The organism is Stenotrophomonas sp. ISL-67 (genome assembly GCF_018612915.1).
Classification (GTDB): domain Bacteria; phylum Pseudomonadota; class Gammaproteobacteria; order Xanthomonadales; family Xanthomonadaceae; genus Stenotrophomonas.
On the sequence record NZ_JAGGRL010000001.1, the window covers coordinates 478,309 to 534,247 of the forward strand.

Here is a 55,939-nt window from a genome sequence, read left to right on the forward strand (position 1 = left end):
CCACCTGGGCGACTCAGGAGGAGAATTCTGCGGGAGAACCGTGAATGTGTCAACCGGATGTCGAAGAAAATTTGTTCGCCGGCAGAAACGAAAAAACCCGCTTGCGCGGGTTTGATCATTTACCGAGTCGTGGTGCCCAGAAGAGGACTCGAACCTCCACGAAGTTGCCCCCGCTAGCACCTGAAGCTAGTGCGTCTACCAATTCCGCCACCTGGGCGACTCAGGAGGCGAATTATGCGGAACCCTCCGGGGGCTGTCAATGCATGCTGAAGCGCCGATTGGCATACTCGCCCCACACCGACTGTCTGGAGTTTCCATGGCTCTGCCGATCCTGCACGCCCACCCGCTGTCGTCGTGCTGCCAGAAGGTGCTGATCGCCGCCCGTGTGCTTGGCGTCGCCCTTGACGAGCGCCTGCTCAACCTCGGCGACCCGGCCGAGCGGGAGATGCTCCAGGCCCTGTCGCCGGCCGAGAAAATGCCGGTGCTGGTCGACCAGGGCCGGGCGGTGGCCGAGACCAGCATCATCATCGAGTACCTGCAGCAGCACCTGGCCGGAGGCCCGCGCCTGATTCCGACCGATGCCGATGCGGCGCTGGCCGTGCGGTTCTGGGACCGGTTCTCCGACTTCTATGTCATGACGCCGATGCAGGCGCTGACCGCCGAACTGCTCAAGCCCGAAAGCGGGCGCAGTGGTGATGCTGCAGAGGCGGCCCGGTCACAGCTGTTGAACAGCTACGCAGCGATGAACCGCCAGTTGGAGGACCGGACGTGGCTGGCAGGCGAGGGATTCAGCATGGCCGATTGTGCGGCGGCGCCCGCGCTGTTCTATGCGGTGGCTTATGTGCCGATTCCGGAAAAGGACGTCCACCTGCTCGCTTACGTCGCGCGGTTGATGGCGCATCCGGCGGTGGCGGCCGTCGTGGACGCGGCGCGGCCGTGGTTCAAGTATTTCCCGGGACGGGCGGGGTTGTCGGCCCGGTTTTACCTGCCCGAGGCCTGAAACGAAAAAACCCGCTTGCGCGGGTTTGATCATGTACCGAGTCGTGGTGCCCAGGAGAGGACTCGAACCTCCACGAAGTTGCCCCCGCTAGCACCTGAAGCTAGTGCGTCTACCAATTCCGCCACCTGGGCGACTCAGGGGGCGAATTCTGGGCAAGTCCGCGAGGGTTGTCAACGCTTTTGTTAAATTTCTTCACAATCCTGCATGGGCTGCGGTGATGACCGATTCTGCACACCTGCACGCGGTACCATGGGGGTCGATGAAATCAAAGAAACCGACCCGGGGCGCGAAAGCCCCCAAATCCCCGGCGCCCAAGCAGGCTGCCGGTCCGTCGGGCAAGCCCCGCGCTGCTGCCAAGTCCGGCAAGCTGCCGCCCTGGATGCCCGAGTCGATGAGCACCCCCGTGCCGCCCCGTGGCGGCAAACGATCCGGCCCGCAGCCGGACGGCCCGCCGATTCCCACCCGTCGCAACCCCCGCCCGAGCGCGGCGGTTGGCAGCGTGGAAGACCCCTTTGCCGCGCGTGAAGCTGAACGCTATGCCCAGCCGATCGCCAGCCGCGAGGCGATCCTGCAACTGCTGGACCGTTGCGATGGCCCGCAGACCGCCGAGGAAATCGGTATCCAGCTCGGCCTGACCGAGCCGGACCGCGCCGATGCGCTGGGCAAGCGCCTGGGCGCCATGGTGCGCGATGGCCAGCTGGTGCAGAACCGCCGCGGCGGCTTCGCCCCGGTGCAGGCCACCAACCTGATCACCGGCGTGGTGATTGCCAACCCGGAAGGGTTCGGCTTCCTGCGCCCGGTGGACGGCGGCGGCGACGACCTGTTCCTGCCCCCATATGAAATGCGCAAGGTGATGCACGGCGACCGCGTGCTGGCCAACGTGACCGGCATCGACCGCCGTGGCCGCCGCGAAGGCAGCATCGCGCGGGTGCTCGAGCGCGGCATGACCCGCCTGATCGGGCGTTTCAGCGTCGAGTTCGGCATCAATTACGTGGTGCCCGACGACAAGCGCATCCAGCGCAACGTGCAGGTTCCGCCGGACCAGACCGGCGATGCCCGCGATGGGCAGCTGGTGGTGTGCGAACTGACCCAGGCCCCGGATACCCGCCGCCCGCCGATCGGTCGCATCATCGCGGTGCTGGGCGACAAGCTCACCGCCTCGCTGATCGTGGAAACGGCGATCCACGGCCATGAGCTGCCGTTTGAATTCCCGCAGGCCGTGCTGGACGAAGCCGCATCGGTCCCGATGCAGGTGGAGCCGACGATGGTCGGCGACCGTGTCGACCTGCGCAGCACGCCGCTGGTCACCATCGACGGTGAAGACGCCAAGGACTTCGACGACGCCGTCTACTGCGAACCCAACGCCGAAGGCTTCCGCCTGGTGGTGGCCATCGCCGACGTCTCCAACTACGTCCGTCCCGGCACGCCGCTGGACGATGAAGCCCAGAAGCGCGCCACCTCGGTGTACTTCCCGGGCTTCGTGGTGCCGATGCTGCCGGAGACGCTGTCCAACGGCATCTGCTCGCTGATGCCCAAGGTCGACCGCATGTGCTTCGTCTGCGACATGCAGGTCAACCGCGAGGGCGAAGTGATCCATTCGCGCTTCTACGAGGCGGTGATGAATTCGCATGCGCGCCTGACCTACACCCAGGTGTGGCAGGCAGTGGGCGAGAACGACCCGGCCGCGCGCAACGCCATCGGTGCGCTGTTGCCGCAGGTCGAACGCCTGCACCAGCTGTACAAGGTACTGGCCAAGGCGCGCACCCGCCGGGGTGCGATCGAGTTCGAATCCTCCGAAGTGCGCTTCGTGCTCGACAATACCGGCGAGGTCACCCAGGCCGGCATGCTGGTGCGCAACGATGCGCACAAGCTGATCGAGGAATGCATGATCGCAGCCAACGTGCAGGCTGCACGTTACCTGCTGCACAAGGGCGTGCCGGCGCCGTTCCGCGACCACGCCAAGCCGCCGGAATCGAAGTTCGAGGACCTGCTGGAATTCCTGAAGGAGTTCAAGCTCAGCCTGCCGCCGTGGTCGAAGGTGCAACCGGGCGATTACACCAAGCTGCTGAAGAAGGTGCGGGAGCGTCCGGATTCGGCGTTGATCGAATCGGTGCTGCTGCGCAGCCAGAGCCTGGCGGTGTACGGGCCGGACAACCAGGGTCATTTCGGCCTGGCGCTGGATGCGTACGCGCATTTCACCTCGCCGATCCGCCGGTATCCCGACCTGCTGGTGCACCGTGCCATCAAGCACGGGCTGAGCGGCAAGCCGCTGGAGAAGTTCACCTATTCCCAGCGCGAAATGGCCGCGCTGGCGTTGCAGTGTTCCGAACGCGAGCGTCGTGCCGACGAGGCCGAGCGCGAAGTGGACGAGCGCTACCGCGCGGCGTGGATGGAAAAGCATGTGGGTGGCCAGTTCGACGGCGTGATCAGCGGCGTGACCAGCTTCGGGCTGTTCGTGGAACTGGACGACTCCAAGGTCAACGGCCTGGTCCATGTCACCCAGCTGCCGCACGACTATTACCAGTTCGACGCGACTCGCAAGACGCTGAGCGGCGAGCGCCGTGGCACCAGCTACCGCCTGGGTGATCGGGTGCGGATCCTGGTGCTCAAGGCCAGCATGGAAGAGCGCAAGATCGATTTCCGCCTGGTCCAAGAGAAAGAAGACGAAGAACAGGCCCTGCCGCCGCGCGGGCAGCCGGCCAAGCGGCAGAAGCAGAAATATTGAGGGGAGGCGACCCATGAACCCGGTTCCTGAATTCTCCGGCGGCTGCCAATGCGGCGCGATCCGCTTCCATGTCCGCGGCGCTTTGCCGGACCGCTCGGTCTGCCACTGCCGGATGTGCCAGAAGGCCTTCGGCGCCTACTACGCGCCGCTGGTATCGGTGCGCGGCGCCGATTTCCAATGGACCCGGGGCGAGCCGCGCCGGTTCCAGTCTTCCAATCACTTCCGCCGTGGGTTCTGCGCCGACTGCGGCACCCCGCTGACCTACGAAGGTGAGGACGGCATGGCGGTGGCGGCCGGCGCGTTCGACCAGCCTGAGCGGCTGCCGCCGACCCTGCAGTACGGCACCGAGTCCAAGCTGCCGTTCGTGGACCAGTTGGGCGCGCTGGACGTGATCCTGCAGGAAGACGACCCCGACGCCGAGCGCCTGCGCAGCCTGGTCTCCCACCAGCATCCGGACCGCGATACCGCGCGCTGGCCCAGCCGGTAGAGCCGGGCTCTGCCCGGCTGCCTCCCGACGCCGGGCTCCGCCCGGCTGCCCCCCACGGCGGGCAGGGCCGCCGCCGATGCTCTACCATTACCACCCCCTGTACCGGTCCCGCCCCCGCAATGAGCAAGCAAAGCCAGTGGATCGTCGGCGTCAACGCCGTCGCCTCCTCGATCGAGAACGATGCCGAGAACGTCCGCGAAGTGCTCATCGAGGCGAGCGCGAAGAACCCGCGGCTGACCGAAATCGAGGAAAACGCACGCCGTAAGGGCATTGACGTCCGCAAGGTCAACACCCAGGCGCTGGACGGCGTGGGCGGTTCGGTGCGCCACCAGGGCGTGGCCGCCCGCTACCAGGCGGCGCGCACCTGGGGTGAGAACGAGCTGGAGGGCCTGGTCGAGGCCGCCGAGGGCAAGGCCCTGCTGTTGATCCTGGACGAGGTTCAGGACCCGCACAACCTGGGTGCCTGCCTGCGCAGTGCCGCGGCTGCCGGTGCCACCGCGGTGATCATTCCCAAGGACAAGTCGGCCACGGTCAATGCCACCGTGCGCAAGACCTCGGCCGGCGCCGCCGATCGCATTCCGGTGGTAGCGGTGACCAACCTGTCGCGCTGCCTGAAGGACCTGCAGAAGCAGGGCGTGTGGATCTACGGGCTGGCTGGTGAAGCCACCGATTCGCTGTACTCGATCGACCTGAAGGGCAACGTGGCGCTGGTGCTGGGCGGCGAAGCCGACGGCATGCGCCGCCTGACCCGCGAAAACTGCGACGGCCTGGTCAAGATCCCGATGCCGGGCGACATCGAGAGCCTGAACGTTTCGGTGGCGGCAGGCGTCGCGCTGTTTGAAGCCGTCCGCCAGCGCGGCTGACAGGCGGTAGCGCCGGCCGTTGGCCGGCCTACGCGGTGCTGACCAACGTTCATGAGGGCCGGCCAACGGCCGGCGTTACCCGCGCCAACGCACCTACGACGCGTTGGCGCTTCCCCCAATGCCTTGAACAACGTCACATCGTTGACCAGCTGCTTCTGCTTCACCGACGCCAGCGACAGCTCGGCATCGCGGCGGGTCTGCTGTGCTTCCAGCCAGGTGCGCAGGTCGGTGGCGCCGACGCGGTAGCGCACTTCGTACATGCGTTCGATTTCCACCGCTTCGTCATACGACGCCTGCGAGGCCGCCACCTGCGTGGCGAACTGGGTGCGGGCCGACAGCGCGTTGTCCACCTCCGACAGCGCCGTGTACAGCGTGCGCCGGAACGTGTTCGCCGCGATCTGGTAATCGGTGCCGGCGATCTGCGTATCCAGCTGCGCCTGGCGGATGTTGAGGAACGGCAGCGACAGCCCCGCGCCCAGTGATGCCACCGGGTTTTTCAGCACATCCGACAGCGTGGTCGCGCCACTGCTGACGCCACCGGTCAGGCTCAACGCCGGGTAATAGCTCGTGGCGGTGACCTTGATGTTCTTCAGGCTGTTGCGCAGGCGCAGTTCGGCTGCACGCAGGTCCGGGCGCCGGCCGAGCAGGTCGGCGGGCAGGCCTTCGGCGATGGCCGGGCTGCCGGCGATATCCAGCGCCTGCGGTTCATCGGCCTGCGGCCACGGCTGGCCATCGAGCAGCACGGTCAACGCGTTGCGGCTGGCCACGCGCTGCTGCTCCAGCGCGCTCTGCGCGGCGCGCTGTGCTTCCAGTTGCTGGGTGGCCTGGCGTACTTCCAGCCGCGATACGGCACCGGCAGTGAAGCGGGCCTGCACCAGTTCCTGGGTGCGCTGCAGGCGCGCGAGATTCGCGTCGCCCGCGGCAATCGACTGGTTGAGGTACGCCAGCGTCCAATACTGGGTGGCCACGTCGCCGATCACCAGCAATGCGGTGTTCTGCAGGTCTTCCTCGCTGGCCTGGGCTTCCCACTGGGCGATGTCGCGCTGTGCGCGCAGGCGGCCCCACAGGTCGACCTCCCACTGCAGCGACACACCGGCCGAGCTGCTCCGGTTCCAGTCGGCGCTCTGGTCAACGGCGCGGTTGCCGCTGCTGCTGATACTGCCTGACGGCTGCGGCCACAGCGCGTTGTCGCTCAACCCGGCCTGCAGCCGTGCCCGCTGCACGGCCAGCCCGGCCGAGGCCAGGTCGGTGTTGGCCTGCAGGGCGCGCGCGATCACCCGGTCCAGCCGAGGGTCGCCGAAGCCGGTCCACCAGGCGTCGTCGCGTACATCGGTGCGCAGCGTAGACGGTGCGTAGGAAGCCTCGGTCGGCGCGTTGCGCTGCGCGTCGCCACGACCATACACGGCCGGTACGCTGGGCGGGTCGACCTTGTACTGGCCGGTGCTGACGCAGGCCGACAGCAGCAGGGCGGTGCCGCAGGCCAGCGCCAACGGGCGCACGGCCGGAACAAACGGGAACAGGGTTGGAATCTTCATTCGCGCGCCAGCGCCTCCACGGGATCGAGTTGGGCCGCATTGCGTGCCGGAAGGAAGCCGAACGCCACGCCGATCAGGCTCGAGCACGCGAACGCGGCCACGATCGAGGCAGTGGAGAACAGCATCTTGAAATCGGGGGCGAAGGTGTCGAACACCCAGCCCACCACCAGCGACAGGCCCACGCCGAGCAGGCCGCCGAGCAGGCAGACCAGCACCGCTTCGATCAGGAACTGCTGGCGGATGTCGCTCTGCCGCGCGCCCACCGCCATGCGCACGCCGATCTCGCGGGTGCGCTCGGTGACCGACACCAGCATGATGTTCATCACCCCGATCCCGCCCACCAGCAGTGCGATGGCGGCGATGGCACTGATCAGCAGGGTCATCGTGCGCGTGGTCTGCTCGATGGTGTCGCGGATCTCGGCGCTGTTGCTGAGGAAGAAATCCTCGGTGCCGTGGCGCATGATCAGCAGCTTGGAGATGGCAGCCTGCGCCGCATCCATCGGGGTGCCATCGTCCACCCGCACGGTGATGCTGGACACGTAGCTCTGGCCCAGCATGCGCGACATCACGGTGGTGTAAGGCACCCAGATCGACAGGCTGGTGCTGCTGCCAAAGCCCATGCTCTGGCGCTGGGCCACGCCGATCACGCGGACCGGCACGTTGCCGAGCAGGATCACCTGGCCGACCGGGTCGGCGCCATTGGGGAAGAACTGGCTGCGGGTGTTCTCATCGATCACCGCTACCTGTGCCAGCCCCTTCACCGCATCGGCATCGAAGAAGTTGCCGGCGCTCAGGGTCACGCCCTTGACCCGGAAGAACTGTTCGCCCACGCCGCTGACCTGGGCGGTGGCCGACTGGTTGCGATAGCGCGCGGTAGCCGACGAGGACACGCTGGGGGTGACGCTGTCGATGTAGCTCTGCCGCGACAGCGCGTCGGCATCGGTGGCCTTGAGCGTCTGCACCCGCGCCGAGCGCATGTCACCGAAACCGCGGCCGGGGTAGACGTCGATGGTGTTGGTGCCCAGCGCGCTGATGTTCTGCAGGATCTGCTGCTGCGAACCATTGCCCATCGCCACCACCGACACCACCGAGGCGATGCCGATGATGATGCCCAGCATGGTCAGGAACGTGCGCAGGCGGTGCGCGTTCATTGCCAGCAGCGCCATCCGGAAGGCTTCGGTGAAGCGGTCGCGTGCGGCGCGCCAGCTGTGGCCCTTGGCGGCGGCCACGGTCGGGGTGCGCTGGGCACGGTAGCTCGGTGCCTTGGCGTTGACGCGGTCGGCGATGATCTCGCCGTCGCGGATCTCGATGATGCGCTGGGCGTGTTCGGCCACCGACATGTCGTGGGTGACGATGATGATGGTGTGGCCTTCGGCATGCAGTTCGCCGAGGATGCCCATGACTTCCTCGCCGGACTTTGTATCCAGCGCCCCGGTCGGCTCGTCGGCCAGGATCACCTCGCCACCGTTCATCAACGCCCGCGCGATCGACACCCGCTGCTGCTGGCCACCGGACAGCTGGCCCGGCTTGTGCCGCATGCGGTCGCCCAGGCCCAGCCGCTGCAGCAGCTGTTCGGCGCGCGCGCTGCGCACCGGTGCCGGGCTGCCGGCGTATACCGAGGGCACTTCCACGTTGCCGCGTGCGTCCAGGTCACCGAGCAGGTGGTAGCGCTGGAAGATGAAGCCGAAATGCTCGCGGCGCAGTTCGGCCAGCTCGTCGGGCAGCATGCTGCCGGTCTCGCGGCCGGCCACCTGGTAGCTGCCGCGGCTGGGGCGGTCCAGGCAGCCGAGGATGTTCATCAGCGTTGACTTGCCCGAGCCTGACTGGCCGACGATGGCCACCATCTCACCGGCGGCGATGTCCAGGTTGACGTCGCGCAGAACTGCGATGGTCTCGTCGCCGGCCGGGAATTCGCGGCGCAGGTCGCGCAGCCGCAGCAGCGGCGTGCCCGTGTTGGCGGTCTTCATCGACGCGGCCCCATGCCCTGGCCGCCCATGCGCATCTGCGCACCGCCACGGTTGCCGCTGCCGGTGGCGGCCGGGGTGGCGCTGCCTTCGCCGACCACCACCTTCTCGCCTTCCTGCAGGCCCGACAGCACTTCCACGCTGGAGCCGGTGTTGATGCCGATCCTGACCTTGCGCGGCTGCGGCATGCCATCGGCATCGGCCACGCGCACGAGGTACTGGCCATCGCGTGCCTTTGGGCCCAGCGCCACCGACGGAATGATCAGTACGCCCTTGGCCTGCTTGAGCATCACCGAGACCTGCGCGGTCATGTCGATGCGCAGCGTGCCGTCCGGATTTTCCACGTCGAACAGCGCGTTGTAGTACACCGCCGAACTGGAGCTGGAGCTGGACGAACTGGAACTGCTGGCGCTGTCGCTGGCGATCGACGACGGCGCCGGGTTGATCTGGCGCAGGGTGGCGTGGTACTTGCGATCCGGGTCGCCCAGTGTGGTGAAGTACACCGGCATGCCGGCCTTGATCTTGACCACGTCGGCTTCGGACACTTCGGCATTCACCGTCACCAGGTCCAGCCGCGCCAGCATTACGATGGTGGGTGCGGTCTGGTTGGCGTTGACGGTGCGGCCTTCTTCGGCGACCACCGCGACCACGGTGCCGTCCATCGGCGCGGTGATCCGGGTGTAGGCCAGGTTGGCATTGGCCGTGCCCAGCTCGGTCTGGCGGCCCTGGATCTGCGCGTCGTAGGCCTTGACCTGCGCACGGGCGGTCTTGAGCGCGGCCTCGGCGGTGTCGAATTCGGCGCGCGATGTCGCCTCGGCGGCCAGCATTTCCTGCTGGCGCGCGAACTCCAGTTCGGCCTGGCGCAGGGTGGCCTGCTGCACCGCGCGCTGGGCAATGACCTGGTCCAGTGACGCCTGCGCGTTGAGCACGGCATTGCGCTGGGTGGTGGCGTCGATCTCGGCGATCAGGTCGCCCTGCTTTACGGTATCGCCCAGCTGCACCTTCAGCGACTTGATCTGGCCCGAGGCCTGTGCGCCAACGCTGACCAGTTTGTAGGCATCGATCACCCCGGTGGCTTCCACCGTCTGCTCCAGGTCGCCGCGGGTGACCGGGCTGGTGGCGAGGGTGGGGGCGCTCGGCTTGCGCAGGCTCCATGCGACAATGCCGGCGACCAGCACGGCCAGGGCGATCACAAGCAGCACGCGGCCGCGGCGGGTGGTAGGCAGGCGGGACTTCACGATGATCGTCAACTCGACAGGCCGGCGTGCGGCGTTGTCAGCATTGTGAAGAGCGCTTGGGGTGGGCTCAACGCTCGCCGTGTAACACCACGTAACCGCGCCACGATTCTGCGTGTCCATCTGTATCGTGCGCGGTGCCTGAAACATGCGTACGCAAACCAGAGGATGCGGTTCAGCTCCCGACAGGGGATCATCGCCGCATGGAGATCACCACTACGATGCAACGCCTGCTGATCGTCGATGACGACAACGACATCCGCCAGCTGCTGGCCGAACAGCTCGGCCGCGCCGGCTACCAGGTCAGTACCGCCAGCGATGGCCAGGGCATGCGCCAGGTGCTGGAGCGCGAGCACGTGGACCTGATCGTGCTCGACCTCAACCTGCCGCGCGAGGATGGCCTGACCCTGTGCCGCGACCTGCGCGCACGGTCGAGCACGCCGGTGATCATGCTCACCGCACGCAGCGAACCGATCGACCGCGTGCTGGGCCTGGAGATGGGCGCCGACGATTACCTGGGCAAGCCGTTCGAACCGCGCGAGCTGCTGGCGCGCATCCGCAATGTGCTGCGCCGGACCGAAGCGCTGCCGGCCAACCTGGAACCGCTGGCGATTCGTCGCGCCCGATTCTCGCACTGGGTCTTCGACCTCGAGCACCGCCACCTGGTGGACCCGGATGGCCGCGTGGTGGTGCTGTCCGGGGCCGAGTTCCGGTTGCTGCGGGTGTTCGTCGGCCACGCCAACAAGGTGCTCTCGCGCGAACAACTGGTGTCGCTGAGCAGTGGGCGCAGCTACGAATCGCAGGACCGCGCGATCGACCTGCAGGTCAGCCGGCTGCGCAACAAGCTGGCCGATGACGGCGGCAGCGATGGCCTGATCAAGACCGTGCGCAATGAAGGCTACGTGCTGGCCACGGCGGTCACGCTGGAATGATGCGCCTGCGCCGCTTCTTCGCCTCGATGGTCGGGCGCCTGTTCGTGATCCTGCTGCTGGGCATGAGCGTGGCCGCCATCGGTGCGACCATGCTGGCCAGCGCCAAGCGCCAGCAGGAATTCGAGCGGCAGAACCTCAACCGCATCGCCGATCGCCTGCAGGGCTTCGTCAACATGCTCGATGGCGATCCCGAGCTGCGCGACCGGCTGCTGACGGTGGGTGGGCCGGCAGTGCGCAGCCTGCCTGAAGGCGCACGGCTGGGCCGCGAGGATTCGGCCATGATGGGCGTGCTCGACGACCGCCAGGGTCCGGTGGCGCACGCCACCGTGCATTTCACCTCGTTCCGTTCGTGCCTGCCCAAAGCCCAGGAACTGCTGCCGCCACCGCCCCCGCCGCAGCAGCGGCGCCGGCCTCCGCACGAACGCGACCCGACCTTCATTCCGCCCAAGTGCCGTGCCGTGCAGGTGCCGCTCAGCGACGGCAAGGTGCTGTCACTGGCGCTGGAATCGCCGGCCATTGCCCATAACGGCATCCTGGCCGTCGACCCGCTGTTCCTGACCCTGCTGGTGCTGGCCATCGGTGCGCTTGCCTACGTGGTGGCGCGCATGGCCAGCGCGCCGCTGCAGCGGTTGGCCTCGGCCGCCGCCGAGCTGGGCGACGACCTGCAGCGGGCGCCGTTGCCGGTGACCGGGCCGCTGGAAGTACGCCGCGCCGCCGAGGCCTTCAATGCCATGCAGAAGCGCCTGCAACGCACCCTGGGCGAGCGCACCCAGATGCTGGCGGCGATCACCCATGACCTGCAGACGCCGGTGACGCGGCTGCGCCTGCGGCTGGAGAATGTCAGTGACGAGGCCCTGCGCGAACGCCTCGTTGGCGACCTGGGGGCGATGCAGGCGCTGATCCGCGAGGGCCTGGAGCTGGCGCGCAGCGCCGAGAGCGCCGAGCCACGAGCCGCGCTGGACCTGGATTCGCTGCTGGAGAGCATCGTCGAAGACGCGGTCGAGGCCGGCGCCGACGCCCGTTTCGACCAGGCCAGCGGCGCGGTGCTGATGCTGCGCCCGCTGGCGATGCACCGGCTGTTCTCGAACCTGGTTGACAACGCGATCAGCTACGGCGGCACCGCCCAGGTGCGGGTCGAGCAGGGCGGGGAGGGGGTGCTGGTGCGGGTGCGCGACAGCGGCCCGGGCCTGGCCGAAGACGAACTGGAAACCGTGTTCGACCCCTTCGTGCGCCTGGAAACCTCGCGCTCGCGCGCCACCGGCGGGGCAGGGCTGGGCCTGACCATCGCCCGCGCGCTTGCCGAAAAGGACGGTGCCACCCTGCACCTGCGCAACCATCCACAGGGCGGGCTGGAGGCGATCGTGCACTGGCCGGCGCCGCCGCGCCCACCGGCCAACCGCGCCAGCTGAGCGTGCAGAGGCAAACCGGCGTGGATTTGCCTACTATGGGCATCCCCCGCCAGTCTTTGCCGCATGAGTGCGCCCGAACTGGCCGGCTTCCCTTCCAGCTCCCCGCCGGATCCCTACGGATGAGGCAGGGGGGAGGCTGGAACCGGTGGCGGCCGGTACAAGCAGCAGTGACCTTTCAGCGCCTGTGCCTGGCGCTGGTCTGGCTGTGCCTGTTGTCCGGGCTGCCGGCGACGGCAGCCGCCCAGGAGGGCCCGCCGCCGCTGCGCGACTACGCCATCGACGTGTGGACCTCGCGCAACGGCCTGCCGCACAACTCGCTGCGCGACATCGCGCAGACGCCGGAGGGCCACCTGTGGTTCGCCACCTGGGAAGGGCTGGTGCGCTACAACGGCCTGGACTTCACCGTGTTCGATCGCAGCACCGATCCGGGCCTGCGCGACAACGGCGTGGGCGCGCTGTTCGTCGACCGCGATGGCGGGCTGTGGATCAGCGATTCGCGCGGCAACGTGACCCGGCGCAGCGCCGATGGCCGCTGGCGGGTGTTCGTACACCAGCCCCCTGCGCCGCAGGTGCTGATCCAGGCCATGCAGATGGACAGCCATGGCCGGCTCTGGCTGCTGTACGAAGGCAACGGGATCGGCAGCGTGACCCGCGAGGGGCATTTCGACTATCACAAACCACCGGCTGACGTGCCGATGGCGATGAGCTTCACCAAGCTGGTGGTGGATGCGCAGGACCGGGTCTGGGTCGGCACGCTCGATGGCCTGGTGGTGCGTGGCACCGATGGCGTGCTGCGCCGCGCGCCGGAGAGCTACGGGCTCGGTCGCGGGCTGGTATGGCCGTACCGCGCGCCCGACGGCGTGCTGTGGATCGTCGCCGGCGAGCGCATCTACCGCATGCAGGATGGCGTGCCGCAGCTGCAGCACCGGCTGACGCCGGGCATGCACATCACCTCGATGCTGCAGGACCGCCACGGCGACCTGTGGCTGGGCACCGAGAACCAGGGCCTGCTGCGGCTGTCGCGGCACGGGCTGGAGCGCCTGCCGGCCGGGCTGTCGTTGCCGGGCGGGCGGGTCGTCAGCCTGCGCGAGGACGCCGAAGGCAGCATCTGGGTAGGGGCAAACGGCGGCCTGTACCGTCTGCGCGAAACGCTGTTCAGCAGTTTCACCGAGCGTGACGGGCTCAGCGGCGATTACGTGCGCACCGTGCTGGAAGACCGCGAGCGCCAACTGTGGGTCGGCAGCGCCCGCGGCCTGGACCGGCGCGACGCGCAGGGCGTGTTCCACCCGGTGCCGCTGCGCAACCGCGGCGGCAAGACGCCCTCGGTGCTGAGCCTGGCCCAGGACCATGCGGGTGGGCTGTGGGTGGGCACCTTTGGCGATGGCATCCTGCACCTGGACGGGCAGGGCCGCATGCTGCGCAGCTACGGCACCGAGGACGGCCTGCCCGGCGGAAACATCCGCGCGATGAGCGTCGACCGCGCTGGCGCGGTGTGGGCCGGCACCCAGAAGGGCGTGGCCCGGCTGGATGCCGACGGGGTGACCGTGCCCACCGTGCCGGGCATGCCGACCGGCCTGGTCACCGCCTTGGCCCACGACGCCGAAGGCGATCTGTGGGTGGGCACCATCGAAGGCATCCGGGTGCTGCGCGGCGACCACGTGCAGCGCATCGACCTGGCATCGTTGGGCGGTGGCCGCAGCGTGTTCGGGTTCCAGCAGATCGGCGATGCGATGTGGATCAGCAGCGACCGCGGGCTGTACCGCTACCAGGACGGCACGCTGTCACGGGTGGGGCTGGAGCAGGGCATGCCGGTCGATACGGTGTTCCAGCTGGTCCCTGACCGCATCGGCAATGTCTGGATCAGCAGCAACCGCGGCGTGCTGCGCACCGACATGGACATGCTCAACGACGTGGCCGACGGACGCACGCGGCGGATCGAGGTCGAGCATTACAACGAAATCGACGGCATGGCCAATTCGCAGGCCAACGGCAGTTCCGGTCCGTCGGCGATCCTGCGCCAGGACGGCACGTTCTGGGTGGTGACGGCCGGTGGCCTGAGCACGGTCGACCCCCTGCGGCTGCAGCGCTTCCGCGAACGCCTGGCCCCACCCGCAGCGATCGAAACCGTGCTGGTGGATGGCGTGCCGCTGCACTGGCAGGGCGCCAACCACAACACGCTGACCGGCGGGCGCCGGCTCAGCATCAGCTACGTGGGCCTGAGTTACCTGATGTCCGAGCGGATCCGCTACCGCACCCGCCTGGACGGGCTGGACAGCGCCTGGATCGAGCGCGGCCAGCAGCGCAACGTGGAGTTCGTCGGGTTGCCCCCCGGCAACTACACCCTGCACGTGTCCGCCGCGCACCCGGGGGGCGCCTGGGGCGACAGCGAAGCGGTGTGGTCGTTCACCGTCGAGCCGTTCCTGTGGCAGCGGCGCAGCGCGCAGTTCATGTGCGGCCTGCTGCTGCTGGCCGGGCTGGTGGCGTTGTACCGCTACCTGATCAAGCGCTACAAGGCCAGCAACGTGCGCCTGGCGCGCAAGGTCGATGCCGCCACCCGCGACCTCAAGGCGCAGACCGCCAGCCTGCAGGCGTTGAACGAAGAAAAGACCCGGCTGGCCGAACGGTTGGCGGTGCAGGCCGAGCAGTTCGAGCGGCAGGCGCGCGAGGACGCGCTGACCGGGCTGCCCAACCGCCGCGCGTTCGACGAAGCGCTGGCGCGTGACTTCGCCCGCTCGCAGCGCAGCGGCCACCCACTGTGCCTGGTGGTGCTGGACATCGACCACTTCAAGGAAGTCAACGACCGGCACAGCCACAGCGTGGGCGACATCGTGCTGACCCAGGTGGCGCGGGTGATCGCGTTGGCCTGCCGCGATTCGGACATGCCCGCACGGACCGGCGGCGAGGAGTTCACGCTGCTGCTCAACGACACCCGCCTGGCCGAAGCGGCGCAGGTCTGCGCGCGCCTGCGCGGGCTGTTCCACGACCATCCGGACTGGGCCGGCGTGCCCGGCCTGCAGGTCACCTTCAGCGCCGGCCTGGTCGAACTGGATCCGGCCGACCGTACCCCGATGCTGCTCTACCAGCGCGCCGACCGCGCCCTGTACCGCGCCAAGAGCGAAGGCCGCGACCGCACCGCGATTGGTTGATCAGGGGCGTGGCCAGGCGTTGGCGATCTTGCAGAACAGCTTGGCCGTCTGCTCGGTGTCATACACCGCGCTGTGCGCTTCATCGGCATCCCATCCCAGCCCTGCGGCCGTCGCCGCACGCGCCAGCACGGTCTGCCCATAGGCGATACCGGCCATGGTCACCGTGTCGAACACGCTGAAGGGGTGGAACGGGTTGCGTTTGTGCCCGACCCGGTTCACTGCGGCATTGATGAAGCCCAGGTCGAAGTGCGCGTTATGGCCGACCAGGATCGCGCGCTGGCAGCCGTACTTCTTCACTGCCGCGCGCACCGGCGCGAAGATGTGGTCCAGCGCATCCCTTTCCGCCTTGGCCAGCCGGAACGGGTGGTCGAGGATGATGCCGGTGATCTCCAGCGACTTCGGGTCGATCTCCAGCCCTTCGGCGGGCACCACGTGGGCGCTGGCGGTCTGCCCCGGATAGAGCAGGCCGTTGTCATCCATTTCGATCGGCACGGCCGCGATCTCCAGCAGCGCGTGGCGCTGGCTGTCGAAGCCGCCTGTTTCCACATCCACCACCACCGGCAGGAAGCCACGGAAGCGGGTTGCCATCATGCGCTGGGCGGCAGAGGGCACGTCTTCAGCGGCCACCGGCGCGCCGGCGGTCTGGGGGAGGTCTTGAGTCATCGATGGAGTTTAGCAGAGCGACCTGACCGTCCCGTGGCGCCGCTGCCAGACCGCCACGCCGAGCAACGTTGCGCCCAGCACGGCCAACGCCAATGCCGGGGCCGGCAGCAGCCAGCCCAACGGCCACGCCGTGGCCAGTGCCAGCCCACCCCACGCCAGGGCGTCGGCATGCCCACGCGGTGCCCGGGCCAGGCAGGCATCCACGCTCAGCCGGCCCGCCCCCTGCAGCAGCAGGGGCAGCAGCATGGCCACGAACAGCAGTGGCAGTTTGAAGTTGCCCTGGCCCTGATCGCTGATCACATAGCCCTGCGCCAGCCCGGCAAGGGAGTCCCAGTGCGCCGGCCAATGCACCGCTGCGGTGGCAACCACGGTCAGCCCGATCAGCAGCGCCGCGGTGGCGCGGGTGGCGATGCCGAGCAGCAGGCAGGCGCCACCGACCAGCTCGAGCCAGGTCGCCGCCTGCCAGTTGAACCCGGCCGGCAGCCAGCGCAGCGGCAGCGGGAAGTACGCCTGCACGTTCTCGAACCAGTTCACCCCGCGCCACTTTTCCAGGCCCGATTCCAGGTATTCCCAGGCCATCAGCAGGCGAAGTCCCAGCGGTGCCAGCCACGTGCCCAGGCCATCGAGGCGGTCGTGGAAGGGGGAACGGGTGAAGAAGGGCAGGCGCATCGGCGGATCCATTACAGCGAAAGGTCCTTTGAAGAGGATCGATGCGCCGTGAACGATGCGTTTGGCGTTGGCGACGTTCAGCCACCAGCAGGCCGCGCAGCCGGGCCGATCACCCCTGACGCCAGTAGTTGGGCCAGCAGTGCGCGCCCGGGCGCTTCCAGCGCGACAGGGTCCAGGCCGTGGTCGTCGGCCAGTTGCCGGAGATGCGTGGCGCCACTGCGCGGCGGCGCTGCCTCCAGCTGGGTCAGCAGCTGCCACGCCAGTGGACTGAGCTGCGAGAACACGATGCGGCCATCGGCCACCCGGCGCGCCAGCAGGAAGGTCGGTTCGGGCGGCGCGGTGGTGGGTTGGAACGCAACGCCGATCTGCTGCACCGGCCAGTGGTAGGCCAGCGGCCAGGCCAGTGGGGAACGCTGCAGCCGTGACTGCCAGGGGTCCACGTCCGTGCCGCACGCACGCAGGGGGTGCGCGTCGCGCGACTGCAACGCCAGTTCCACCCATTCGTAGTGCGCCAGCTCGGCCAGGAACGGGCGCGGCAGCGCGTCCTGCAACTGCAGCCATTCAACGAACTCGGCGGCAACCTCGGTGAACAACGGCGAGGCGCAGCGGTGCTCGATGAAATAGCGCCTGCACACGGCGTCCCACTCCTCTTTCTCCAGCAGCTGCAGCAGAACGGGAAAACTGCTGCCGAGCAACGCCTGCAGGTTGTTGAACAGCAGGTCGCGGTAGATCTGCACGCGGCGGGCTTCCAGCGCCGCCGGCGCCGGTGCGTGCAGTGGGTCGCGCAGGTGCCGGGTCAGGGCGAACTGCTGGTCGCGCAGTTGCCCACTCATGCGGCCGCTCCGTCCACGCGGCCGGGGCTGCGCAGGATGCTTCGCATCTGTTGCAGTTCGGCGAGCAGTTCGGCATAGGGCGGAATGTTGAAGTCGCGCTCGAGCAGCGCTGGTCGCGGGCCGAAGGTCCTGCAGGCATGCCGGAGCAGTGCCCACACCGGATCGATGACGGCGCTGCCATGGGTGTCGATCTTCAGGTCGTCGGCCTCATCGTAGTGCCCGGCGACATGCAGGCAGACGACGCGTGAGGCAGGCAGGCCATCGATGAAGGCCACCGGATCGTAGCGGTGGTTGATGGCGTTGACGTAGACGTTGTTGACGTCCAGCAGCAGGTCGCAGTCGGCTTCCTGCAGCACCGCCGTGGTGAAGGCAAGCTCGCTCATCGCCGCATGCGGGGTGAGGTAGGTGGACACGTTTTCCACCGCGATGCGGCGGCCCAGGCGGTCCTGCACCTGGGTGATTCGGGCGGCGGTGTGGCGTACCGCTTCGTCGGTGAACGGCAACGGCAGCAGGTCGTACAGATGGCCATCGTCGCTGCAGTAACTCAGGTGTTCGCTGTAGAGCCGGACGTGGTGGGTGTCGAGGAAGCGGCCGACCCGGTCGATGAAGGCCAGGTCCAACGGGGCGCTGCCACCGAGCGAGAGCGACAGCCCATGGCAGGTCAGCGGGTAGCGCGCGCTGAGCCCGCGCAGGTGCTCGCCGAGTACGCCGCCGAGGCCGATCCAGTTTTCCGGCGCGCACTCGAGGAAATCGATATCGCCGGGCGGCGCCTGCTCCAGATCGTCGAGCAGGGCGCGGCGCAGGCCCAGCCCCACCGCCGTTGCAGGCAACGGCGGTGGGGTGGCGCGGGTCACGCCGGTGCGCGGATCAGTGCCCGGCACCGCACTTGCCTTCGCCACACTTGCCCTCGGCGGTCTTCTTGGCGGCAGGCGCAGGCTTGGCCTTGGTCTTGTCGGCCCCGCACTTGCCTTCGCCGCACTTGCCTTCAGCGGCCTTCTTGTCGGCCGCGTGCGGCTTCGCCTTGTCGGCGCCGCACTTGCCTTCGCCGCATTTACCTTCGGCGGCCTTGGCATCGGCCTTGGGCGCGGCCTGTGCGGCGAGTGCGTAGCCTTGGGCCAGGTCGGTCATCGACAGCGCCGAAGCGGTGCCGGCCAGGCCGAGCCCGCCGGCGAGCGCGGCGCAGGCCAGCAGGGAGGCGTGTTTGGTGGACAGGGTCATGCAGAAGCTCCTTGTAATGCCCTTGCAGGGGCAGGGTGTTGCCAGGGGAGCATGCCGGATTGTCGGCACGCGGGGAATATCAGGCCAGGTATTCGCGCGCCATGACGCGGGCACGGTGCAGCCGGGCCTTGATGGTTTCGGGGGTGGTGGAGAGCTGCCCGGCCAGTTCGGCGATCGACAGCCCTTCCAGGTCGCGCAGCAGGATCACTTCGCGGTAGTGGGCGGGCAGCGATTCCAGCGCAGCGGCGCAGTCGCGGCGCAGGTCCAGGTTGTCGCGCTGGGCCGGCGGCAGGATTTCCTCGCGCAGCTCTTCGTGCCGCCACTGGCAGCGTGCACGCTTGAGCCGGTTGCACTCGCGCTTGACGATGCGGAACGCCCATGAGGTGAAGCACTCCACCAGGCGCAGGTCGCACAGCCGCCGCGATACCGTGATCAGGCTTTCCTGCACCGCATCTTCGACGTCATTGATGACGCAGTGGTATTCGGCGTAACGGCGCAGGTGCTGGCGCGAATGACGCAGGACGCGGTCCAGCGCGGCGCGATCGCCGCCATGGGCGGCGGCAAGTTCGTGCGGGCAGAGGTGGTACATGCGGTGGGTGGATCCTGTTCAACGTGGCACAGGATAAGAGCGCGGCCGGAGCGCGAAGGATGCGCGGTACGACGGTTTGAGACAGGAGCGATTCAGTGCCAACAGTTCGCTCACGACACGACGGGACGTTCACGACAATCGGCGACGGCGCGAAGACTGCCCCGAAACGCAGACGCGCCGGGAGGTCCCGGCGCGTCGCAGGGTCATGCCTGTCGCGAATGGATCAACGACCGTTGAGCACCACGTCCGCGATCAGGCCGCTGGCCACCGCAATCAACACATAGCGGTCGTCGACCTTGCGCCATTGCTGGCCCCGCTTGGGCGCATGCAGGCCGTGGCGCTTGTAGTCGCTGACGTAGGCGCCACGGTGGTCCTTGGCCAGGTGGCCACCCCGACGCGGCGGGTCGTGGCGTTCGTGCCCACGCGACGGACCCTGGTTGCGGTCATCGCGCTGGTCATGGCGGTCGCGGTCGTCATGGTGGAGCGGGGCGGCGAACGCCGAACCGGTCGCGGCAAGCAGGGTCAGGGACAGCGTGGCGGCGAGAAGACGTTTCATGGTGTGAACCCTCTGGAGCGGTGGGGGTGGAACGCAGGTCCAGAGTGGGTTTTTTTGGCTGAATAGGCAATTAAAAAGGCCGATACGCGGTATCGGCCTGTAACGGCGTGTAACACGCGGGGGCGCGTGCCTACAGCTGTTCGGTGCTGGTCTCGTCGCGCTTCTCGCGCGGCGGCAGCGCCTGCTCACCGTGCACCAGGAACCACACGTTCTCGGCGATGTTGGTGGCGTGATCGCCCACGCGCTCCAGGTTTTTGGCCATGAACAGCAGGTGCGTGCACGGGGTGATGTTGCGCGGGTCTTCCATCATGTAAGTGAGCAGCTCGCGGAACAGCGCGGTGTACTGCGCGTCCAGGCGGGCATCGTCCTCGCGCAGCGCCAGTGCGGCGGCAGCGTCGTTGTCCCGGTACGCCTCGATGGCACGGCGCACCTGCTGCGCGGCCAACCGGCCCAGCGAGCGCAGGCCCTGGATCTGCGGCAGCGGCGGCACCTTGCTCAGCGCGATCGAGCGTTTGGCCACGTTGGCCGCGTAGTCGCCGATGCGTTCGATGTCGGCCGGAATACGCAGGCCGGCCAGGATCTCGCGCAGGTCGCGCGCCATCGGGCCGCGCAGCGCCAGGCGCATGACGTCATGGCTGATCTGCTGTTCCAGGCTGTCGATGGCCTCATCGTTGGCGATGATGCGCTGGGCGGCGCTGTCGTCGCGGCGTTCGATCACGTCCAGCGCCGCTTCCAGCTGCGCCACGGACATTTCGCCCATGCGCACGATTTCGGCCACCAGCCGCTGCTGTTCTTCGTCGTAGCTCTTGACGATGTGGTCGTTCGGAATGTTCATGATGGTTCCCGTAAAACCGGACACTGCCCGGCTGGATGGTTGCGGTAGAGCCAGGTCCTGCCTGGCTGCAATGCCTGGCGAAACGGTGATAAGACTTACCCGAACCGCCCGGTAATGTAATCCTCGGTCTGCTGCTTGTTCGGCTGCGAGAAGATCACTTCGGTGCGGTCGTGTTCGATCAGGTCGCCCAGGTACATGAAGGCGGTGTAATCGGACACGCGTGCCGCCTGCTGCATGTTGTGGGTCACGATCACGATGGTGTAGTCGTGCTTGAGCTCTTCGACCAGCTGCTCGATGCGGCTGGTGGAGATCGGGTCGAGCGCCGAGGTCGGCTCGTCCAGCAGCAGTACGTCCGGGCGCAGCGCCACGGCGCGGGCGATGCACAGCCGCTGCTGCTGGCCACCGGACAGGCCCAGTGCGCTCTGGTTGAGCTTGTCCTTGACTTCGTCCCAGAGCGCGCCCTGGCGCAGCGCATGTTCGACGCGGTCGTTCATGTCCGCCTTGGACAGCTTTTCGTGGTGGCGGATGCCGTAGGCGACGTTCTCGAAGATGGTCATCGGGAACGGCACCGGCTTCTGGAACACCATGCCGACCTTGCTGCGCAGGCGGTTCATCGGGTACCTGGGCGAGAGGATGTTCTCACCGTCCAGCAGCACTTCGCCGCGCGCCTCCAGTTTCGGGTACAGCGCATAGATGCGGTTGAAGATGCGCAGCAGGGTGGACTTGCCGCAACCGGAGGGGCCGATCAGCGCGGTGACGCGCTTTTCCGGCACTTCCAGGCTGATGTTCTTCAGCGCATGGAACTTGTCGTAGTAGAAGTCCAGCCCACGGGCGGCCAGCTTGATCGGTGCCGGATTGCCCAGCGATTCATGCGAGGCCGGCACCGCGATGCGCTGCATCGGCACGGCATTGGTGAGGTCGTTCATGGCGGTGTCCGCGGAAAGGTCAGTCATGGGAGATACGGTTGCGCAGCAGGATGCCGCGCGCCGAAAGGCTTACCAGCAGCACGAACAGGGTCAGCACCAGGGCGCCTGCCCAGGCCAGCGTCTGCCAGGATTCGTAGGGGCTGCCGGCGAACTGGTTCATCACCACCGGCACGCTCGCCATCGGCTGGAACACGTTGCTGTTCCAGTACTGGTTGCCGAAGGCGGTGAACAGCAGCGGGGCGGTTTCGCCGGAAATGCGGGCCAGGGCGAGCAGGATGCCGGTGACGATGCCGGCGGCGGCGCTGCGGTACAGCACCTGCACGGTGACCTTCCACTGCGGGATGCCCAGCGACAACGCTGCTTCGCGCATCTGCGAAGGCACCAGGCGCAGCATTTCATCGGTGGTGCGTACCACTACCGGCAGCACGATGAAGGACAGTGACAGCGCGCCGGCAAAGGCCGAGAACTGGCCGCCGGTCTGCATCACGTACAGGGTGTAGACGAACAGGCCCAGCACGATCGACGGTGCCGACAGCAGGATGTCGTTGACGAAGCGCACCACGGTGCCGAACCTGCGCGCATTGCCGTACTCGGCCAGCCAGGTGCCGGCCAGCACGCCCAGCGGGGTGCCGATGGCGATGGCCAGTGCGCACATCACCGTACTGCCGAAGAAGGCATTGGCCAGGCCGCCTTCCTGCATGGGCGGCGGCGTCATCTTGGTGAACAGGTCCAGGTTGATCCCGGCCAGGCCTTTGGAGGCCAGGGTGAACAGGATCCAGCCGAGGAAGAACAGGCCGAACAGTGCGGTCAGGCAGGACAGCAGCAATGCGACGATGTTGACGATGCGGCGGCGCAGGTACAGCGGCTGCGCGTTGTTGGCGACGGCGGTGGACATCAGTTGCCCTCCTTGCGGGACAGGCGCATCAGCATCAGGCGGGCGATCGCCAGCACCACGAAGGTCACGATGAACAGTACAAAGCCGAGCAGCAGCAGTGCCGAGCGGTAGGTTTCAGTGGCTTCGCCGAAGTCGTTGGCGATCAGCGCGGCGATGGTGGTGCCCGGTTCCAGCAGCGAGGGCGACAGGCGCACGCTGTTGCCGATCACAAAGGCCACTGCCATGGTTTCACCCAGTGCACGGCCCAGGCCGAGAAAGATGCCGCCGATCACCGCCGAGCGGGTGTAGGGCAGCACGATGTCCCAGCTCACTTCCCATTTGGTGGAACCCAGCGCGTAGGCCGATTCCTTCAGGCGGGTCGGCACGGTCAGGAACACTTCGCGCATCACCGACGAGATGAACGGAATGACCATGATCGCCAGCACGAAGCCCGCGGTAAGCACGCCGATGCCCAGTGGCGGGCCCTGGAACAGCGGGCCGATGATCGGCCATTCGCCCAGGGTTTCATTGAGGACAGGGGTGACGTACTCGGTCATCACCGGCACCAGCACGAACAGGCCCCACATGCCGTAGATGATCGAGGGAATGCCGGCCAGCAGTTCGATGGCGGTACCCACCGGGCCACGCATCCAGCGCGGGGCCACTTCGGTGAGGAAAAAGGCGATGCCAAAGCTCACCGGCACCGCGATCAGCATCGCGATCAGGGCGGTGACCAGGGTGCCGTAGATCGGTGCCAGCGCACCGAACTTGTTTTCGACCGGATTCCAGTCGGAGGAGTAGAAGAAGCTCAGGCCCTGCTCCTGCAGGGCATGGCGGCCGCCCCACAGCATCGAGAGCGCGGCGCAGGCCAGGGCGACCAGCACCAGGAACACGGTGGCGATCAGCACCCACCGGAACAGTTTGTCGTTGCGGGCATCACGCAGGTCGCGCGTGGACGGTGCGGGTGCAGGCTGGGCAATGGCATTCATGGGAAAGGCTGGGGCCCGGGGATTGATGGGGGTTTGCCGGATGGTCCGGCGTTGCTGCAGCCGGGCAGGGCCCGGCTCTACGGCGGGTCAGGCCCGCGCGGACGCGGGCCTGGTCATGTCATTTGAATTCAGCAGCCCAGTACCCTTCGATCTGCTTGGCCAGTTCCGCCGGCAGCGGCACGTAGTGCAGTTCGTTGGCCTGGGCCTGGCCGTTCTCGAAGGCCCACTTGAAGAACGCCAGGGTGTCCTTGCTGCGCTGGGCATCCTTGGGCTGCTTGTGCATCAGCATGAAGTTGGTGGCGGTGATCGGCCACGCCTGGTCGCCCGGGGCGTTGGTGATGACCAGGTTGAAGTCCTTGGCGCTGGCCCAGTCGGCGCTGGCCGCAGCGGCAGCGAAGGTTTCGGCGCTCGGCTGCACCCAGTTGCCGGCCGCGTTCTGCATCGAGGCGTAGGGCATGCCGTTCTGCAGCGCGTAGGCCAGCTCGACGTAGCCGATCGAACCCTTGATCTGCTTCACGTACGAGGCTACGCCTTCGTTGCCCTTGCCACCCACGCCGTCCGGCCACTGCACCGAGGTGCCTTCGCCGACCTTGCTCTTCCAGTCCGGGCTGACCTTGGACAGGTAATTGGAGAAGTTGAAGGTGGTGCCCGAGCCGTCCGAACGATGGACCAGGGTGATCTTGCCGTCGGGCAGTTTCACGCCCGGGTTGGCGGCGACGATGGCCGGGTCATTCCAGGTCTTGATCTTGCCCAGGAAGATATCGGCCAGCAGCGGGCCACTCAGGCGCAGCGTGCCGGCTTCCAGACCTTCGATGTTCACCACCGGGACCACGCCGCCGATGGCCGACGGGAACTGGCCGAGGCCGGCCTGGGCCAGCTCTTCGCTGGACAGCGGCTTGTCCGAGGAACCGAAGTCGACAGTGCCGGCCTTGATCTGCGCGATACCGCCGCCCGAGCCGATCGACTGGTAGTTGACCTTGGCGCCGGTGGCGGCGTTGTAGTCGGCCGACCACTTGGAGACCAGCGGGAAGATGAAGGAGGCGCCGGCGCCGGAAATTTCGGCGGACAGCCTGTCGCCGGCGGCCGGGGCAGCAGCAGGAGCGCCCGCCGCCGGAGCGGTGGCCTGGCCTTCGGCGGCCGGCTTGCAGGCGGACAGGCCCAGCGCGATGGCCAGGGAAAGGGCGGCAAAGCTGGCCGAATGCAGTTTCATGCGTCACTCCGTAGCGGGATAGGGGGCCGGTCTTGCCGGCTGACGCTGCTATGAAATGATGTTTTTGTTACAGCTTGATGACGCCGTGACCGGGGGCACACCGAAGGATTGCGGCGCAAGGGCTGCCGGGGGGGCGGCGGGCCGGGTCAAGGCCCGGGGACGGGTGTCGGCAACGAAAAAGCGCGGATCTTTCGATCCGCGCCGGTGGCGACGCCAAGGGGAGAGAGGACCTGGCGCCGCCGCTGCTTCGTTGTTGCGTACCCACCAACGGTGGGTACCTACCGCAGGGTCACCCGTTGGAGGTGACATGTTTCCCGGTAGGTCACGACCGCTGGTCGTGACGTGTTACCCGGTAGGTCACCACCGTTGGTGGTGACGCCCTTCAATATTTCAGGTTCTGCGACCAGTAGGTCTCGATCTGCTTGACCAGCGTGTCCGGCAGCGGCACGTAGTCCAGCTGCTTGGCCTGCGCGTCGCCGCTCTTGTAGATCCAGCGGAAGAACTCCTGGGTGGCCTTGGCGCTGTTGACGTTCTTGGGCTGCTTGCGGACCAGGATGAAGTTGGTGGCGGTGATCGGCCACGCATCGGCACCCGGGGCGTTGGTCATGACCAGGTAGAAGTCCTTGGCGCTGGCCCAGTCGGCGCTGGCGGCAGCGGCGGCGAAGGATTCGTCGCTCGGCTGTACGATCTTGCCCGAGGCGTTCTTCATCGCGGCGTAGGACATCTTGTTCTGCAGCGCGTAGGACAGTTCGACGTAGCCGATGCCGCCCTTGATCTGCTTCACGTAGGCGGCAACGCCTTCGTTGCCCTTGCCACCGATGCCGACCGGCCACTGCACCGAGGTGCCTTCGCCGACCTTGGACTTCCACTCCGGATTGACCTTGGACAGGTAGTTGACGAAGTTGAAGGTGGTGCCCGAACCATCCGAGCGGTGCACGACGGTGATCTTGCCGTCGGGCAGCTTCACGCCCGGGTTCAGTGCGGCGATGGCCGGGTCGTTCCAGGTCTTGACCTTGCCCAGGAAGATGTTGGCCAGGGTCAGGCCATCCAACTTCAGTGTGCCCGGGGCGACGCCGGCGACGTTGATCACCGGCACCACACCGCCGATCACCGACGGGAACTGGGCCAGGCCGGCCGCAGCCAGCTCTTCCGGCTTCAACGGGGCATCGGAGGAGCCGAAGTCAACCGTCGCGGCCTTGATCTGCGCGATACCGCCGCCGGAACCGATCGACTGGTAGTTGACCCGCTTGCCGGTCGCGGTGCTGTAGTCGGCCGACCACTTGGACATGACCGGATAGATGAACGAGGCGCCCGCGCCGGTCACATCGGCGGCATTGGCGGCGAACACGGAGGACGCGGCGAGGACGGCAACAGCGGCGCGCGACTTGAAGGCGTGGATCACGGGGTGGCTCCTGGGATGGATGGTGGTGCGGGGTTTCCCGCCCGGCGCCTATTGCATAACGGTTCGATGACAGCGCGTGGTCTGTCATATGACGGAATGGTGACTGCGCCGTTGGCGACACGCAAAAACCTCCCCGAAAAACGGAGGCGTGGAGGCGAACGTGTCGTGGTGCACTGTCCTTGCATGACCGGCGTCACTTCACAAATGCATTCGACTTCACAGGTTTGAATCCCCGGCCCAAATCCGTGATGCGAGTCCTTGAGGGAACGCGCCACGAGCGGCGACGTTCGACTCGCGCCACTTCTGGCGCAGATCAAACGGAGCTGAACATGTTGGAAGTCACTTTTGTAGATCTGGATGAGCGCATCTCTGCCATCAGCGAAGAAGATGCCATGTACAAGTCCGGCGAGAGCATCCAGCTCTCGTGACCGGCAGAGGGACAGGTCCTCGACCTGTCCCTCCCACATACACAAGGAAATTCAGTGACCTATACCAAGCCATTACTGAAACGCTCACATCATGTGCTGATCTCCGATACCGGCGATGTCTGCATTGGCGAAATTCCCGGAAAATCGAAGGTTCTTCCGCATCCACCCTCTTGGGTTGTACCGGCGCTCGAAGCGCTGGACGGCGCCCATACCCTTCCACGGATAGGAAAGGAACTGGCTGCCAGAGGACATACGGTGTCCAGTGATGACCTGGTTGCCTTCGTGGGGGCATTGGCCGGATTTTCCCTGGTCGAAGAGGGCGCACGCCCCTCATCGGTACTCACCGCCGAAGAACTGGAGCGATACGACCGACAAATCCTCCAGTTTGTACTGGTGGACGAGCAGCGCGTCGACAGTGCCGTGGTCTACCAGGAGCGGTTGAAGAAGGCGAGGGTGCTCGCTCGCCTTCACTCGCAGTGATGTCAGGGTTGGTTGCGGATCAGCTAGTGAAGCTCATTACCGGTTACGACCGCTGCAACCTGGTAGGACGCCGCTTCCACCTTTCGATGCAGACGTATCAGGTCCGCGAGGAGGTCGTGTTTGCTCAATCCTGATTATCTCCATGAACGATTCAAGGTCGATGGGTACGTCAACTTCGATCTGCGTTTGTTCGTGCCGGGTATCCCGGAGCTTGCCGAAGGCATTTCCTGCATCGAGGAAGGTCGTTGGTCATTCATCATCAAAAACGATCAGGGTGAGTATGATCTACCCCCTGGCGAGCGTGACGAGGCAGAAAGGCATCACCTGATTGCTGACCAGGATCGCGAGCGCGGGGGATTCGCGTTCTCGTTTCGGTGGATTCCCGACACACATGAGAACTGCGATCTGGAAGCGCTTCAGCAAGCGAAGCAGGTGTTGGGATCTGCATGCGTCATGGATTTGTTGCGAGCAGTTACCGGTCGCAGGCCCTCAGGCGTATCGCAGTGTTACTTGAGCTGGTTTGAGCCAGGACACTTCCTTGGAACCCATTGTGATCCTGGCCAGAGCTTTGGCGTGGCCCTCAACCTGACCAAGGACTGGGATCCGAACTTCGGAGGGGTAACCCTGCTTGTGCCCGAACATGAAGGAGCGGTCTCTTCTTGTCTGGTACCGGCGCCCTACCAGCTGTTGGTTTTTGACACCAGTGTCCGGCGCATTCCGCATCTGGTTTCGAAGGTGAGTGCCCCGGCCGGTCGCAAGCGACTCGCCGCGATAGCCCGGTATCGGTCATGACCCCTACGGCCCTCTCCAATCAACCCAACCGCGTCGACAGAAAAACAGTGGCGGCGGCTCTTGCCGTTGTGCTGATCTGGAGTACCACGTTCTCTTTCGCCAGCGACGCCATTCGAGAGGTGGGTCCATGGGAATTTCGCTTCTACAGCACGCTTGCGGGCCTGGTGGTGCTGCTGCCATTTCTTCGCCGCAGTATGGTGGACGTCCGGCAGATGGACCCCAAACCTCGTCGGCAGATGCTTTGGGCGGTGACGGTCAACGGAACGTTGGTGGCCGGTATCAACATTCTGGCGCTCGCCTACTTCCCTGCGACTACCGTGCTGACGCTGATGTACACAATGCCAGCATTCGTGGCTTTAATGGAGGCGACGCGAGAGCGGCGCCTCACACGGAACGCGATTCTGGCCCCGGCGGCGGCACTGAGTGGCGTGGTGCTATACGTCGGCGGCGCGGGGCTGGGTGCAGGCGGGATATTGATCATGTTCAATGCGCTTCTTTGGGCATGGGGGACCCAGCTTTCCGGGCGATTCGCGCATGGATGCCGGCCGTCGACGATGGTCACCGTGCAGGTGATGATCGCATTTCTGTCATCCATTCCGCTGCTGGCCCTGCCTCCAGTGGATGGCGTTCCATTCGCAGCCCTGCCGGGAAGCCGAGAAGTTGCGGGCATACTATATGCCGGTGTGCTGAATGGACCGGTGGTCTTTGGGCTCTGGTATTACGCAATACAGGGACTTGGGGCGGAAAGGGCATCGCGAGTCACGCTGTGGGTCCCCGTGATCGGCGCCCTGTCTGCTGTCATCCTGTTTGGAGAAGTTCTCGGCGGCGCGCAGGTCGCCGGAATCGCGCTGGTGGTTTTAGGGATGGCGTTGCGAAGCGGCATTATGTCGCCGGGGGCAAAACGAGGTGGCGGAAGTGTTGCACCGAGCTGAACTAAAAGGGGCGCAGCCCAAGCTGCGCCCCTTCCATGATTCACCTTTATCTGTCGCTTACCAGAAGAACTGCAGGCGCGCTTCCAGGATGTTCGGGTCGTCGTTGACGAAGGTGCGGCTGGCCGAACTGTACTTCTTGCTGTCCACCATCACGTAGTTCAGGGCGAACTTGGTGTTGGAGCGCCAGTAGTAGTTCACGCCCACGGTCCAGATGTCCATCTTGCCGCCGAGCACGCCGTCCACGATCGGCGCACCGCTGGCCACCGGATTGGTGTTCAGATGGCCGTCGTCCAGGTTCATCGAGTCATAGCGGGCGCCCAGCTGCCACATGCCACGGCCCGGCTCGTCCGGCAGGCCGGTGGTCGGCGTGCCGCCCTTGTAGCCCCAGGTCTCGCCGGTGATGTTCCACAGGCCGCTGACGTAGAAGCCATCGCTCTCGTAATTGTCGTGCGAGTAGCGCTTGGCCTTGCTGGTGTAGTACTCGCCCTGGGCCTTGAACGGGCCGCCGATGTACATCGCTTCGGCACCGATCGTGGTGATGCGGTCGGTGTCGACCAGGTTGCCGCTGTCGACCAGGCGTGCGGTGGCCAGGTCGGCGTTCGGACGGGCGCGCAGGCGCAGGGCGTCGGCATCGGTGTCGTAGTCGACATAGCTCAGGCCGAAGTGCAGGACCTGGCCCTTGTCGTTGATCGGCGCCCAGGTGCCACGTGCGCCGTAGCCGCTGCCGTGGGCCAGGTTGCGGGTCAGTTCGCGGCCGAAGGCGCTGGCGGTGACCGACCAGTTGCTGTCGCCGAAGCCGTAGGCGCCACCCAGGCGGCGGGCCACGGCGTAGGTGTTGGTGACCGCGGCCTTGGAGATGAAGTCGTTGTTCTTGGTGCTGGACAGCTCTTCCAGGCTGTTGGGCTGCTTGAACTGGCCAACCTGCACGAAGTGGTTGGCGTTGCCGGCGAGTTTGTACTTGATGTTGGTGTCCAGGAACTTGTCGGCCTTGGCGTCGTAGCCGACCACCCATTCCACGTTGCCCGGGCCCTTGCCCTTCAGCACGAGCTCGGCGCGACGCAGCTCGAATTCGCTGTCCTTGCCGTTGGCGGCATCGCCACCGTTGAGATCGGTCACATCGTTGTCGAACCAGTTGCCGTCGGCCTGGACCAGGCCTTCGAAGGTGATTTCCGAGCCGCCGATCACGTCGATGGCCACTTCAGCGTGAGCAGCCGGCACGAACAGCGCGGCAGCCACGGCCGCAGTGAGGAGTTGGCGATGCAGTTTCATGGAAAGGAGCCTTGCAGGCAGGTGGGAAGATGCTGCGCAGGCTAATAAGTGAAGATTGCGTAAATATGACAGTTTCGGGCAAAGCGTCCCCGGTCCCGGGGCAAGCAGCTGCTGGGGTGGCCAAAACTGCCTGAATCAGATGACTGCCCGATTGCGTTCAGATGGCAGTGGCCGCCGTCGCTCAGGCGGCGGTTTTCTGCTTGAACCGGCACAGGTCGCGGACCACGCACTGCGGACAGTCCGGTTTGCGGGCCTTGCACACATAGCGGCCGTGCAGGATCAGCCAGTGATGCGCGTCGAGCAGGAAGTCGGCCGGAATTACCTTGACCAGCAGGTCCTCGACTGCGCGCACATCCTTGCCGGGGGCCAGCCCGGTGCGGTTGGCGACCCGGAAGATGTGCGTGTCCACGGCCATCACCGGTTCGCCGAAGGCCGTGTTGAGCACCACGTTGGCGGTCTTGCGACCGACCCCGGGAAGGGCCTCGAGCGCGGCGCGGTCGCGTGGGACCTCGCCGCCGTGCTGGTCGATCAGCAACCGGCATGCCGCAATCACATTCCTGGCCTTGGCGTTGAACAGGCCGATGGTGGCGATGTATTTCTTCAGCCCGTCTTCGCCCAGCGCCAGGATCGCCTGCGGCGTATTGGCCACCGGGAACAGTTTGCGCGTGGCTTTGTTGACGCCTACGTCGGTGGCCTGTGCCGACAGCGCGACCGCCACCAGCAGTTCGAATGGCGTGCTGTATTCCAGTTCGGTCTTCGGGTGCGGGTTGAGTTCGCGCAGACGCGTGAACATCTCAACGACGTCAGCCTTGGGCATGCGCGCGCTGCGCGGTGCGGCCTTTGCAGCGGGCGGCATCAGGACGGCTTTCCAGCGGCCCTGGCCTTGGCGCGCGCAAGAATCGCGGCGGCCGCAGGCGGCAGGGACGGTTTCATCTCGGGAGTGGCCGCCGCCGGTGCCCGCCGGGCGTCGCGTTCGGCCGCGCGCCGTGCGAGGCGCTGCGTACGCGCACGGTAGCGCGCGCGTGCCGCCCAGGCACATTGAAGCTGGTGCTGGGCCTGCAGCAGGCGGGCGGGCAGCTCCGGGTGGTCGGGCAGCAGGGCGTCGTCGCCAGGGGAGGGCGCATAGTCCATCAATCCGGCCGCCAGCGCGGCGTCCAGGTCGTCGTCCAGGACCCGCCGCAGCAACCGCGCGGGCAGCGACGTGCCCACATCACCTCCCTGAACCGTGGGACGGTTGACCTTGGGCGCAGGGGTGGCACCATCGTCGGTAACGGTCGGGGGCGCTTCGGCCACGGGAACTCCTGGAAAACGTTAAAAAAAAGTGATTTTGAACTCTGGAAACAAAGGCAGGTCATAGCCTTCGTCGTTAGTGGCGGTTCAACGTTGCGGCGGCTATCCTAACCCGTCGCCTCAGGGCGGCCCAATGCGTCCTGAGTTACCACCCCTGGAGAAACGTTTGATGAAGTTGCGTTCTATCGCGGTCGCCGTCGCGGCCCTGGCCCTGACGGGCAATGCCTTCGCCCAGGACACTTCGTCCGAAAAGGGCAAGCTGAGCTATTACTTCGGTTACGACTACGGCAACAACCTGGCTGAGCTCACCGGTCGCGGCGAACAGCTGGACATCAATTCGGTGGTGAAGGGTCTGCAGGATGCCTACGCCAAGAAGCAGCCGGCGATCACCGCCGAGCAGCTGAAGCCGGCCGTCGAAGCTTTCCAGAAGCGCGAGCAGGGTCGTGCCGCTGCCGCCAAGGCCGAGTATGAAAAGGCCGCTGGCGAAAACAAGACCAAGAGCACTGCGTTCCTGACCGCCAACAAGGCCAAGGCCGGCGTGCAGGCGCTGCCGAGCGGCGTGCAGTACCGCATCGTCGAAGCCGGCAAGGGTGCCAAGCCGACCCAGGCCAGCACCGTGCAGCTGGAAGTGGCCGGCCCGTACCCGTTCGGCCAGCGCCCGGCTGAAGCCCGCCCGGCGCAGCAGATTCCGTCGATCAAGGTCAGCGAAGTCGAAATGAAGGCCATGCGCGAAGTGCTGCTGCAGATGCCGGCTGGTTCGAAGTGGGAAGTCACCCTGCCGCCGGAACAGGCCTACGGTGCCGACCCGCGTACCCCGTTCCCGCCGAACGTCGCCGTGCAGTTTGAAATCAAGCTGGTCAGCGTCAAATAAGAACGGCTGAGAACAAGAAACGCGTCGATGGCAACATCGGCGCGTTTTTTGTTGCGCGCAATCGCGCTACTGTTGACCGGTGCACGCCCCGGAAAACGTCCCCCATCCCATGCCAAGCCCCTGCGTCGGAACCTGCGCGCTCGACCGCGCCGGCCTGTGCGGCGGCTGCCTGCGCAGCGTGGATGAAATCACCCGCTGGTCGACGATGACCCGACACGAACAAGACCATGTGATGCGGCAGGTATTGCCGCTGCGCGAACAGCTGAGACAGTCGCTGGGCAGCTCGCTGGCCGGCCACGAGCGCCTGCTGCGCGCGCTGCACCCGCTCGACGCGCCACCGGGCGGCGATGGCTGGAACCGCAGTGAACTGGCCGACCTGCTGCCGCCGGGCCCGCCGGTGGAGGCGGCGGTGCTGGCCGGCATCATTCCGCGCGCCAGCGGCGCGCAGGTGCTGTTGACCCGTCGCACCGACACCCTGCGCCAGCACGGCGGGCAGGTCGGGTTTCCCGGTGGCCGCCAGGAGCCGGACGACCGCGATGCAGTGGCCGCCGCCATCCGCGAAAGCAACGAAGAAATCGCGCTGCGGTACGACCAGGTGCAGGCGCTGGGTTACCTGGATCCCTTCGTGACCATCACCGGGTACCGGGTGATGCCGGTGGTCGCGGTGATCGACCCGGGCTTCGTGGCCGTGCCGCAGCCGGACGAAGTGGCCGAGGTGTTCGAGGTGCCGTTCGATTTCCTGATGGACCCGGCCAACCTCCACCAGGTTGAAATCGACCACCGTGGCCGCATCCGCCACGTGCTGGAATACGGCTGGCCCGGCCAGCGGATCTGGGGTGCCACCGCCGCCATCCTCTACAACCTGCGTCGCCGCCTGGAGCAACTGGAATGACCATCGCGATCCCGGAACCCTGGACCACCCTTGTCGACGTGGCGACGCTGTCCAGCGCGCTGGCGCGGGGGAATGCCCGCCTGCTGGATGCACGTGCCGCCGCCAGTGCCGCGCCGCGGCTGCTGGACGCGCGTTTTTCGCTGGCGGACCCGCAGTCGGGCGCCCGGGACTATGCCGGTGGGCATCTGCCGGGCGCGCTGCGGGCGGACGTGAACTCCGATCTGGCCGACATGAGCGTGGTCGGCCACGGTCGCCACCCGTTGCCGGACAGTGATGCATTTGCCGCCACCGTGGGGCGTTGGGGCATCGGCCCGGATACGCAGGTGGTGGTCTACGACGCCGGCGACGGCAGCATGGCGGCGGCGCGCGCGTGGTGGCTGCTGCGGCTGATCGGGCATACGCGGGTGGCGGTGCTTGATGGCGGGGTAGCGGCGTGGCAGGCGGCCGGGTTGCCGTTGACCAGGGAGGTGCCCGAGGTGGTGCCGTTGCCAGCCTATCCTGGCCGCTTCGATACCACGCAGGTGGCGTCGGTGGAGGAGATTGCCGCACGGTTGAAGCATGCGCCGGGCTGGTTGCTGGATGCCCGCGCCGGTGAACGGTTCCGTGGTGAGGTTGAGCCGCTGGATCCGGTTGCGGGGCATGTGCCGGGGGCGGTGAACCGGCCGTTTGGGTTGAACGTGGCCGACGGCCGCCTGCGACCAGCCGCCGAGCTGCAGGCCGCGCTGCGTCCGCTGATCGGGTCGAATGATCCGCAGCAGGTCGTGTTGATGTGCGGTTCGGGTGTGACTGCCTGCCATCTCCTGTTGGCGATGGAGGTGGCCGGCCTGCACGGTGCGCGGATCTATCCGGATTCGTGGAGTGGGTGGGTCAGCGATTCGTCGCGGCCGGTGGCGACAGGGGAATGACGGTAGCGCCGGCCGTTGGCCGGCTGTTTTTCGTTCAGGGTTATGGACGCCTGACGGGCGTCTTCGGACCGTCCAAACGCCGGACAGATTATCGGTGGCGGCGTTTTTTCGCCTTCGGACCCTTGCGCCGCGCTACGCGCGGTGTCCGGCCAACGTTATGCCCGCCGTCCTGGCGGGCACCCTTCGGGCCATCGCTGCGCGATGTTGAGAACGGCTCCTGCCGTTCTCTTCGGGGCTACGAATTGTTACGGGCCCATTGGATTCGGGATCAATCAACCATCGGCTCCGGCCGCATGGCAGACACATCGGGGCGTCGATCAAGGGGCCAATGAGGTCAACGGAATTGCGGCCAACACGCGCGGCCACGGGAACAATGGGCCCGGGTCGCGCTTGCGCCGTACCCGTCGTTCCGGATCGTCGCTGGCCGTCTCTTCACGGGTATCCAGCGCTTCATGCCCGGCGATGTGGCGCAGGCCGGGCAGGGTGTCGCACAGGTGCTGGAGCAGGTCGATCAGGGCGGCAATCTGGGCATCCGGGTAGGGTTGGTCCATCGACTGGTGGCGCGAGTCCAGCCAGTGCGGGTAACGGCCGGTGTTGACCAGCTCGATGCCGATGGAACGCGGGTTGTAGCCGCTCACGTGGTGGGCCACGCGGGCGACCGGCACGTACTGCACGATGCTGCCGTCGCGGTCGATGTAGTAGTGGCCGCTGTTGCCGCTGCCGCTTTCGTACAGCACGCGTTCGCCGTAGCTGCGCGCCATCGCCAGGTCGGGTAATTCAGTGCAGTGGATCACCACCAGGTCGACGTCGGCGGGCACGCGCTGGCCCAGCTGCGCGACATAGGGCAGCGGCTGCAGGTCGATGCGGGGCGGGGCGCGGTCGGGCATGCGCCGATGCTAGCATTCGGCCATGAGCGCTTACATCGATTTCCACGCGGTGGCTGCATGAGCCGCGGCCACTGCATTCTTTCCCACGGCTTTGAAAGCGGCCCCGACGCCACCAAGGTGACCGCGCTGGCCGACGTGGCCCAGCGGCTGGGCTGGACCCACGAACGACCGGACTACACCGACCTGGATGCCCTGCGTGAGGTCAGCAGCGTGGGCGATGTCCGCGCGCGCCTGCAGCGCCTCGTCGAGCGCGCCAGCGCGTCCGCCGCCCAGGGCCCGGTGGTGCTGGCAGGCTCCTCGCTGGGCGCCTACATTTCAGCAATCGCCTCGCTGCAGGTGCCCACCCGGGGTCTGTTCCTGATGGTGCCGCCGACCCGCATGGGGCCGATGCCGGCCCTGGACGCCGCCCGCGTACCAACCAGCGTGGTCCACGCCTGGCGCGATGAGCTGATTCCGGCCGCCGACATGATCGCCTGGGCGCAGGCCCGCTCTGCGCGGCTGCTGCTGGTCGATGACGGGCACCGCCTGAACAACCACGTGGATGCATCGGCCCAGGCCTTCGAGGCGCTCTTGGCCACCCTGACGTAGAGCGGGGCCCTGCCCCCCTGCCGTCCCCGTACAGCCGGGCAGAGCCCGGCACTACAGCACAGACGGTCGGGTCCGGTCGGGTCACGTACAATGCCCGGTCCGGCGCCTGCGCCAGGGCGGCCTGCGCTGCCCGTGGGCACCCCTTCCCTGCTGACCTGCGATACCGATCCCGTGAAATTCTTTGTTTCCTGCGCCAAGGGCCTGGAGTACCTGCTCGCCGACGAACTGCTGGCGCTGGGCCTGCCCAGGGCCACCGCCACCATTTCCGGGGTCAATGCCGAGGGTGAGCTGCCGCAGGCGCTGAAGGTGGTGCTGTGGTCGCGCCTGGCCAGCCGGGTGCTGTGGCCGCTGGCCGAGTTCGACTGCCCGGACGAGGGGTCGCTGTACCAGGGGGTGTCGTCCATGCCGTGGGAACGGCACATCAGCCCCGAGCTGACCCTGTCGGTGGACGCCCACGTGTCGGGCACCGAAATCACCCACGCGCGTTTCGCCGCGCAGCGGGTCAAGGACGGCGTGGTCGACAGCCTGCGCGCGCAGGGCCTGGAGCGGCCGTCGGTGAACACCGAGTTCCCGGACGTGCGCATCAACCTGTCCCTGCGCAAGGGCCGCGCCTCGATCTCGATCGATCTGGGCGGTGGCCCGATGCACCGGCGCGGTTGGCGCATGGCGCAGAACGAAGCGCCGCTGAAGGAAAACCTGGCTGCCGCAGTGCTGATGCGCGCCAACTGGCCCAAGATCCATGCCGAAGGCGGTGGCCTGCTCGACCCGATGTGCGGCAGCGGCACGCTGCTGATCGAGGGCGCGCTGATGGCGGCCGACGTGGCCCCGGGCCTGCAGCGCCACGGCAGCATTCCGCCGAGCCGTTGGCTGGGCTTCGACCGTGACGCCTGGAATGGCCTGATGGCCGACGCGCGCACCCGCGAGCAGGCCGGACGCGCCGCGCTCAAGCAGGTCATCCACGGCAGCGATATCGACCCGCATGCGATCCGTGCGGCAAAGGAGAACGCGGAAACCGCCGGTGTCGCCGAGGCGATCTGGTTCGGCGTGCGCGACGTCGCCGACGTGCAGGTGCCGCCGCAGGAAACCGGCTGCGTGGTGTGCAACCCGCCGTATGACGAGCGCCTGGCCGCCGATGCGGTGCTGTATCGCCGCCTTGGCGATGCGCTCAAGCGCGCCGTGCCGCAGTGGCGCGCCAGCCTGCTGTGCGGCAGCGCCGAACTGGCGTTCGCCACCGGCCTGCGCGCCAACAAGAAATACCAGCTGTTCAATGGTGCGATCGAATGCGCGCTGATCGTCTGCGACCCGGTCGCGGTGCCGCAGCGCGACAACGCGGGCCAGCCGCGCGAGCTCAGCGAAGGCGCGCAGATGGTGGCCAACCGGTTGCGCAAGAACATCCGCAAGTTCAAGACCTGGAAGGCGCGCGAGCAGGTCACCTGCTATCGCGTGTACGACGCCGACCTTCCCGAGTACGCCGCCGCGATCGACGTTTACGAGGAAGACGGTGGCGCTGGCCGCACCTTCCTGCACGTGCAGGAGTACGCGGCCCCGGCCACCATTCCCGACGTGGACGTGCGCCGCCGCCGCAACGAGCTGTTGTCTGCCGCGCGCGAGGTATTCCAGGTGCCGGCCGAGCAGGTCGCGCTGAAGTCGCGCGAGCGCGGCAAGGGCGGCAGCAAGTACGGCCGTTTCGAGCAGCGCGGCGAGTTCGTGCTGGTGCGCGAGAACGACGCCCTGCTGCGGGTGAACCTGTTCGATTACCTGGACACCGGCCTGTTCCTGGACCATCGCCCGCTGCGCTGGCACATGGCCAAGGAAGCGCAGGGCAAGCGCTTCCTCAACCTGTTCTGCTACACCGGCGTGGCCAGCGTGCAGGCGGCGGTGGCCGGTGCGGCCTCCACCACCAGCGTGGACCTGTCCGGCACCTACCTGCAGTGGTGCGCCGACAACCTGGCGCTGAACGGCAAGGGCGGCCGCCAGCACCAGTTGATCCAGGCCGATGCGCTGGCCTGGCTGGAAGCCGAGCGGCACCGCTTCGATGTGATCTTCTGCGATCCACCGACCTTCTCCAACTCTGCCCGCGCAGAGGATTTCGACGTGCAGCGCGAGCACGTGCGCCTGCTGCGCGCGGCCGTGGCGCGGTTGAGCCCGGAAGGGGTGCTGTATTTCTCGAACAACTTCCGCCGCTTCAAGCTGGACGAAGAAGCGATCAAGGAGTTTGCCGAATGCCGCGAGATTTCCGCCGATACCATCGGCGAGGATTTCGAGCGTAATCCGCGCATCCACCGTGCCTGGGAGATCCGGCGCTTCGGCGCCTGATCCAACGGTGTTGGCATGCAGCCAGGCAGGGCCTGGCGCTACAGCAATGCTGCTGATGCCACGCCAATCACCGGCAGGGCCCACGCCAGCGGCGCGATCCAGCGCGGTCGCCACGGGTACAGGCCGAAGGCGATCAGCAGCCCGCTGATCGTCATCGCGCCCAGCCACAGCACCGGGCCGGCGGCCCAGCCGTGGTCGGCCACGCACAGGCCGAAGGCAATGACCAGCAATGCCCAACCCAACCAACGCCACAGGCGCATGCGAGCGGGGCCGGCATTCGCCTTGCCGTGCAGGTCGAGCTGGTGCTTTTCCATCGCCAGCGACAGCGCGGTGAACGCCGAAAAATTAAACGTGAGCGCCAACAGCATCATGCGCTGGCCTCGGCGGTGGTGGCCGCCGCCGCCGTCGCCGCGGTAACTGCTGCGGCAGCGGCCTGGCGCTTCTTCTCTGCCGCGCTCAACGCCGGTTGCCAACGCTGCATGCGCAAACCGCAATAGGCCAGCACTGCGCCGAAGGCCAGCATCACCAGGTCGAACCCGGCGAGCGCCCAGTCGCCATTGCGCAGGGTCACGCCCAGGTGCACGTGGGTGGTGAGCGCATTGAGCATCGGGATCAGGGCGAACAATGCCGCGCCCAGGTACAGCTGCCATGCCCACATCAAGCGCTTTGGCCAGATGAAGGCCGCCAGCAGGGCTGCGCCCCAGGCGTAGAAGAACACGCTGGCTTCAGCATCGGAGCGCTCCGCCAGCTCCACCGGCAGCAATCGGTTGCCCCAGAAGTAGGCGGCAAACGCGATCGGCAGGCCGGCCACCGCGCCGATGTTGAGCGCATCCACCAGCCGCAGGCCGAAGCCGGTTCTACCGGACCTGGCATGCTTGGGACGCTCCTTGACCGCCCACAGCACCACGCCGCTGGCCACCATCAGGCACCCGACCAGCCCGGACAGGAAGAACAGCGCCCGCAGGCCCCAGTCTGCAAAGCGCGCCAGGTGCAGGCCGTACATCACGCCACGGGTGTGGGTGGCGCCACCTGGCACCGGGCTGGTCCCGGTCAGCGCGCCGCTGACCGCGTTGTAACGCAGCGAGGGCGTATCGATCGACAACCGCTTGCCGTCGCGCTGGTAGATGTCGATCACTGCGTTGGCCGCGCCCGGGCGGAACACGGTGAAGCCGCTGACCTGTGCGCCATTCCATTCTGCCCGTGCGCTGTCCAGCAGCTGCTGGATCGGCAACGAGGCAGTGCGTCCTTCGGCAGGCTCTGCCGGATCGGCCAAGCGTGCAAAGGCTTCGCTGAAGAACGCATCCTCATCCTTGGGATAGGCCATGCTCACGCCCTGCGGCAGGTACATGAACATCAGGGTGACGATGCCGGTGTAGGTGATCATGGCGTGGTAGGGCAGGGCCATCACCGCGCTGACGTTGTGGAAGTCCAGCCACGACCGCAGGCCCTTCTCCGGCCGGAAGGTGAAGAAATCCTTGAAGATCTTCTTGTGGGTGATCACGCCGGTGATGATCGCCACCAGCATGAACATCGCGCAGAAGCCCACCAGGTAGCGCGCCCACAGCACCGGGATGTAGTGCAGGTCGAAATGCAGGCGGTAGAAGAAGTCACCACCGCGGGTTTCGCGCGCGGCCACTTCCTCGCCGCTGGCCGGATCCACTGTGGCGTCGCCGAAGCGGCCACCGCCGCGGCGGCGTTTTTCGCCCTCGACCGGCGGCTTCACCATCGATTCGGGGTTGCGCCAGAACATCCGCATGGCCGGGTTGCGCGGATCGGGCAGGGTCACGTTCCAGCTTTCCGCCTGGGGTGCCTTGTGCTGCAGGAACGTGATGGCACGCACTGCGGCCACGTCGGTGGCAACGCTGCTGCGCGGCAGCTCCGGTCGCATCCAGCGGCTGATTTCGTCGCGGTAATAGCTGGCGGTTCCAGCCATGAAGATGAGCAGCAGCAGCCAACCCACCAGCAACCCGGTCCAGGTGTGCAGCCATGCCATGGATTGGCGGAATCCATTCTTCATGCGCGCGCTCCCAGCGCGAGGGTGCCCAGCCAGAACAACGCGGTGGGCGCGGCGATGCCGATCCAGGCCCGCAATGCGGTGCGGGTGGCGAACGCCCACAGTGCTGCGCAGGCGCACAGTACGATCGCCACCAGCATGCCGGTCAACACCGCCTGGGCGCGGGCGATGGGCAGCGCTACGGCGAAGAACATCGCGCAGGTGGCGGCCAGCGCGTAGCCGCCGATGATCGCGGCCAATGAACGCGACAGCACTCCCAGCCAAGGGCGGGCGAAGAAACCGCCGAAACGGTTGAACCAGCTGGCATCGGGCGTGCTGTCCACGGGAACCTGCAATGTAGGGTCGAACAATGAGCGTCACCGGCCGCAGCCGGTGACAGGGGAGGGTGGCCATCCGTGGCCCAGCCGCCGCACGGGGCGGGGGTATCCCTGGAGAAGGTCGCGGCCCCGCGCAGGACGGCATCGGGGGAAGCGTTCAATTCCGTAATGATAGTCATTATCATTAGCTTCAGCAAGATTCATAGGCGTGCTGTGTTACCCGCTTTTCCCGCTGCGGCTGCAATACTGGCGCCATGGCCGACGCAGACCTGCACGATCTCGACGCACTGCCCGATCCTGCCGGGCGCGACCCTGCCTTGCTGGCAGCGGACGAACACTGGTGGGCCCGGATAGCCGCGCTGTATGACCTTACCGACGAGGTGGTCATGCTCGACAACGGCTACTGGGGGTCGATGGCGCGGCCGGTGTTGCAGGCGTACCAGCGCGCCACGGCGCGGGTGAATCGAGATAGCGCGTGGTTCGGGCGACGCGACTTTCCGCCGTTGCTTGAACATGCGCGCGTGCAGCTGGCCCGGACGCTGGGCGTGGGGGCTGATGAGATCGCGCTGACCCGTGGCGCGACCGAAGCGATGCAGGTGCTGATCGGCGGCTACCGCCGCCTCTCGCCGGGCGACACCGTGCTGTACGCCGATACCGACCACGAAAGCATGATCGCGGCGATGCAGTGGCTGCGCGGGCGCAGGGGCGTCGATGTGCAGCGCATCGTGTTGCCGGAGCCGTTCGATCATGACGGCATCGTGGACACGTATCGGCAGGCGCTGGCCCGTTTCCCGCGCACGCGCCTGCTGCTGCTCACCCAGGTCAGCCACCGCAACGGGGTGCTGCTGCCGGTGGCGGAAATCGGTGCGCTCGCGCGCGCGGCGGGCGTGGACGTGGTGCTGGATGCGGCCCACGGCATCGGCCAGGTCGACACGTCACCCAGCGCGCTGGGCGCGGATTTCGTTGGCATCAACCTGCACAAGTGGGTCGGCGCACCGGTCGGCATGGGCGCCATCTACGTCCGTCGCGGACGCGTGCGTGACCTGGACCCTTACATGGGCGAGGCGGACACCGACGACATCGACAGCCGCCTGCATACCGGCACCGTCAACTTCGCGGCCGTGATGACATTACCGACGGCATTGGCGCTGCACCGGCGGATCGGCGTGGCCAACAAGCGCGCACGCCTGCTGCGCCTGCGCAACCAGTGGGTGGACGCGCTGCGCGATGATGCGCGGGTGCAGTTGCTGGCCTCATCTGATCCGCGGTTGTCCAGCGCCATTGCCGCCTTCCGGCTGCGTGGCCAGTGCAGCATGCAGGCCAACACGGAAGTGGCCGAACGCATGCTGGAACATTCACGCGTGTTCGTGGTGGCTCGCGACGGCCTGGCATCCGGTGCTTGCGTGCGGGTCACCCCGGGCATCGTCAGCACGCCTGCGCAGATGCAGGCGTTGGTGGACGCGGTCCGCGCGATGGCCCGATAGCCATCAAGCCCGTCACGGATCGAATGCAGCACGTAGCGCCACGCCCTGCGTGGCTGCGCAGGGCGGGACCTACCACTGCATCCACACGGTCAACGCATGCAGCAACAGCCCGATCAACCCACCTACGAGCGTGCCGTTGAAGCGGATGAACTGCAGGTCGCGACCGACGCTCAGCTCCAGCTGCTCCACCAGGTGCCGCTCGTCCCAGCCTTTCACGGTCTGCGCGATATGGCGGGTCACCCCCTCGCGCAGCCGGCTGGTCAGGCGCTCGGCGCCGTCCATCAGGTGCTCGTTGAGCGCCTCGCGCAACGAGGGATCGTCCTGCAGCGCCTGGCCGACCTTGGCCAGGCTGCGCCGCAGATGCCCGGCCAGCGCGGAGTCCTCGCTGGACAGATCGGCGCGCAGGCTGGCGTGGATGCGTGCCCACAGGCCCTGTACGTACTCCTGCACCGCCGGGTGGTCGATCACCTGCTGCTTGAGCTGGTCGACCTTTTCCGCCAGCGCCGGGTCGTGGCGCAGGCGCTGGATATAATCGCCCAGCCACGCCTCGTAGTCCCTGCGCAGAGGGTGTTCGGGCTCGGCCAGGATCTGCTGCAGTTCGGCCAGCACGGCGTGCGCCATGCGCTCGGCCAGGTTGTCGCCGATCTCGTCGATAGGCTTGACCCAGTTGACCGTGCTGGCCAGTTTCGGCCATTCGCGCTGGATGTAGCGGACGATCAGTTCGGAGGCGCGTTGCCGCACCGCCTCGTTGTCCATCCACTGGCTGATCCGGGTCAGCCCCTCGTCGAGTACCCGCTGGTGGCGGTTGTCGGCGGTAAGCAGCCCGAGCAGCTCACCGGCGGTGGCCGCCGCGTTCCATTGCCGCAACTGCTCGACCACGAACGCCTGGATGCTGCGGCGCACGGCGGCTTCGTCCAGAAAATCCAGCGCCTGCAGGGCCCAGCCCCGCGCCATGTCGGCCAGCAGCCGCGAACGTGCCGGATCGGCCAGCCAGCTGCCCAGCCGGCTGGCGGGATCGAACACCTGCAGCCGGGCCAGCAGTGCCTGCGGCTCCAGGAACTGGTCGCGCACGAACACCGCCAGGCTGTCGGCAATGCGCTCCTTGCTGCGCGGGATGATCGCGGTGTGCGGAATCGGCAGGCCCAATGGGTGGCGGAACAGCGCCACCACCGCGAACCAGTCAGCCAGTGCGCCCACTGCAGCGGCTTCGCAGAACGCTGACACCCACGCCCAGATGCCGCGTTCGCCGTTGAGGTGGCTGATGACGAAGCCAGCCAGCATGGCCAGCAGCATCGCCAGGGCAATGGCTTTGAGGCGGCGCAGCTGGGCGCGGCGCGGGTCAACCGATGAAGAGCTGTTCATGCCGCAAGTGTATCGACCCCGGCGCGAACGCCGGGTGCTTGAGAGCCCCCTGAGTCAGGGGGCAGCCGCGAAGCGGCGGGGGTATGGGTGCAGAAATGCGGGGCCCGCGGTTTGCGAAGCAAATCGTGGGGCGGCAGCGCGCAGGCGATGACGCGCACCCCGGCCGTTGGCCGGCCACGCGGATCAAGCCACTTCGCCGACCTGTCGGCGGAGTGCCGCCAACTGCGCGCGCAGTGCGTCGTTCTCCAGGGTCAGGGCGATCACCCGCTGGCGCAGCTCGGCCGGGCCTTCACCAAGTGAGCTCAACGCCTCGGCAATCTCGGCCTCGCGGCTGGGGTCGCCCTCCAGGTCGCCGTCGGCGCTGTGCAGCACCTCCTGCACCGGCTTGCGTGGCTTGCGCTTGGCCTCGCGCACGCGCTTGGCCGCCTGTTTCAGCTCGTCCTTGCCGGCTGCAGCGGCCGCGCGCTGTTCGTCTTCCGGCAGCGCGGCCACCGCAGCGGCGGCGCTGATCGAGATGACACCGCTCTTGACTGCTTCCACCAGCTCCGGCGCGGCCTGCTTGTGGATGCGTTCGATCATCGTCACCTGGCTGCTGCTCAGCCGCGCTTCGCGCGCCATGTCGGCACGGCTGACCTTCGGCGCCGGCGCCCACGGCGGGCTGTCTTCATCGCCCTGCGGCACGGCATCGGCGATTTCGCCGTCGCTTTCGCGCTGCAGCTGGGCCTGGTCGGCGCGGTGGCGCTCGGCCAGGATGTCGCGCTTGCGCAGGGCCAGCACGCCGCGCTGGAAATCGGAGACGCTGCGCCGGCCCAGGTGCTGTTCGATCATCCACAGGTGCACGTCGTCCATCGACTGGAAGCGGGTGTTCTGCACCGTCTGGAACGGCAGGCCGTGTTTCTGGCAGATGCCGTAGCGGTTGTGCCCATCCACCAGTACATCGTTCCACAGCACCAGCGCGTCGCGGCAGCCTTCGGCCAGGATGCTGCGCTCCAGTGCCTCGTGTTCATCGGCGGTAAGCGGATCGATGTAGGCCTTGAGTTCTTCTTTGACGACGATGTCCATGCAATCCGGTAGGCGAGCAGCTGATGACCGCCCATTGTACCGGTCGCCGGCATCACGTCGTGGCGCGTCTCCCATCCGTTGCCGCTGCAACCATACCGCCGTGTGGCGGCACGCACATGGCAGAATCGGGCAGCTGACCTTCCTGCACGTGAACGATGTCGACTCCTGCCGCTGCCAACGCCACCCCTTCGCCCCGCCGCATCCTGCTGGCCAGCCTGATCGGCACCACCATCGAGTTCTTCGATTTCTACATTTACGCCACGGCGGCGGTGCTGGTGTTCCCGCACCTGTTCTTCCCTGACAGCAGCGAGGGTGCGGCGCTGCTGCAGTCGCTGGCGACCTTCGCGGTGGCGTTCATCGCCCGCCCGGTGGGCTCTGCGGTGTTCGGCCATTACGGCGACCGGATCGGGCGCAAGGCCACGCTGGTGGCCGCGCTGCTGACCATGGGCGTGTCCACGGTGGCGATCGGCCTGCTGCCCACCCACGCCAGCATCGGCATCGTGGCGCCGACCTTGCTGGCGCTGTGCCGCTTCGGGCAGGGCCTGGGCCTGGGCGGCGAGTGGGGCGGGGCGGTGCTGCTGGCCACCGAAAACGCGCCGCCGGGCAAGCGCGCCTGGTACGGCATGTTCCCGCAGCTGGGCGCGCCATTGGGCTTCCTGCTCTCGGCCGGCATCTTCCTGCTGTTGGGCCGCGCGATGAGCGATGCGGACTTCCTGCAGTGGGGCTGGCGCGTGCCGTTCCTGGCCAGTTCGCTGCTGGTGGCGGTGGGCCTGTGGGTGCGCCTGAACATCCACGAGACCCCGCAGTTCCAGGCGGCGCTGGACCGCAATGAACGCGTGCGCCTGCCGATGTGGACGGTGCTGCGCCACCACCCGCGCACGCTGGTGCTGGGTACGTTGGGCGCGTTCGCCACCTTCGTGCTGTTCTACCTGATGACGGTGTTCAGCCTGGGCTACGGCACCACCGTGCTGCGCTACAGTCGCGAGCAGTTCCTGCTGCTGCAGATGGTGGGCATCCTGTTCTTCGCCGCCGGCATTCCGCTGTCGGCGATGTACGGCGACCGCTGGGGCACGCGGCGCACGATGATCGTGGCCAGCGGCCTGATCCTGGGCTTCGGCGTATTGTTCGCCCCGCTGTTCCAGGCCGGCAGCCCGTGGATGGTGGTCGGCTTCCTGGCGCTGGGCCTGTTCCTGATGGGCCTGACCTATGGCCCGTGCGGGACGTTCCTGGCCGAGATCTACCCGGTGCAGGTGCGCTATACCGGCGCATCGCTGTCGTTCAACCTGGCCGGCATCCTCGGCGCGGCACCGGCGCCGTACGTGGCCACCTGGCTGGCCGGTCGTTTCGGCCTGGTCGCGGTGGGCTACTACCTGTGCCTGACCGCAGTGATCACCATCCTGGCGCTGCTGGCCATGGGCCGGCCGGCGCGCCTCAGCGGAAAATCCGTTTGAGCGTGCGTCCCAGCCAGCTGCCCTGCTGGTGGTCGCGGGCGAACTGGTTCAGGTGCTGCTTGACCGATTCGGCGTAGGCCTTGTCATCGCCACGAATGTGGTTGAACAGCCAGCGCGACAGCATCGTGCGCAGCTCGTCGGTGATGTCCTCGCCGGCCTGGAAGCGCAGCCGGTACTCGGCCACGCGCTTGCCGAAAATCTCGTGCACGCGCTTGTGCGCGGCGCAGAACGGGTAGCCGGCTTCTTCCATCAGCTCTTCTTCGAATGCGAAGTGCGACATGGTGTAGTCCACCAGCTCGTCGATCACTTCGGCCACGGCCACCTTGTGCAGACTGGTCTGCGCCACGTGCAGGTGGTTGAGCATCTCCACGATCCGCATGTGCTGGTGGTCGATGACGTCGATGCCGATGTTCAGGTCGTCCTGCCAGACCAGAAGTGCCATGCTGCGTTCCCTTTGCTGTTCGCTGGGAACGACTCTAGGCAGGGCAGGGTGTGCCCGCGTTGATCTGGATCAAGGCGCCAGTGCGGGTTCCCGCGCGGCGATGGCCACGCGCGTGCTGCAAACCCGGTTGCGGCCGGCGGCCTTGGCCAGGTAAAGCTGGCGGTCGGCTTCGGAAATCAAGCGGTGCAGCGAATCGTGCTGCGGGCGCAGGCAGCACAGCCCGATGCTGACCGTCATGCGCAGCGTGGTGTGGCCCAGGTCCACTTCCAGTGCCGCGATACGCTGGCGCAGGATCTCGAAGTAGCCGATCGCCTCGTCTTCTTCCAGTCCCGGTACCAGCAGGCAGAACTCTTCACCACCGAAGCGCGCGATCAGGTCGTGGTCGCGCGCGTGGTCGGCCACGGTGGCGGCCACCGCACGCAGGGCGTCATCGCCGGCCTCATGGCCGTGGGTGTCGTTGATGTGCTTGAAGTGGTCGATGTCGATCATCGCCACCGCCACCTGTTCGCCCTGCACCTGCAGCTGCGGCAGCTGGCGTTGGCTCTGCTCCAGGAAGCAGCGGCGGTTGGGCAGGCCGGTGAGGAAATCGCGGGTGGCCAGGTCCTGCAGCGTGCCGATCAGCTCCAGCTGGTCCACGTTCTGCGAGACGCGGCAGAAGAATTCCTCGCGCGAGAATGGCTTGCGCAGGAAGTCGTTGGCGCCGTTCTTGAGGAAGCGCGGAATCAGCGACGGATCGGTGTTGCCGGAAATACCGATCACCGCCACCTTGTCGCGCGAACGCAGGGTGCGCAGCCGGCGGGTGAATTCCACGCCCTCCATCCCGGGCATTTCCTGGTCGACCACCGCCAGCCGGATCGCCGGATGGGCCTCGATCACCTTCAGCCCCTCGGCGCCGTCGGCCGCCTCGTAGACATCGTGGCCGTACATGCGCAGCAGCGAGGCGGCATACATGCGCGCGGACATCGAGTCGTCCACCACCAATGCCGCGATGCGCCGGTTGCGCTCCAGGCGCTGCACCAGCCACACCAGGTAGTCGATGCTGCCGGGCGTGTTCTTGAGCACGTAATCGATGATCTGCTGCTGCAGCACGCGCTTGCGCAGGTCTTCGTCGTACACGCCGCTGACCACCACCGTGCGCAGCCCGCGCGACAGGAAATATTCGACCACCTTGTCGCGGTCGCCGTCGGCCAGCACCAGCCCGGTCAGCACCAGGAACCAGCCCTTCTCTTCGTTCAGCAGGCGCCCGGCCTCGGCCAGCGAGGTTGCCACCGACACCGGCAGCTCCAGCCGCTGTTCGATGGCTTCCTTGAGCATCGTGGTGAACGTGCGCGAGTTCTCCACCAGCAGGATCCGCTGGGGGAGGTCATCACCGGGGTCGCCATCGAAAGCGCCCTGAAACAGTGCCGGCATGTTGCGTACGCTCGAAATCCGAGAGGGTTGGAAGGAATAGCGGCGTCTTCACGCGGGACTTTAGGGTCAATCGTCGGATCTGTGACCGGGATGTCCGGATATGGGGCCGTAATAACCGGATCCAGGAGCGTAGTGCCACGCCCTGCGTGGCAGCTCTTCGTCCCAGGCCAGCGGACTCGTCCCCAGCACCATCGCCTGCCGAAGCCATTCAAACGATTCAGCAGGTATCTGCGATTGAAAAATGGTAGTTCCACGCGAGTCGATTGCGTAAGTATCGTGCCCTGATGAATATTCAATCGGGGGGCAATGATCCGGAACTCTCTCAGGCAGCAAGTCCGAAGCCAGCAGGATCGAAACTGTTGTAAGCGGCCACGAGCATCGGAGAACCGGATGGTGTCGCAAGCCTAATGCCTACCCACTCCACATCAAACGCATCGCATTCGACAATCGCGCTGCGTACCTCATCAACAATGGAAAGTCGTCCTTTGGGTAAGGGGCGCGTTCCCATCGTGAAGTTGTCGGCAAAGCTAGCCAGACGTTCGTGAATCTGATCCTTGCTCTGGCATTCAATCAGCTGGCGAATCAGATCATGGGCGGCAGAGGCGGCCGCACTGTCAAGCAAGGATGCCGGTTGATCAGATGCGGGCAATCCAGCGCTCACAGTGTTCGACAGCAGCCGCGCGCAGACTACGCCGGCGAGTGCTTGGGTGCCACTGCAGGCTCCGGCTGATGCCGTATGGGGAACCGGCAAATCGTGGGAGCCGAGATACCCGGCGATCCGCTGCAGGTCGCGAGCAGTTGAGGCTGACGATGGATGATCTTCCGGCAACGCTGCCATGGCCCGCTCAAGCGGGGCGCGGATTTCGCGGAAGGAACCGTCCAGGGCAGACGCTGCTGCGGATGACAACGCCTCACCCAATGCCCGATGGATTACCGAGCCAGGCGTGTGGGAAGCCCGAAGGCGCATGAAGTCGATCAAAGCATGGCCATGGCGCTGAGCGTTGAGGGCGCGGATCGAGGAAGCGTGCGTTTCGATCGTTTCGCAGGCCAGCGGGGTCTCACGGTTGAAGGCAGTAGCGCGCTCCATGGTGCCGCGCTGCTGCATGTCGAATTCTCGCGAACGTGGAACTGCCGGTATGGCACGGGATGAGCGGTCAACATCGATGGGGCGCATGGATTGGGTGGCGTCCAGTAAATATGGTGCGCACCATCCTGCCCGGCACCGGCGCCGTCTGCTTTTCCAAATCGATCATAGCGGCGGCCTCACCCGAGACATCCCGCAGCTTCTACCAGGAAATTCCAGACCGGTGGCCGGACAGTTCTACATCCAGGGCTTTGCTTGGATCGATGGGACCGGGCGCGTCGCAGACCTGGTCGATCTCGATGGCATAATCATCCATGCAGGAGATGTAAGGTGGGCCGAAGTTATACTTGAAGAAGGAGCAGGAAATGGCGTTTCAACGCAAAGGCTCAAATCCGCCGTTGCCGGCGTCAAGGCGAACGCCAGCGGACGGGATCAATCCGGCACGCAGCAACCGGCCCAAGGCACCGCCGAATCCGCCACCGCCGCCTAAGCGGCCTTGACGGAAACGCAGCGATTTCCGCGCTTCCGGTTCACCCCAGCACATCCCGCAACTTGTACCAGGACATCGCCGCCACCAGCAGTGGCGTGCGAAGCAGCTTTCCACCCGGGAAGCGTCCATGCGGAATGCGCTCAAACACGTCCAGCCGTTCGTTCTGCCCAGCAATGGCCTCGGCGATCACCGCGCCGGCTAGGCCGGTTACAGCCACGCCGTGCCCGGAAAAGCCCTGTGCAAAGTATACGTTCGGGGTCAGCCGGCCCCAGTCGGGGGCGCGGTTGCGGGTGATGTCCACGTAGCCGCCCCAAACCTGGTCCATCCCGACGTCGGCCAACTGCGGGAACACCTGGCGCATGCGCTTGGTCATCACCCCGCGCAGGTTCGGCGGCGGCAGCGCCGAGTAGCTGGCGCGGCCACCGAACAGCAGCCTGTTATCGGCACTGAGCTTGAAGTAGTCCAGCGCCCAGCTGACGTCGGCCACGGCCATGTCGTTGCGGATCAGCGCCCGGGCCCGTTCCTCGCCCAGGGGGGCGCTGGCGCCGATGTAGGTGCCCACCGGCATGATCCGGCGCTCCAGCTCCGGCGCGATGCCCTGCAGCCACGCGTTGCCCGCGATGACCACTTGGTTGGCGGTGACCGTGCCGCTGGCGGTACGCAACTGCGGGCGCTCGCCGCGCACCAGTTCGAGTACAGGGCTCGCCTCATGGATCACCACGCCCAGGCCTTCAGCGGCGCGGGCCAGGCCCTGCGCATAGGCCAGCGGGTGCAGGTGGCCGCTGGCGGCATCGAACATCGCGCCGCGATAGCGGGGGCTGTCAAGCTGGCTGCGCAGCTGCTGCCGGTCCCACCACTGCAGCGGATAGTCGTAGCGCTCCACCAGGGTGTCCATGCCGGCACGCAGCGAACGCTCCTGGCGCGCGTTGATCGGCACGCTGGCATGGCCATCACGCCATTCGCACTCGATGGCGTAGTGCCCCAGGCGATGGCGCAACAGGGCCATGCCCTCGCGCGAGAAGTCGAACAGCCGGCGCGCATCGGCATTGCCAACCAGCCGTTCCAGCGTGTCCACCTCGCAGCCATAACCGACGATCGCCTGGCCGCCATTGCGTCCCGATGCCCCCCAGCCAACCCGATGCGCTTCCAGCACGGTCACCCGATAGCCGCGTTCGGCCAATGAGAGTGCGGCCGACAAGCCGGTGTAGCCGGCGCCCAGCACGCATACGTCGGTGGCATGGTCGCCACGCAGCGGGGCGCGCAGCGGCGTTTCAGCCACGCTGTCGGCATACCAGCTGGGTGCGTGCGCCTGTCCGGCCAGGCTCATCGGGGGCTCGCTCATGCGCACAGCATGCCAGCAACCCGTGTCGAGGGCAGGTGCGGCCACCGTGAGGGCGTTGGTTGCACGGGCGCAGCGGGCAGGGGTAACGTGCGGACAGGTGGCATCCTCGATGCCTGTCACTGGATATCCGGGCAATCACGGTATTTTCCACCCCTTCGGCGAAGCTTGTCGCCGTTACTCACGCACAGCAGACCGGCCATGACCACCCGAACGCGTTCGCGCAAAGCCCCTTCTCCGTCGCGCAAGGCCGCCGCTCCCTCGCGGAAGGCGCCGTCGCGCAAGGCCGCTGTCAAGCCGGCCGCCGAAGAGAGCGTACTGTTACGCTGGCTCAAGGATCGCCACATCACCGAGGTGGAATGCCTGGTGCCGGACATCACCGGCAACGCCCGCGGCAAGATCATCCCGGCCGACAAGTTCTCGCACGACTACGGCACCCGCCTGCCCGAAGGCATTTTCGCCACCACCGTGACCGGCGAGTTCCCGGATGACTACTACGAGCTGACCTCGCCGTCGGATTCGGACATGATCCTGCGCCCGGACCCGGACACCGTGCGCATGGTGCCGTGGGCCACCGATCCCACCGCACAGGTCATCCACGACTGTTACACCAAGCATGGCGAGCCGCATGAGCTGGCCCCGCGCAACGTGCTGCGCCGGGTGCTCGATGCCTATGCGGAACTGGGCCTGCGCCCGGTGGTGGCGCCGGAGCTGGAATTCTTCCTGGTGCAGAAGAACACCGACCCGGATTTCCCGCTGCTGCCCCCGGCCGGCCGCTCGGGCCGCCCGGAAACGGCGCGGCAGTCGTACTCGATCGATGCGGTCAACGAGTTCGACCCGATCCTGGACCTGATGTACGACTACTGCGACGCGATGAAGCTGGACGTGGATACGCTCATCCATGAATCCGGTGCGGCGCAGCTGGAGGTCAACTTCACCCACGCCAACGCGATGGACCTGGCCGACCAGGTGTTCCTGTTCAAGCGCACCATGCGTGAATCGGCCATGCGCCATGGGGTGTACGCCACGTTCCTGGCCAAGCCGATGGAAACCGAGCCGGGCAGCGCCATGCACATCCACCAGAGCCTGCTCCGGATCAGCGATGGCCACAATGTGTTCAGCGGCGAGAGCGGCGGCGACGAGTTCAGCCCATTGTTCGGCCACTACCTGGCCGGCCTGCAGAAGTATGTGCCGGCGGCGATGGCGTTCTTTGCCCCGAACGTGAATTCCTACCGCCGGCTGGTGTTCGGCGAGGTCTCCCCGAGCAACGTGCACTGGGGCTTCGACAACCGCACCTGCGGGCTGCGGGTGCCGCTGGATACGCCGGAGAACATGCGGGTGGAAAGCCGCTTTGCCGGCTCGGACGCCAACCCCTACCTGGCCATGGCCGCCACCCTGGCTGCCGGGCTGCTGGGCATCCGCGAGCAGCGCTCGCCGACCGCGCCGATCAGCGGCAGCGCCAAGGAGCTGGGCTACGACCTGCCGCGCTCGCTGGGCGAGGCGCTGGATGGCCTGGAGGGCTGCCGCGAGCTGCGCGAGATGCTGGGCGAGCGCTTCTGCCGGGCCTACGTGTCGGTCAAGCGCAAGGAGTACGAGACCTTCTTCCGGGTGATCAGCTCCTGGGAACGTGAATTCCTGCTGCTGAATGTGTGACCGGCCCAGCCGCCCGATCAGGCATGGCCAGCCCGGCCCCGTGCTGGGAAAATAGCCAGTTGCCCGTTAGGCTGGCACCGTTCTACCGGTCCGGCCGGTTCCCCCATCTCGCACCTGACCCGCGGAGAGTCCAATGAAGCTGCGAATCCTCACCCTCGGCATCGCCGTTTCCATGCTCAGCGCCTGTGGTGGCGCCAAGCAGGAAGACAGCAAGGTGCTGAACGTCTACAACTACAGCGATTACATCGCCGACGACACCATCCCGAATTTCGAGAAGGCCACCGGCATCAAGGTGACCTACGACGTGTTCGACAGCGACGAGATGGTCGAGACCAAGCTGCTCGCCGGTGGCAGTGGCTACGACGTGGTGGTGCCGACGCTGAACTTCTTCGGCCGCCAGATCCAGGCCGGCGTGTTCCTGCCGCTGGACAAGAGCAGCATCCCCAACCTGGCCAATCTCGACCCGGAGATGATGAAACGCATCGCGCAGCAGGATCCGGGCAACAAGTACGGCGTGCCGTACATGATCGGCACCACCGGCATCGGCTACAACGTGGAGATGCTCAAGGCGCGTTTCGGCGGCAGCACCGAGATCGCCAACAGTTGGGACCTGATCTTCAAGCCGGAAAACATTGCCAGGATGAAGGATTGCGGGATCACCATCCTCGATACCCCGGCCGACATGATTCCGATCGCGCTGCACTACCTGGGCGAAGATCCGCACAGCCATGATCCGGCGGTGATCCAGAAAGCGGCCGATCTGCTCAAGAGCATCCGCCCGTACGTGCAGAACTTCCACTCCTCGCAGTACGTGGGTTCGCTGGCCAACGGCGGCACCTGCCTGGTGGTGGGTTGGTCGGGCGACATCATCCAGGCCCGTGACCGCGCCGCCGAAGCAGCCAATGGCGTGACCGTGGCTTATTCGATCCCGAAGGAAGGCGCGCCGCAATGGTTCGACATGCTGGCCATTCCCAAGGACGCCAAGCACCCGGAAGCGGCCTACGCGTTCATCAACTACCTGCTGGACCCGAAGGTGGCCGCGGCCAACACCAACTTCATCCATTACGCCAACCCGGTGGGCGCGGCCACGTCGCTGGTGGACGAAGCGATCCGCAACGACCCGACCATCTACCCACCGGCCGAGGTGGCCGCGAAGATGTTCACCTATTCGATCAACCCGCCGGACGTGGACAAGCTGTATACCCGCCTGTGGACCGAGATCAAGACCGGACGCTGACGCTGGTCTGGCAGATCACCGGCCGGTTAGCCGCGAGGCCGGTGAAATGGTGGTGCGCGGGTCGGGCATTGGCCGGCCCTCGCGATTCTGGGTGACTGAGCTGGCGGCTGGATCGCGACCAGTGCGTATGCAGCTCAGTGTTCCTTGGACAAGTTGTCCGCGAAGTACTCGAAATTGTAGGCATTGTCGGCCGCCAGATCGCGAGCGTATTTGCGACGTATCTCGCATCTTCAGGCGTGTTGAACTTCTGATCCAGATCCGAGATCGAGCTGACGAGCGAATCGCGGAAATGACTGATTTCATGATAGACAGTCGCTGCCCGTGACCCTGTAGCAACGTCCGGCCCCAAGGGAAGTGCGAAGAAAGCTGGGCAGTAGTTGATTACGTAGGGCACCGCCGGATTGACCCAAGCCGTGGTCTGCATGCCTTCGTCTTCCTTCGAGCATTCGCAGGAAGGGAGGCTGAGCCGGCCATGCCTGGTCCATACAGCTTCAACCACCGTTTCGATTCTCACGTTCACCGGGTTGTCCTGGTTGGGATCTCCATGGATTCCGAACCAGCTCGTGTAGCGCGGGGACTGTTCGAACTTCTTCTTCTTTTCACCATCGACGAACTCCGTCGAGTACAGGTTCCCGAGATAGGTCCAGACGTCCCTGGCCATCACGGATGAGGCGCTGATCGCATTCAGAATCGAAACCAACTGCTCCCCAGAGCACGAAGTCGTGCTGGCGTTGGCAAGGGCGGCGTGCTCCTGCTTCCTGACAGTCAAGGGAACGAAGATCCGTATTCTCGGCGTATCGGTGAACTCGGTCTGGCGGGTGCGCGATTCATCCGCCCGCGCTGGACGCTGACGGAACGTGGTTGGCGCGACGGAGTAAATCATGCCAGGGCGAAGATCGTAGTTGCTTGAAAGATCGATCGTCCGCTGGAGCATTTGGCCAGGCTGGATAACCAGTTCGCGGGTCGCTGCCTCCCTGGTGATACCCATGTGGTACCCAAGATAGAGCGGGTACTCGCCATCGTCCGCCCTGACGAACAAGCTCTCGGTTCTAAGTTTTCCGTCGGACCTGGAATTGGGAAGATCTACTGCTCTCACGCTGATCGGGCGATCAGTCCCGTTCCGGTAGGTGATCGTCAGCACGATTTCGCCATCAGCAGAAGGGGACTGTTCTGCGATGGCTGTAACTCCAGCGTTCGCCGTAGCTGCAGCGATGCACGTCAGGAGGGCGAGCAGGGGCGCTTGGCTTCTGGACATTCCGTTGTTATTCCGCGAGAGGATGACGCACATTTCGTAGGTATAGGCCAGGCTCGTCAATGCGCTGAACCTGGAAATGTGAGCCAGCGAGACGCTCCGCATGCTGGATTCGCAGAACTGTGTTGAGCGTCAAATCTGGGATGAATATTCCGCTGTTGCCGCTCTGGAACGCTTTGATGGGAGACGGAACTGGCCCTCAAGGGCCGAGCCGCATGCCCTTAGCCGTCAAGGAGTGTTCCGTCACGGGTTGGCGTGTGGGGGCGGTTGGGATGCATGGGCGCTGCGGCGAGATGATGCAGGATGGCAGGCAACAACTCGGCGGCATCCCGCCCACCATTGCACAGGAAGTTCGAGCTCGGCCGCTGCAGGTTGTACTTGCCCAGGAAGAACAGCCCCGGCTGTGGGGACACCCCGTACTCGCCCAGCGGGTAACCGTTCGGGTCGAGCGCGCCCGGCACTTCGAGCCATGGCCACTGTGCGTCGAAACCGGTGGCCGCCACGATCGTGCGGATGCCTGCGGCGTCCAACCGGATGCAGCGCGGCGAGGCGTCCGGCTCCCAGTCCAGGTAGACCTCTTCGGGCAGGTAGCGCGCGTCGCCGGTGGATGTCTCTGCTGCTGATGCGTAATGCGCATCGGCCATGTCGTTGAGGTGCTTGTACTCGGTGCGGGTGCCGGCCACCGCCTCGCGGATCTGCGGGCGCACGTCGCGGAAGTGGGCGATGTGGCCTTCCAGGTGCTCCAGCTTGCCGAGCAGTACGATGCCGTCGCGGTGCATCGACAGCAGGCTGATCGAGCTGCCCATGCCCAGCGCACCAGTTCCGGATACCAAGGGGAACTCCGCCGTTCTTGCCTTCTGCAGGGCGCCTGGTACGCCCGCGGCCACGTCCGGGCGTTCGCCCACGTGTCGGTGCAGCAGCCCCTGCATGTCCCACCAGTGCATGGAGTCCCTGCCGCGTACCCGGCGGATGTGGGAGAAGCGGTCGGCCATCGACCAGTACACCTCGCGCCCGGCATTGCGCAGGTCCTGTGCGATCTGCGCGCCGGACTGGCCGCCGCCGATCACAAGCACGGCGCCCGGGCCGAGCTGTTGGGGGCGCCGGTAGTCGCCGGAGTGAACGACGTCAAGCTCGGGGGCAGGGGAGAAGAACGCCCGTGGCCAACGCGGGCGGCGGTACTCTCCGCTGGCCACGACCACGCAGCGTGCCTCGAGCGTGCCGTCGCTGGTGATGACACGGTAGCCGTCGCCTGCAGCAAACACCCGATGCACGGTGCATCCCTCGACTACGGGCAACTGCCGCCGGCGCGCATAGTCGGTCAGCATGTCGATGACGTCGGGCGCGGTGGCAAAGCCCGTTGGATCCGCGCCGTCGTATTGGTAGCCGGGCAGGGCAGTCAGGAAGTTGGGCGTGTTGAGTCGGAAGGAATCCCACCGCCGCGTCCAGCTGGAGCCGATGGTCTCCGCTTCCAGAACCTGATGGCGCACGCCTGCCTCCACCAGCAGGGCGCTGAGCGAGAGGCCGGAGTGTCCCGCTCCAATAACAACTACCTCAAAGGGCCGTACGTCGGGGATGGCTTGCATGCATGACTCCTTGTGATGGTGCGCGTTCGTCGTTCGTCGTTCGTGGAGG

51 protein-coding genes, 2 tRNA genes and 1 pseudogene are annotated in these 55,939 nt (G+C 66.5%); 21 read left to right on the forward strand and 33 right to left on the reverse strand.

What is annotated here, in order from left to right; all coding sequences use genetic code 11:
- Positions 1-130 precede the first annotated feature (130 nt).
- A tRNA-Leu gene (locus J7J08_RS02290) sits at positions 131-217 on the reverse strand.
- 99 nt (positions 218-316) lie between these two features.
- On the opposite strand from J7J08_RS02290, the gene J7J08_RS02295 reads away from it, so the two are divergent.
- A complete protein-coding gene (locus J7J08_RS02295; RefSeq protein WP_214901123.1) occupies positions 317-1,000 on the forward strand; it encodes a glutathione S-transferase family protein in 684 nt (227 codons plus the stop codon).
- 44 nt (positions 1,001-1,044) lie between these two features.
- Here J7J08_RS02295 and J7J08_RS02300 read toward each other — a convergent pair.
- A tRNA-Leu gene (locus tag J7J08_RS02300) sits at positions 1,045-1,131 on the reverse strand.
- A gap of 128 nt (positions 1,132-1,259) precedes the next feature.
- On the opposite strand from J7J08_RS02300, the gene rnr reads away from it, so the two are divergent.
- The 3 genes from rnr (at position 1,260) to rlmB (ending at position 5,075) form a co-directional block, all read left to right on the forward strand.
- Positions 1,260-3,725 (forward strand): ribonuclease R, encoded by a 2,466-nt coding sequence (gene rnr / locus J7J08_RS02305; RefSeq protein WP_214901125.1) that lies wholly within the window; start codon positions 1,260-1,262, stop codon positions 3,723-3,725.
- A 13-nt stretch (positions 3,726-3,738) separates the two neighbouring features.
- Positions 3,739-4,212: a GFA family protein gene (locus J7J08_RS02310; protein ID WP_214901127.1), complete on the forward strand. Its 474-nt coding sequence runs from the start codon at positions 3,739-3,741 to the stop codon at positions 4,210-4,212.
- 119 nt (positions 4,213-4,331) lie between these two features.
- Positions 4,332-5,075: a 23S rRNA (guanosine(2251)-2'-O)-methyltransferase RlmB gene (gene rlmB / locus J7J08_RS02315; protein WP_214901129.1), complete on the forward strand. Its 744-nt coding sequence runs from the start codon at positions 4,332-4,334 to the stop codon at positions 5,073-5,075.
- A gap of 113 nt (positions 5,076-5,188) precedes the next feature.
- On the opposite strand, the pseudogene J7J08_RS02320 reads toward rlmB, so the two are convergent.
- The 3 genes and pseudogenes from J7J08_RS02320 to J7J08_RS02330 form a co-directional block, all read right to left on the reverse strand.
- Positions 5,189-6,610: pseudogene (locus J7J08_RS02320) on the reverse strand (TolC family protein); the annotation flags it as partial.
- Entirely contained in the window at positions 6,607-8,577 is a 1,971-nt protein-coding gene (locus tag J7J08_RS02325) for a MacB family efflux pump subunit (protein ID WP_214901131.1), read from the reverse strand. The gene J7J08_RS02325 and the pseudogene J7J08_RS02320, both read right to left, overlap by 4 nt.
- The gene (locus tag J7J08_RS02330; protein WP_343237688.1) at positions 8,574-9,812 is read right to left on the reverse strand and encodes an efflux RND transporter periplasmic adaptor subunit; all 1,239 of its coding nucleotides are present in this window, start codon (positions 9,810-9,812) and stop codon (positions 8,574-8,576) included. Before J7J08_RS02330 ends, J7J08_RS02325 begins: the two co-directional genes overlap by 4 nt.
- 218 nt (positions 9,813-10,030) lie before the next feature.
- Between J7J08_RS02330 and J7J08_RS02335 the strand changes: the two genes are divergently transcribed.
- The 3 genes from J7J08_RS02335 (at position 10,031) to J7J08_RS02345 (ending at position 15,296) form a co-directional block, all read left to right on the forward strand.
- A complete protein-coding gene (locus J7J08_RS02335; protein ID WP_214901591.1) occupies positions 10,031-10,741 on the forward strand; it encodes a response regulator transcription factor in 711 nt (236 codons plus the stop codon).
- On the forward strand, positions 10,738-12,150 hold the full coding sequence (locus J7J08_RS02340; protein ID WP_214901134.1) for an ATP-binding protein: 1,413 nt from the start codon (positions 10,738-10,740) through the stop codon (positions 12,148-12,150). Before J7J08_RS02335 ends, J7J08_RS02340 begins: the two co-directional genes overlap by 4 nt.
- A gap of 182 nt (positions 12,151-12,332) precedes the next feature.
- Positions 12,333-15,296: a ligand-binding sensor domain-containing diguanylate cyclase gene (locus J7J08_RS02345; protein ID WP_251006388.1), complete on the forward strand. Its 2,964-nt coding sequence runs from the start codon at positions 12,333-12,335 to the stop codon at positions 15,294-15,296.
- Here the strand turns inward: J7J08_RS02345 and rnt are convergent, their stop codons facing one another.
- The 13 genes from rnt to pstS (J7J08_RS02405) all read right to left on the reverse strand — a co-directional run bounded on the left by rnt (position 15,297) and on the right by pstS (J7J08_RS02405) (position 26,060).
- On the reverse strand, positions 15,297-15,884 hold the full coding sequence (rnt, locus tag J7J08_RS02350) for a ribonuclease T (protein WP_214901593.1): 588 nt from the start codon (positions 15,882-15,884) through the stop codon (positions 15,297-15,299).
- 84 nt (positions 15,885-15,968) lie between these two features.
- On the reverse strand, positions 15,969-16,628 hold the full coding sequence (locus tag J7J08_RS02355; protein WP_214901138.1) for a DoxX family protein: 660 nt from the start codon (positions 16,626-16,628) through the stop codon (positions 15,969-15,971).
- 77 nt (positions 16,629-16,705) lie between these two features.
- Entirely contained in the window at positions 16,706-17,461 is a 756-nt protein-coding gene (locus tag J7J08_RS02360; RefSeq protein WP_214901140.1) for a putative DNA-binding domain-containing protein, read from the reverse strand.
- The gene (locus J7J08_RS02365) at positions 17,458-18,270 is read right to left on the reverse strand and encodes a DUF692 domain-containing protein (protein WP_251006389.1); all 813 of its coding nucleotides are present in this window, start codon (positions 18,268-18,270) and stop codon (positions 17,458-17,460) included. Before J7J08_RS02365 ends, J7J08_RS02360 begins: the two co-directional genes overlap by 4 nt.
- 58 nt (positions 18,271-18,328) lie before the next feature.
- Positions 18,329-18,679, reverse strand: a complete 351-nt coding sequence (locus J7J08_RS13335; RefSeq protein ID WP_251006348.1) for a hypothetical protein — start codon at positions 18,677-18,679, stop codon at positions 18,329-18,331.
- A 79-nt stretch (positions 18,680-18,758) separates the two neighbouring features.
- A complete protein-coding gene (locus tag J7J08_RS02370) occupies positions 18,759-19,268 on the reverse strand; it encodes a sigma-70 family RNA polymerase sigma factor (protein ID WP_214901145.1) in 510 nt (169 codons plus the stop codon).
- 223 nt (positions 19,269-19,491) lie between these two features.
- Positions 19,492-19,824, reverse strand: coding sequence for an RcnB family protein (locus J7J08_RS02375; protein ID WP_214901147.1), 333 nt, complete (start codon positions 19,822-19,824; stop codon positions 19,492-19,494).
- Between the two features lie 130 nt (positions 19,825-19,954).
- Positions 19,955-20,659: a phosphate signaling complex protein PhoU gene (gene phoU, locus J7J08_RS02380; protein WP_214901149.1), complete on the reverse strand. Its 705-nt coding sequence runs from the start codon at positions 20,657-20,659 to the stop codon at positions 19,955-19,957.
- 95 nt (positions 20,660-20,754) lie between these two features.
- On the reverse strand, positions 20,755-21,585 hold the full coding sequence (gene pstB, locus J7J08_RS02385; RefSeq protein WP_214901595.1) for a phosphate ABC transporter ATP-binding protein PstB: 831 nt from the start codon (positions 21,583-21,585) through the stop codon (positions 20,755-20,757).
- A 19-nt stretch (positions 21,586-21,604) separates the two neighbouring features.
- Positions 21,605-22,480 carry a phosphate ABC transporter permease PstA gene (gene pstA / locus J7J08_RS02390; protein WP_214901151.1) on the reverse strand — a complete coding sequence of 292 codons (876 nt, stop codon included), beginning with the start codon at positions 22,478-22,480 and terminating at the stop codon, positions 21,605-21,607.
- Entirely contained in the window at positions 22,480-23,448 is a 969-nt protein-coding gene (pstC, locus tag J7J08_RS02395) for a phosphate ABC transporter permease subunit PstC (protein ID WP_214901153.1), read from the reverse strand. The genes pstA and pstC overlap by 1 nt, the downstream gene beginning before the upstream one ends.
- 118 nt (positions 23,449-23,566) lie before the next feature.
- Positions 23,567-24,658 carry a phosphate ABC transporter substrate-binding protein PstS gene (gene pstS / locus J7J08_RS02400; protein WP_214901155.1) on the reverse strand — a complete coding sequence of 364 codons (1,092 nt, stop codon included), beginning with the start codon at positions 24,656-24,658 and terminating at the stop codon, positions 23,567-23,569.
- Between the two features lie 382 nt (positions 24,659-25,040).
- The gene (gene pstS / locus J7J08_RS02405; RefSeq protein ID WP_214901157.1) at positions 25,041-26,060 is read right to left on the reverse strand and encodes a phosphate ABC transporter substrate-binding protein PstS; all 1,020 of its coding nucleotides are present in this window, start codon (positions 26,058-26,060) and stop codon (positions 25,041-25,043) included.
- Positions 26,061-26,389: 329 nt separating this feature from the next.
- Here pstS (J7J08_RS02405) and J7J08_RS02410 point away from each other — a divergent pair, with 329 nt between their 5' ends.
- The 4 genes from J7J08_RS02410 to J7J08_RS02425 all read left to right on the forward strand — a co-directional run bounded on the left by J7J08_RS02410 (position 26,390) and on the right by J7J08_RS02425 (position 28,692).
- Positions 26,390-26,488, forward strand: coding sequence for a pantocin A family RiPP (locus J7J08_RS02410; RefSeq protein ID WP_214901159.1), 99 nt, complete (start codon positions 26,390-26,392; stop codon positions 26,486-26,488).
- 54 nt (positions 26,489-26,542) lie between these two features.
- Positions 26,543-26,968 (forward strand): hypothetical protein, encoded by a 426-nt coding sequence (locus J7J08_RS02415; protein ID WP_214901161.1) that lies wholly within the window; start codon positions 26,543-26,545, stop codon positions 26,966-26,968.
- Between the two features lie 120 nt (positions 26,969-27,088).
- A complete protein-coding gene (locus J7J08_RS02420) occupies positions 27,089-27,760 on the forward strand; it encodes a hypothetical protein (protein ID WP_214901163.1) in 672 nt (223 codons plus the stop codon).
- The gene (locus J7J08_RS02425) at positions 27,757-28,692 is read left to right on the forward strand and encodes a DMT family transporter (protein ID WP_214901165.1); all 936 of its coding nucleotides are present in this window, start codon (positions 27,757-27,759) and stop codon (positions 28,690-28,692) included. The genes J7J08_RS02420 and J7J08_RS02425 overlap by 4 nt, the downstream gene beginning before the upstream one ends.
- Positions 28,693-28,749: 57 nt before the next feature.
- Here J7J08_RS02425 and J7J08_RS02430 read toward each other — a convergent pair whose 3' ends face one another.
- From J7J08_RS02430 to J7J08_RS02440, 3 genes are all read right to left on the reverse strand, one after another.
- On the reverse strand, positions 28,750-29,961 hold the full coding sequence (locus tag J7J08_RS02430) for an OprO/OprP family phosphate-selective porin (RefSeq protein WP_214901167.1): 1,212 nt from the start codon (positions 29,959-29,961) through the stop codon (positions 28,750-28,752).
- Positions 29,962-30,142: 181 nt separating this feature from the next.
- Positions 30,143-30,817 carry an endonuclease III gene (gene nth / locus J7J08_RS02435; protein WP_251006349.1) on the reverse strand — a complete coding sequence of 225 codons (675 nt, stop codon included), beginning with the start codon at positions 30,815-30,817 and terminating at the stop codon, positions 30,143-30,145.
- Positions 30,817-31,170: a hypothetical protein gene (locus J7J08_RS02440; RefSeq protein WP_214901599.1), complete on the reverse strand. Its 354-nt coding sequence runs from the start codon at positions 31,168-31,170 to the stop codon at positions 30,817-30,819. Before J7J08_RS02440 ends, nth begins: the two co-directional genes overlap by 1 nt.
- Before the next feature lie 250 nt (positions 31,171-31,420).
- Between J7J08_RS02440 and J7J08_RS02445 the strand changes: the two genes are divergently transcribed.
- From J7J08_RS02445 to J7J08_RS02455, 3 genes are all read left to right on the forward strand, one after another.
- A complete protein-coding gene (locus tag J7J08_RS02445; protein WP_214901169.1) occupies positions 31,421-32,122 on the forward strand; it encodes an FKBP-type peptidyl-prolyl cis-trans isomerase N-terminal domain-containing protein in 702 nt (233 codons plus the stop codon).
- A 109-nt stretch (positions 32,123-32,231) separates the two neighbouring features.
- Positions 32,232-33,014: a CoA pyrophosphatase gene (locus tag J7J08_RS02450; protein WP_214901171.1), complete on the forward strand. Its 783-nt coding sequence runs from the start codon at positions 32,232-32,234 to the stop codon at positions 33,012-33,014.
- Positions 33,011-33,919 (forward strand): sulfurtransferase, encoded by a 909-nt coding sequence (locus tag J7J08_RS02455; protein WP_214901173.1) that lies wholly within the window; start codon positions 33,011-33,013, stop codon positions 33,917-33,919. The genes J7J08_RS02450 and J7J08_RS02455 overlap by 4 nt, the downstream gene beginning before the upstream one ends.
- 317 nt (positions 33,920-34,236) lie before the next feature.
- On the opposite strand, the gene J7J08_RS02460 is transcribed toward J7J08_RS02455, so the two are convergent.
- Positions 34,237-34,806, reverse strand: coding sequence for an N-acetylmuramoyl-L-alanine amidase (locus J7J08_RS02460; RefSeq protein ID WP_214901175.1), 570 nt, complete (start codon positions 34,804-34,806; stop codon positions 34,237-34,239).
- A gap of 57 nt (positions 34,807-34,863) precedes the next feature.
- On the opposite strand from J7J08_RS02460, the gene J7J08_RS02465 reads away from it, so the two are divergent.
- Both J7J08_RS02465 and rlmKL read left to right on the forward strand, forming a co-directional pair.
- Positions 34,864-35,394 carry a hypothetical protein gene (locus J7J08_RS02465; protein WP_214901177.1) on the forward strand — a complete coding sequence of 177 codons (531 nt, stop codon included), beginning with the start codon at positions 34,864-34,866 and terminating at the stop codon, positions 35,392-35,394.
- A 171-nt stretch (positions 35,395-35,565) separates the two neighbouring features.
- Complete coding sequence (gene rlmKL, locus J7J08_RS02470; protein WP_214901600.1) at positions 35,566-37,710, forward strand: bifunctional 23S rRNA (guanine(2069)-N(7))-methyltransferase RlmK/23S rRNA (guanine(2445)-N(2))-methyltransferase RlmL; 2,145 nt, start codon at positions 35,566-35,568, stop codon at positions 37,708-37,710.
- 38 nt (positions 37,711-37,748) lie between these two features.
- Here rlmKL and J7J08_RS02475 read toward each other — a convergent pair whose 3' ends face one another.
- Genes J7J08_RS02475 through J7J08_RS02485 form a run of 3 tightly spaced genes read right to left on the reverse strand, consistent with a single transcriptional unit; the run spans position 37,749 to position 40,047 of the window.
- Positions 37,749-38,081: a DUF3325 domain-containing protein gene (locus J7J08_RS02475; RefSeq protein WP_214901179.1), complete on the reverse strand. Its 333-nt coding sequence runs from the start codon at positions 38,079-38,081 to the stop codon at positions 37,749-37,751.
- Positions 38,078-39,727, reverse strand: coding sequence for a PepSY-associated TM helix domain-containing protein (locus J7J08_RS02480; RefSeq protein WP_214901181.1), 1,650 nt, complete (start codon positions 39,725-39,727; stop codon positions 38,078-38,080). Before J7J08_RS02480 ends, J7J08_RS02475 begins: the two co-directional genes overlap by 4 nt.
- On the reverse strand, positions 39,724-40,047 hold the full coding sequence (locus J7J08_RS02485) for a DUF3649 domain-containing protein (protein WP_282248429.1): 324 nt from the start codon (positions 40,045-40,047) through the stop codon (positions 39,724-39,726). The genes J7J08_RS02480 and J7J08_RS02485 overlap by 4 nt, the downstream gene beginning before the upstream one ends.
- A gap of 248 nt (positions 40,048-40,295) precedes the next feature.
- Here J7J08_RS02485 and J7J08_RS02490 point away from each other — a divergent pair, with 248 nt between their 5' ends.
- Entirely contained in the window at positions 40,296-41,525 is a 1,230-nt protein-coding gene (locus tag J7J08_RS02490; RefSeq protein WP_214901183.1) for an aminotransferase class V-fold PLP-dependent enzyme, read from the forward strand.
- A gap of 69 nt (positions 41,526-41,594) precedes the next feature.
- Here J7J08_RS02490 and J7J08_RS02495 read toward each other — a convergent pair whose 3' ends face one another.
- On the reverse strand, positions 41,595-42,887 hold the full coding sequence (locus J7J08_RS02495) for a DUF445 family protein (protein WP_214901185.1): 1,293 nt from the start codon (positions 42,885-42,887) through the stop codon (positions 41,595-41,597).
- Between the two features lie 183 nt (positions 42,888-43,070).
- Positions 43,071-43,949: a plasmid replication/partition related protein gene (locus J7J08_RS02500; protein ID WP_214901187.1), complete on the reverse strand. Its 879-nt coding sequence runs from the start codon at positions 43,947-43,949 to the stop codon at positions 43,071-43,073.
- A 155-nt stretch (positions 43,950-44,104) separates the two neighbouring features.
- Between J7J08_RS02500 and J7J08_RS02505 the strand changes: the two genes are divergently transcribed.
- Positions 44,105-45,400: an MFS transporter gene (locus tag J7J08_RS02505; protein WP_214901189.1), complete on the forward strand. Its 1,296-nt coding sequence runs from the start codon at positions 44,105-44,107 to the stop codon at positions 45,398-45,400.
- On the opposite strand, the gene J7J08_RS02510 is transcribed toward J7J08_RS02505, so the two are convergent.
- The 3 genes from J7J08_RS02510 to J7J08_RS02520 all read right to left on the reverse strand — a co-directional run bounded on the left by J7J08_RS02510 (position 45,381) and on the right by J7J08_RS02520 (position 48,357).
- Positions 45,381-45,842 (reverse strand): bacteriohemerythrin, encoded by a 462-nt coding sequence (locus J7J08_RS02510; protein WP_214901191.1) that lies wholly within the window; start codon positions 45,840-45,842, stop codon positions 45,381-45,383. The genes J7J08_RS02505 and J7J08_RS02510 overlap by 20 nt on opposite strands.
- A 69-nt stretch (positions 45,843-45,911) precedes the next feature.
- Positions 45,912-47,252, reverse strand: coding sequence for a diguanylate cyclase (locus J7J08_RS02515; RefSeq protein ID WP_214901194.1), 1,341 nt, complete (start codon positions 47,250-47,252; stop codon positions 45,912-45,914).
- 322 nt (positions 47,253-47,574) lie between these two features.
- A complete protein-coding gene (locus J7J08_RS02520; RefSeq protein ID WP_214901196.1) occupies positions 47,575-48,357 on the reverse strand; it encodes a hypothetical protein in 783 nt (260 codons plus the stop codon).
- Positions 48,358-48,388: 31 nt separating this feature from the next.
- Here J7J08_RS02520 and J7J08_RS02525 point away from each other — a divergent pair, with 31 nt between their 5' ends.
- Complete coding sequence (locus J7J08_RS02525; RefSeq protein WP_214901197.1) at positions 48,389-48,826, forward strand: hypothetical protein; 438 nt, start codon at positions 48,389-48,391, stop codon at positions 48,824-48,826.
- 40 nt (positions 48,827-48,866) lie between these two features.
- Here the strand turns inward: J7J08_RS02525 and J7J08_RS02530 are convergent, their stop codons facing one another.
- A complete protein-coding gene (locus tag J7J08_RS02530; protein ID WP_251006351.1) occupies positions 48,867-50,168 on the reverse strand; it encodes an FAD-binding oxidoreductase in 1,302 nt (433 codons plus the stop codon).
- A 198-nt stretch (positions 50,169-50,366) separates the two neighbouring features.
- Here J7J08_RS02530 and J7J08_RS02535 point away from each other — a divergent pair, with 198 nt between their 5' ends.
- Both J7J08_RS02535 and J7J08_RS02540 read left to right on the forward strand, forming a co-directional pair.
- A complete protein-coding gene (locus tag J7J08_RS02535; RefSeq protein WP_251006352.1) occupies positions 50,367-51,818 on the forward strand; it encodes a glutamine synthetase family protein in 1,452 nt (483 codons plus the stop codon).
- A gap of 133 nt (positions 51,819-51,951) precedes the next feature.
- Positions 51,952-53,055, forward strand: a complete 1,104-nt coding sequence (locus J7J08_RS02540; protein WP_214901200.1) for a polyamine ABC transporter substrate-binding protein — start codon at positions 51,952-51,954, stop codon at positions 53,053-53,055.
- Here the strand turns inward: J7J08_RS02540 and J7J08_RS02545 are convergent.
- A complete protein-coding gene (locus tag J7J08_RS02545) occupies positions 53,039-54,370 on the reverse strand; it encodes a M35 family metallo-endopeptidase (protein WP_214901202.1) in 1,332 nt (443 codons plus the stop codon). The genes J7J08_RS02540 and J7J08_RS02545 overlap by 17 nt on opposite strands.
- Before the next feature lie 158 nt (positions 54,371-54,528).
- On the reverse strand, positions 54,529-55,890 hold the full coding sequence (locus J7J08_RS02550) for an NAD(P)/FAD-dependent oxidoreductase (protein ID WP_214901204.1): 1,362 nt from the start codon (positions 55,888-55,890) through the stop codon (positions 54,529-54,531).
- Positions 55,891-55,939: the final 49 nt, after the last annotated feature.

Coding starts and splice junctions, on each gene's coding strand:
- J7J08_RS02295 (WP_214901123.1), top strand. CDS start 317: ATGGCTCTGCCGATCCTGCACGCCCACCCGCTGTCGTCGTGCTGCCAG.
- rnr (WP_214901125.1), top strand. CDS start 1,260: ATGAAATCAAAGAAACCGACCCGGGGCGCGAAAGCCCCCAAATCCCCG.
- J7J08_RS02310 (WP_214901127.1), top strand. CDS start 3,739: ATGAACCCGGTTCCTGAATTCTCCGGCGGCTGCCAATGCGGCGCGATC.
- rlmB (WP_214901129.1), top strand. CDS start 4,332: ATGAGCAAGCAAAGCCAGTGGATCGTCGGCGTCAACGCCGTCGCCTCC.
- J7J08_RS02325 (WP_214901131.1), bottom strand. CDS start 8,577: ATGAAGACCGCCAACACGGGCACGCCGCTGCTGCGGCTGCGCGACCTG.
- J7J08_RS02335 (WP_214901591.1), top strand. CDS start 10,031: ATGCAACGCCTGCTGATCGTCGATGACGACAACGACATCCGCCAGCTG.
- J7J08_RS02340 (WP_214901134.1), top strand. CDS start 10,738: ATGATGCGCCTGCGCCGCTTCTTCGCCTCGATGGTCGGGCGCCTGTTC.
- rnt (WP_214901593.1), bottom strand. CDS start 15,884: ATGGCAACCCGCTTCCGTGGCTTCCTGCCGGTGGTGGTGGATGTGGAA.
- J7J08_RS02355 (WP_214901138.1), bottom strand. CDS start 16,628: ATGCGCCTGCCCTTCTTCACCCGTTCCCCCTTCCACGACCGCCTCGAT.
- J7J08_RS02360 (WP_214901140.1), bottom strand. CDS start 17,461: ATGAGTGGGCAACTGCGCGACCAGCAGTTCGCCCTGACCCGGCACCTG.
- J7J08_RS13335 (WP_251006348.1), bottom strand. CDS start 18,679: ATGACCCTGTCCACCAAACACGCCTCCCTGCTGGCCTGCGCCGCGCTC.
- J7J08_RS02370 (WP_214901145.1), bottom strand. CDS start 19,268: ATGTACCACCTCTGCCCGCACGAACTTGCCGCCGCCCATGGCGGCGAT.
- J7J08_RS02375 (WP_214901147.1), bottom strand. CDS start 19,824: ATGAAACGTCTTCTCGCCGCCACGCTGTCCCTGACCCTGCTTGCCGCG.
- phoU (WP_214901149.1), bottom strand. CDS start 20,659: ATGAACATTCCGAACGACCACATCGTCAAGAGCTACGACGAAGAACAG.
- pstB (WP_214901595.1), bottom strand. CDS start 21,585: ATGAACGACCTCACCAATGCCGTGCCGATGCAGCGCATCGCGGTGCCG.
- pstA (WP_214901151.1), bottom strand. CDS start 22,480: ATGTCCACCGCCGTCGCCAACAACGCGCAGCCGCTGTACCTGCGCCGC.
- pstC (WP_214901153.1), bottom strand. CDS start 23,448: ATGAATGCCATTGCCCAGCCTGCACCCGCACCGTCCACGCGCGACCTG.
- pstS (WP_214901155.1), bottom strand. CDS start 24,658: ATGAAACTGCATTCGGCCAGCTTTGCCGCCCTTTCCCTGGCCATCGCG.
- J7J08_RS02410 (WP_214901159.1), top strand. CDS start 26,390: ATGTTGGAAGTCACTTTTGTAGATCTGGATGAGCGCATCTCTGCCATC.
- J7J08_RS02425 (WP_214901165.1), top strand. CDS start 27,757: ATGACCCCTACGGCCCTCTCCAATCAACCCAACCGCGTCGACAGAAAA.
- J7J08_RS02430 (WP_214901167.1), bottom strand. CDS start 29,961: ATGAAACTGCATCGCCAACTCCTCACTGCGGCCGTGGCTGCCGCGCTG.
- nth (WP_251006349.1), bottom strand. CDS start 30,817: ATGCCGCCCGCTGCAAAGGCCGCACCGCGCAGCGCGCGCATGCCCAAG.
- J7J08_RS02445 (WP_214901169.1), top strand. CDS start 31,421: ATGAAGTTGCGTTCTATCGCGGTCGCCGTCGCGGCCCTGGCCCTGACG.
- J7J08_RS02450 (WP_214901171.1), top strand. CDS start 32,232: ATGCCAAGCCCCTGCGTCGGAACCTGCGCGCTCGACCGCGCCGGCCTG.
- J7J08_RS02455 (WP_214901173.1), top strand. CDS start 33,011: ATGACCATCGCGATCCCGGAACCCTGGACCACCCTTGTCGACGTGGCG.
- J7J08_RS02460 (WP_214901175.1), bottom strand. CDS start 34,806: ATGCCCGACCGCGCCCCGCCCCGCATCGACCTGCAGCCGCTGCCCTAT.
- J7J08_RS02465 (WP_214901177.1), top strand. CDS start 34,864: ATGAGCCGCGGCCACTGCATTCTTTCCCACGGCTTTGAAAGCGGCCCC.
- J7J08_RS02475 (WP_214901179.1), bottom strand. CDS start 38,081: ATGATGCTGTTGGCGCTCACGTTTAATTTTTCGGCGTTCACCGCGCTG.
- J7J08_RS02480 (WP_214901181.1), bottom strand. CDS start 39,727: ATGAAGAATGGATTCCGCCAATCCATGGCATGGCTGCACACCTGGACC.
- J7J08_RS02490 (WP_214901183.1), top strand. CDS start 40,296: ATGGCCGACGCAGACCTGCACGATCTCGACGCACTGCCCGATCCTGCC.
- J7J08_RS02495 (WP_214901185.1), bottom strand. CDS start 42,887: ATGAACAGCTCTTCATCGGTTGACCCGCGCCGCGCCCAGCTGCGCCGC.
- J7J08_RS02500 (WP_214901187.1), bottom strand. CDS start 43,949: ATGGACATCGTCGTCAAAGAAGAACTCAAGGCCTACATCGATCCGCTT.
- J7J08_RS02505 (WP_214901189.1), top strand. CDS start 44,105: ATGTCGACTCCTGCCGCTGCCAACGCCACCCCTTCGCCCCGCCGCATC.
- J7J08_RS02510 (WP_214901191.1), bottom strand. CDS start 45,842: ATGGCACTTCTGGTCTGGCAGGACGACCTGAACATCGGCATCGACGTC.
- J7J08_RS02515 (WP_214901194.1), bottom strand. CDS start 47,252: ATGCCGGCACTGTTTCAGGGCGCTTTCGATGGCGACCCCGGTGATGAC.
- J7J08_RS02520 (WP_214901196.1), bottom strand. CDS start 48,357: ATGCAGCAGCGCGGCACCATGGAGCGCGCTACTGCCTTCAACCGTGAG.
- J7J08_RS02525 (WP_214901197.1), top strand. CDS start 48,389: ATGGCACGGGATGAGCGGTCAACATCGATGGGGCGCATGGATTGGGTG.
- J7J08_RS02530 (WP_251006351.1), bottom strand. CDS start 50,168: ATGAGCGAGCCCCCGATGAGCCTGGCCGGACAGGCGCACGCACCCAGC.
- J7J08_RS02535 (WP_251006352.1), top strand. CDS start 50,367: ATGACCACCCGAACGCGTTCGCGCAAAGCCCCTTCTCCGTCGCGCAAG.
- J7J08_RS02540 (WP_214901200.1), top strand. CDS start 51,952: ATGAAGCTGCGAATCCTCACCCTCGGCATCGCCGTTTCCATGCTCAGC.
- J7J08_RS02550 (WP_214901204.1), bottom strand. CDS start 55,890: ATGCAAGCCATCCCCGACGTACGGCCCTTTGAGGTAGTTGTTATTGGA.